At 58.9% G+C, this 56,274-nt stretch carries 51 protein-coding genes and 10 pseudogenes (1 of these 61 only partly in view); 30 read left to right on the top strand and 31 right to left on the bottom strand.

Annotated elements, in window-relative coordinates; all coding sequences use genetic code 11:
- Positions 1 to 5 (bottom strand): annotated as a pseudogene (locus AC07XB_RS29400) (alpha-hydroxy acid oxidase) (it extends 1,140 nt beyond the left edge of the window).
- A gap of 97 nt (positions 6 to 102) precedes the next feature.
- Positions 103 to 1,356 carry a flavin-containing monooxygenase gene (locus AC07XB_RS29395; RefSeq protein WP_492832182.1) on the bottom strand — a complete coding sequence of 418 codons (1,254 nt, stop codon included), beginning with the start codon at positions 1,354 to 1,356 and terminating at the stop codon, positions 103 to 105.
- Positions 1,357 to 1,768: 412 nt separating this feature from the next.
- Here AC07XB_RS29395 and AC07XB_RS29390 point away from each other — a divergent pair, with 412 nt between their 5' ends.
- The 5 genes from AC07XB_RS29390 (at position 1,769) to AC07XB_RS29370 (ending at position 6,144) form a co-directional block, all read left to right on the top strand.
- Positions 1,769 to 2,917, top strand: a complete 1,149-nt coding sequence (locus tag AC07XB_RS29390) for an ABC transporter ATP-binding protein (RefSeq protein WP_416047140.1) — start codon at positions 1,769 to 1,771, stop codon at positions 2,915 to 2,917.
- 93 nt (positions 2,918 to 3,010) lie between these two features.
- Positions 3,011 to 3,988, top strand: coding sequence for an NAD(P)H-quinone oxidoreductase (locus AC07XB_RS29385; protein ID WP_492832180.1), 978 nt, complete (start codon positions 3,011 to 3,013; stop codon positions 3,986 to 3,988).
- Positions 3,989 to 4,008: 20 nt separating this feature from the next.
- Entirely contained in the window at positions 4,009 to 4,650 is a 642-nt protein-coding gene (locus AC07XB_RS29380) for a glutathione S-transferase (RefSeq protein WP_492832178.1), read from the top strand.
- Complete coding sequence (locus AC07XB_RS29375) at positions 4,647 to 5,108, top strand: type II 3-dehydroquinate dehydratase (RefSeq protein ID WP_492832176.1); 462 nt, start codon at positions 4,647 to 4,649, stop codon at positions 5,106 to 5,108. Before AC07XB_RS29380 ends, AC07XB_RS29375 begins: the two co-directional genes overlap by 4 nt.
- 79 nt (positions 5,109 to 5,187) lie before the next feature.
- A complete protein-coding gene (locus AC07XB_RS29370; protein ID WP_492832174.1) occupies positions 5,188 to 6,144 on the top strand; it encodes a 2-hydroxyacid dehydrogenase in 957 nt (318 codons plus the stop codon).
- 117 nt (positions 6,145 to 6,261) lie between these two features.
- On the opposite strand, the pseudogene AC07XB_RS29365 reads toward AC07XB_RS29370, so the two are convergent.
- From AC07XB_RS29365 to AC07XB_RS29355, 3 genes and pseudogenes are all read right to left on the bottom strand, one after another.
- Positions 6,262 to 6,638: pseudogene (locus tag AC07XB_RS29365) on the bottom strand (IS110 family transposase); the annotation flags it as partial.
- Positions 6,639 to 6,751: 113 nt separating this feature from the next.
- Entirely contained in the window at positions 6,752 to 7,147 is a 396-nt protein-coding gene (locus AC07XB_RS29360) for a hypothetical protein (RefSeq protein WP_492832172.1), read from the bottom strand.
- A 404-nt stretch (positions 7,148 to 7,551) separates the two neighbouring features.
- Positions 7,552 to 7,791 (bottom strand): hypothetical protein, encoded by a 240-nt coding sequence (locus AC07XB_RS29355; RefSeq protein ID WP_492832170.1) that lies wholly within the window; start codon positions 7,789 to 7,791, stop codon positions 7,552 to 7,554.
- 533 nt (positions 7,792 to 8,324) lie between these two features.
- On the opposite strand from AC07XB_RS29355, the gene AC07XB_RS29350 reads away from it, so the two are divergent.
- The gene (locus AC07XB_RS29350) at positions 8,325 to 9,104 is read left to right on the top strand and encodes a hypothetical protein (protein WP_492832168.1); all 780 of its coding nucleotides are present in this window, start codon (positions 8,325 to 8,327) and stop codon (positions 9,102 to 9,104) included.
- Between the two features lie 219 nt (positions 9,105 to 9,323).
- Here the strand turns inward: AC07XB_RS29350 and AC07XB_RS29345 are convergent.
- The 8 genes and pseudogenes from AC07XB_RS29345 to AC07XB_RS29310 all read right to left on the bottom strand — a co-directional run.
- Positions 9,324 to 9,644: pseudogene (locus tag AC07XB_RS29345) on the bottom strand (ISKra4-like element ISBte1 family transposase); the annotation flags it as partial.
- A 1,464-nt stretch (positions 9,645 to 11,108) separates the two neighbouring features.
- Positions 11,109 to 11,627 (bottom strand): hypothetical protein, encoded by a 519-nt coding sequence (locus AC07XB_RS29340; protein ID WP_492832166.1) that lies wholly within the window; start codon positions 11,625 to 11,627, stop codon positions 11,109 to 11,111.
- A 173-nt stretch (positions 11,628 to 11,800) separates the two neighbouring features.
- Positions 11,801 to 12,502: a hypothetical protein gene (locus tag AC07XB_RS29335; RefSeq protein WP_492832164.1), complete on the bottom strand. Its 702-nt coding sequence runs from the start codon at positions 12,500 to 12,502 to the stop codon at positions 11,801 to 11,803.
- The gene (locus AC07XB_RS29330; RefSeq protein ID WP_492832162.1) at positions 12,499 to 13,254 is read right to left on the bottom strand and encodes a hypothetical protein; all 756 of its coding nucleotides are present in this window, start codon (positions 13,252 to 13,254) and stop codon (positions 12,499 to 12,501) included. Before AC07XB_RS29330 ends, AC07XB_RS29335 begins: the two co-directional genes overlap by 4 nt.
- Positions 13,255 to 13,399: 145 nt before the next feature.
- A complete protein-coding gene (locus AC07XB_RS29325; protein ID WP_492832160.1) occupies positions 13,400 to 13,654 on the bottom strand; it encodes an H-NS histone family protein in 255 nt (84 codons plus the stop codon).
- 120 nt (positions 13,655 to 13,774) lie between these two features.
- Positions 13,775 to 14,080, bottom strand: coding sequence for an H-NS histone family protein (locus AC07XB_RS29320; RefSeq protein WP_492832158.1), 306 nt, complete (start codon positions 14,078 to 14,080; stop codon positions 13,775 to 13,777).
- Positions 14,081 to 14,275: 195 nt separating this feature from the next.
- Positions 14,276 to 14,530 (bottom strand): hypothetical protein, encoded by a 255-nt coding sequence (locus AC07XB_RS29315; protein WP_492832156.1) that lies wholly within the window; start codon positions 14,528 to 14,530, stop codon positions 14,276 to 14,278.
- A 4-nt stretch (positions 14,531 to 14,534) separates the two neighbouring features.
- A pseudogene (locus AC07XB_RS29310) lies at positions 14,535 to 15,131 on the bottom strand (Tn3 family transposase); the annotation flags it as partial.
- Between AC07XB_RS29310 and AC07XB_RS29305 the strand changes: the two are divergent.
- The 8 genes and pseudogenes from AC07XB_RS29305 to AC07XB_RS29270 all read left to right on the top strand — a co-directional run.
- Positions 15,126 to 15,762, top strand: a pseudogene (locus AC07XB_RS29305) (IS5 family transposase); the annotation flags it as partial. The pseudogenes AC07XB_RS29310 and AC07XB_RS29305 overlap by 6 nt on opposite strands.
- Before the next feature lie 211 nt (positions 15,763 to 15,973).
- Complete coding sequence (locus tag AC07XB_RS29300) at positions 15,974 to 16,171, top strand: type II toxin-antitoxin system VapB family antitoxin (RefSeq protein ID WP_150992784.1); 198 nt, start codon at positions 15,974 to 15,976, stop codon at positions 16,169 to 16,171.
- Positions 16,168 to 16,539: a type II toxin-antitoxin system VapC family toxin gene (locus AC07XB_RS29295; protein WP_492814780.1), complete on the top strand. Its 372-nt coding sequence runs from the start codon at positions 16,168 to 16,170 to the stop codon at positions 16,537 to 16,539. The genes AC07XB_RS29300 and AC07XB_RS29295 overlap by 4 nt, the downstream gene beginning before the upstream one ends.
- An 85-nt stretch (positions 16,540 to 16,624) precedes the next feature.
- On the top strand, positions 16,625 to 16,867 hold the full coding sequence (locus tag AC07XB_RS29290; RefSeq protein WP_492832044.1) for a hypothetical protein: 243 nt from the start codon (positions 16,625 to 16,627) through the stop codon (positions 16,865 to 16,867).
- Positions 16,868 to 16,910: 43 nt separating this feature from the next.
- Positions 16,911 to 17,087 (top strand): hypothetical protein, encoded by a 177-nt coding sequence (locus AC07XB_RS29285; protein WP_492832046.1) that lies wholly within the window; start codon positions 16,911 to 16,913, stop codon positions 17,085 to 17,087.
- A 12-nt stretch (positions 17,088 to 17,099) separates the two neighbouring features.
- The gene (locus AC07XB_RS29280; RefSeq protein ID WP_492832048.1) at positions 17,100 to 17,672 is read left to right on the top strand and encodes a DUF4337 domain-containing protein; all 573 of its coding nucleotides are present in this window, start codon (positions 17,100 to 17,102) and stop codon (positions 17,670 to 17,672) included.
- A gap of 216 nt (positions 17,673 to 17,888) precedes the next feature.
- The gene (locus tag AC07XB_RS29275) at positions 17,889 to 18,515 is read left to right on the top strand and encodes a PIN domain-containing protein (RefSeq protein WP_045242046.1); all 627 of its coding nucleotides are present in this window, start codon (positions 17,889 to 17,891) and stop codon (positions 18,513 to 18,515) included.
- Positions 18,516 to 19,098: 583 nt separating this feature from the next.
- Complete coding sequence (locus tag AC07XB_RS29270; protein ID WP_492832050.1) at positions 19,099 to 19,377, top strand: hypothetical protein; 279 nt, start codon at positions 19,099 to 19,101, stop codon at positions 19,375 to 19,377.
- Between the two features lie 355 nt (positions 19,378 to 19,732).
- On the opposite strand, the gene AC07XB_RS29265 is transcribed toward AC07XB_RS29270, so the two are convergent.
- The 10 genes and pseudogenes from AC07XB_RS29265 to AC07XB_RS29220 form a co-directional block, all read right to left on the bottom strand.
- Positions 19,733 to 20,827, bottom strand: a complete 1,095-nt coding sequence (locus AC07XB_RS29265; protein WP_492832052.1) for a methyltransferase — start codon at positions 20,825 to 20,827, stop codon at positions 19,733 to 19,735.
- Entirely contained in the window at positions 20,824 to 21,786 is a 963-nt protein-coding gene (locus tag AC07XB_RS29260; protein WP_492832054.1) for a hypothetical protein, read from the bottom strand. Before AC07XB_RS29260 ends, AC07XB_RS29265 begins: the two co-directional genes overlap by 4 nt.
- Positions 21,779 to 23,692 (bottom strand): ORC-CDC6 family AAA ATPase, encoded by a 1,914-nt coding sequence (locus tag AC07XB_RS29255; RefSeq protein WP_492832056.1) that lies wholly within the window; start codon positions 23,690 to 23,692, stop codon positions 21,779 to 21,781. The genes AC07XB_RS29260 and AC07XB_RS29255 overlap by 8 nt, the downstream gene beginning before the upstream one ends.
- Positions 23,662 to 24,588, bottom strand: a complete 927-nt coding sequence (locus AC07XB_RS29250) for a phosphoribosyltransferase-like protein (protein ID WP_492832058.1) — start codon at positions 24,586 to 24,588, stop codon at positions 23,662 to 23,664. The genes AC07XB_RS29255 and AC07XB_RS29250 overlap by 31 nt, the downstream gene beginning before the upstream one ends.
- Positions 24,578 to 25,249 carry a dUTP diphosphatase gene (locus tag AC07XB_RS29245; RefSeq protein ID WP_492832060.1) on the bottom strand — a complete coding sequence of 224 codons (672 nt, stop codon included), beginning with the start codon at positions 25,247 to 25,249 and terminating at the stop codon, positions 24,578 to 24,580. The genes AC07XB_RS29250 and AC07XB_RS29245 overlap by 11 nt, the downstream gene beginning before the upstream one ends.
- Before the next feature lie 749 nt (positions 25,250 to 25,998).
- Positions 25,999 to 26,463 carry a hypothetical protein gene (locus AC07XB_RS29240; RefSeq protein WP_493688127.1) on the bottom strand — a complete coding sequence of 155 codons (465 nt, stop codon included), beginning with the start codon at positions 26,461 to 26,463 and terminating at the stop codon, positions 25,999 to 26,001.
- A gap of 762 nt (positions 26,464 to 27,225) precedes the next feature.
- Complete coding sequence (locus AC07XB_RS29235) at positions 27,226 to 27,372, bottom strand: hypothetical protein (protein ID WP_492832064.1); 147 nt, start codon at positions 27,370 to 27,372, stop codon at positions 27,226 to 27,228.
- A 173-nt stretch (positions 27,373 to 27,545) separates the two neighbouring features.
- Entirely contained in the window at positions 27,546 to 28,007 is a 462-nt protein-coding gene (locus AC07XB_RS29230) for a hypothetical protein (protein WP_492832066.1), read from the bottom strand.
- A 449-nt stretch (positions 28,008 to 28,456) separates the two neighbouring features.
- Positions 28,457 to 28,724 (bottom strand): annotated as a pseudogene (locus AC07XB_RS29225) (IS110 family transposase); the annotation flags it as partial.
- Between the two features lie 234 nt (positions 28,725 to 28,958).
- The gene (locus AC07XB_RS29220; protein ID WP_492832068.1) at positions 28,959 to 30,665 is read right to left on the bottom strand and encodes a DUF262 domain-containing protein; all 1,707 of its coding nucleotides are present in this window, start codon (positions 30,663 to 30,665) and stop codon (positions 28,959 to 28,961) included.
- Positions 30,666 to 31,376: 711 nt separating this feature from the next.
- Between AC07XB_RS29220 and AC07XB_RS29215 the strand changes: the two genes are divergently transcribed.
- From AC07XB_RS29215 to AC07XB_RS29205, 3 genes are all read left to right on the top strand, one after another.
- On the top strand, positions 31,377 to 33,074 hold the full coding sequence (locus AC07XB_RS29215; protein WP_492832070.1) for a hypothetical protein: 1,698 nt from the start codon (positions 31,377 to 31,379) through the stop codon (positions 33,072 to 33,074).
- A 154-nt stretch (positions 33,075 to 33,228) separates the two neighbouring features.
- Complete coding sequence (locus AC07XB_RS29210) at positions 33,229 to 33,834, top strand: hypothetical protein (protein ID WP_492832072.1); 606 nt, start codon at positions 33,229 to 33,231, stop codon at positions 33,832 to 33,834.
- Between the two features lie 252 nt (positions 33,835 to 34,086).
- Positions 34,087 to 34,950, top strand: coding sequence for a hypothetical protein (locus tag AC07XB_RS29205; RefSeq protein ID WP_492832074.1), 864 nt, complete (start codon positions 34,087 to 34,089; stop codon positions 34,948 to 34,950).
- Positions 34,951 to 35,242: 292 nt separating this feature from the next.
- Here the strand turns inward: AC07XB_RS29205 and AC07XB_RS29200 are convergent.
- Positions 35,243 to 36,762 (bottom strand): annotated as a pseudogene (locus tag AC07XB_RS29200) (Tn3 family transposase); the annotation flags it as partial.
- Positions 36,763 to 37,058: 296 nt separating this feature from the next.
- On the opposite strand from AC07XB_RS29200, the gene AC07XB_RS29195 reads away from it, so the two are divergent.
- Positions 37,059 to 37,265, top strand: a complete 207-nt coding sequence (locus tag AC07XB_RS29195; protein WP_492832076.1) for a helix-turn-helix domain-containing protein — start codon at positions 37,059 to 37,061, stop codon at positions 37,263 to 37,265.
- 381 nt (positions 37,266 to 37,646) lie between these two features.
- Here the strand turns inward: AC07XB_RS29195 and AC07XB_RS29190 are convergent, their stop codons facing one another.
- From AC07XB_RS29190 to AC07XB_RS29175, 4 genes are all read right to left on the bottom strand, one after another.
- The gene (locus AC07XB_RS29190) at positions 37,647 to 38,318 is read right to left on the bottom strand and encodes a hypothetical protein (protein WP_492832078.1); all 672 of its coding nucleotides are present in this window, start codon (positions 38,316 to 38,318) and stop codon (positions 37,647 to 37,649) included.
- A gap of 230 nt (positions 38,319 to 38,548) precedes the next feature.
- The gene (locus AC07XB_RS29185) at positions 38,549 to 39,421 is read right to left on the bottom strand and encodes a hypothetical protein (protein WP_492832080.1); all 873 of its coding nucleotides are present in this window, start codon (positions 39,419 to 39,421) and stop codon (positions 38,549 to 38,551) included.
- Positions 39,422 to 39,424: 3 nt separating this feature from the next.
- On the bottom strand, positions 39,425 to 41,026 hold the full coding sequence (locus AC07XB_RS29180) for a hypothetical protein (RefSeq protein ID WP_492832082.1): 1,602 nt from the start codon (positions 41,024 to 41,026) through the stop codon (positions 39,425 to 39,427).
- Positions 41,027 to 41,080: 54 nt separating this feature from the next.
- Positions 41,081 to 41,482: a hypothetical protein gene (locus tag AC07XB_RS29175; protein ID WP_492832084.1), complete on the bottom strand. Its 402-nt coding sequence runs from the start codon at positions 41,480 to 41,482 to the stop codon at positions 41,081 to 41,083.
- 924 nt (positions 41,483 to 42,406) lie between these two features.
- Between AC07XB_RS29175 and AC07XB_RS29170 the strand changes: the two genes are divergently transcribed.
- The 6 genes from AC07XB_RS29170 to AC07XB_RS29145 all read left to right on the top strand — a co-directional run bounded on the left by AC07XB_RS29170 (position 42,407) and on the right by AC07XB_RS29145 (position 47,770).
- Positions 42,407 to 42,703, top strand: a complete 297-nt coding sequence (locus AC07XB_RS29170) for a hypothetical protein (RefSeq protein ID WP_492832086.1) — start codon at positions 42,407 to 42,409, stop codon at positions 42,701 to 42,703.
- A complete protein-coding gene (locus tag AC07XB_RS29165) occupies positions 42,700 to 44,454 on the top strand; it encodes a CHAT domain-containing protein (RefSeq protein ID WP_492832088.1) in 1,755 nt (584 codons plus the stop codon). Before AC07XB_RS29170 ends, AC07XB_RS29165 begins: the two co-directional genes overlap by 4 nt.
- Positions 44,451 to 45,647 (top strand): hypothetical protein, encoded by a 1,197-nt coding sequence (locus AC07XB_RS29160; protein WP_492832090.1) that lies wholly within the window; start codon positions 44,451 to 44,453, stop codon positions 45,645 to 45,647. Before AC07XB_RS29165 ends, AC07XB_RS29160 begins: the two co-directional genes overlap by 4 nt.
- 172 nt (positions 45,648 to 45,819) lie before the next feature.
- The gene (locus AC07XB_RS29155; RefSeq protein ID WP_492832092.1) at positions 45,820 to 46,281 is read left to right on the top strand and encodes a hypothetical protein; all 462 of its coding nucleotides are present in this window, start codon (positions 45,820 to 45,822) and stop codon (positions 46,279 to 46,281) included.
- A 115-nt stretch (positions 46,282 to 46,396) separates the two neighbouring features.
- Complete coding sequence (locus tag AC07XB_RS29150; protein ID WP_492832094.1) at positions 46,397 to 46,528, top strand: hypothetical protein; 132 nt, start codon at positions 46,397 to 46,399, stop codon at positions 46,526 to 46,528.
- 720 nt (positions 46,529 to 47,248) lie between these two features.
- Positions 47,249 to 47,770: a YjaZ family protein gene (locus tag AC07XB_RS29145; RefSeq protein ID WP_492832096.1), complete on the top strand. Its 522-nt coding sequence runs from the start codon at positions 47,249 to 47,251 to the stop codon at positions 47,768 to 47,770.
- Positions 47,771 to 48,423: 653 nt separating this feature from the next.
- Here AC07XB_RS29145 and AC07XB_RS29140 read toward each other — a convergent pair.
- A complete protein-coding gene (locus tag AC07XB_RS29140) occupies positions 48,424 to 48,699 on the bottom strand; it encodes a hypothetical protein (RefSeq protein ID WP_492832098.1) in 276 nt (91 codons plus the stop codon).
- A 188-nt stretch (positions 48,700 to 48,887) separates the two neighbouring features.
- Positions 48,888 to 49,472, bottom strand: coding sequence for a DNA-binding protein (locus tag AC07XB_RS29135; RefSeq protein WP_492832100.1), 585 nt, complete (start codon positions 49,470 to 49,472; stop codon positions 48,888 to 48,890).
- A 250-nt stretch (positions 49,473 to 49,722) separates the two neighbouring features.
- Here AC07XB_RS29135 and AC07XB_RS29130 point away from each other — a divergent pair.
- From AC07XB_RS29130 to AC07XB_RS29115, 4 genes and pseudogenes are all read left to right on the top strand, one after another.
- Positions 49,723 to 50,391, top strand: a pseudogene (locus tag AC07XB_RS29130) (tyrosine-type recombinase/integrase); the annotation flags it as partial.
- Complete coding sequence (locus AC07XB_RS29125; protein ID WP_492832108.1) at positions 50,285 to 50,701, top strand: tyrosine-type recombinase/integrase; 417 nt, start codon at positions 50,285 to 50,287, stop codon at positions 50,699 to 50,701. The pseudogene AC07XB_RS29130 and the gene AC07XB_RS29125, both read left to right, overlap by 107 nt.
- Complete coding sequence (locus tag AC07XB_RS29120; RefSeq protein WP_492832102.1) at positions 50,698 to 51,324, top strand: site-specific integrase; 627 nt, start codon at positions 50,698 to 50,700, stop codon at positions 51,322 to 51,324. Before AC07XB_RS29125 ends, AC07XB_RS29120 begins: the two co-directional genes overlap by 4 nt.
- The gene (locus AC07XB_RS29115) at positions 51,273 to 51,956 is read left to right on the top strand and encodes a tyrosine-type recombinase/integrase (protein ID WP_492832104.1); all 684 of its coding nucleotides are present in this window, start codon (positions 51,273 to 51,275) and stop codon (positions 51,954 to 51,956) included. Before AC07XB_RS29120 ends, AC07XB_RS29115 begins: the two co-directional genes overlap by 52 nt.
- Before the next feature lie 133 nt (positions 51,957 to 52,089).
- On the opposite strand, the pseudogene AC07XB_RS29110 reads toward AC07XB_RS29115, so the two are convergent.
- Positions 52,090 to 52,863 (bottom strand): annotated as a pseudogene (locus AC07XB_RS29110) (ShlB/FhaC/HecB family hemolysin secretion/activation protein); the annotation flags it as partial.
- A gap of 797 nt (positions 52,864 to 53,660) precedes the next feature.
- Between AC07XB_RS29110 and AC07XB_RS29105 the strand changes: the two are divergent.
- Together AC07XB_RS29105 and AC07XB_RS29100 are read left to right on the top strand one after the other, a co-directional pair.
- On the top strand, positions 53,661 to 54,647 hold the full coding sequence (locus AC07XB_RS29105) for a Bug family tripartite tricarboxylate transporter substrate binding protein (protein ID WP_492832106.1): 987 nt from the start codon (positions 53,661 to 53,663) through the stop codon (positions 54,645 to 54,647).
- Positions 54,648 to 54,787: 140 nt separating this feature from the next.
- A pseudogene (locus AC07XB_RS29100) lies at positions 54,788 to 56,118 on the top strand (IS701 family transposase).
- Positions 56,119 to 56,274: the final 156 nt, after the last annotated feature.

Raw genomic sequence — 56,274 nt, 5'->3', positions numbered from 1 at the left:
GCCATGCGAACTCCCCGGAAAAAAAGCAAAAAGCCGCCGGATCACCCGATCCGGCAACTCGTCCGTGCAACCTCGTTACGAATGACAGGTCACCGTGCAGCCTCAAGACCGCTCATACGTCATATAGCCGTTCTGGAGCACGATATGGTCAGCGATGTATTTCGCATCGTGCCAGACGCCATAGATGAAGGACGACGCCCGGTTGACCAGATTCGGTAGACCCAGGAAATAGATACCGCCTTCCGCGGAGATGCCGCGCTTGTGGAACGGATCGCCTTTCTCGTCGAAGGCATTCTTCACGTTTAGCCAGTTGAAATCAAACTTGAAACCGGTCGCCCAGAGAATCGTGGTGATGCTGGCTTCGGCCAGGTCGAGGCTGAGGATCGGGTTCTTGAGGCACTCCGGGTCCGGCAGCAGCTCCCAGGCGTCAGGTTCCGGCGGAAACGGCAGGCCATTCTCTTCGATATAGGCATCCGCTTCGCGCAGCACATCGAAGTAGGCGCGGTCGCCTTCGGCCACGTTCTCGAGCAGGCCTGGCTCGAACGTCATGACGCCATCTTTGTAGGATTGGGTTAGCCCGACCAGGTTGATGCCCGCATGCGCCAGGCGCCGGAAATCGACGGTCTTGCCGCCTTCATAGCCGCTCACGGCGAAAGCGACGTGCGCCTTCTTGGGCCGGATCCTCACTTCATCCCACAGGCCGAGGGCGCCCAGCCACCAGCAGTAGTCACGTCCCCGGTACGCGCGCGGTGGGCGGTAATGCTCGCCGACCGAGAGATAAACCGTCTTGCCGGCCTGGCGCAGCTCTTCGGCGATTTGCGAGCCGGAAGCGCCCGCGCCCACCACGAGCACCGCGCCTTCCGCCAATTGGCCCGGATTTTTGTAGGTCGAGGAATGCAGCTGCTGGATTTTTTCGCTCTCAGGCACGATCTTCGGATAGGCCGGCGTCTGGAACGGCCCGGTTGCGGCAACGACGTTGTCTGCCTCGATGATACCCTCGGAAGTCGTCACCCTGAAGCCGGGACGCCCTTGATGCCGTTCCACTTGCTTGACTTCCACGCCGGTACGGACCGGCGCCTTCAGCATGGCGGCGTAGCTCTCGAAATACTGGGCCATGCGCTCTTTCGGCGGAAAGGTCTCCGGCGAAATACCTTCGAATCTCATCCCGGGAAAACGGTCATGCCAGGCCGGCCCATTCGCAACCAGAGAATCCCAACGCTCCGAGCGCCAGCGCTCTGCGATTCGGCTGCGTTCCAGCACGACATGCTGCACATCCATGTGCGCGAGATGCTCACTCATCGCGATGCCCGCCTGGCCAGCACCGACCACCACGGTGTTGATTTTTTCCACTGACATTTGAATTTCCTAAAAATAATCGCTCCGGTAAGTCGCCCCGGCATGGAAGCATCGACAGCAAGGCGTACTGGCGCCCTGGAGACATCGCTCATCGACAGTGGCCAGTTTGATGAAGCCCACATCGTTTGAAAATCACGTTTTTCAAACTCATGACTTAGGAAAAAGTAAAGCGCCGGCCGAAGGGTGCCGCACCGCCCCCGCACAACCGCGCGCCACAAGGCGTTCCGGCCCATCGCATCCGCGCCGCCTGCGCCAGAAAATGGGCATTTCGTTTTTTCCGAGGGGTCGCATCAGTTTCGGCAAAGTCCCGACTCTGGCTGTTTGCCTTATTCTGCTTGCCAGGACCAGCTCGGCCTCGATGTCATCGGGCCCAAGCCTGGAGCACGGCATACTCCTCAATCTCCGTACCACTATGAACGTAGCCAACTCCGAGCCTACCGCACAGCAACACCACGCACAGCTCGATACTGCCGTCAGCCTGGAACGGGTGGTCAAGAAGTATCACGACCACACCGTGCTGCACGATCTCTCGCTGAAGATACGACGCGGGGAATTCCTCACCCTGCTGGGCCCGTCCGGCTGCGGCAAGACGACGCTCCTCAACCTCATCGCCGGCTTTGCGGAAGCCGACACCGGCGAGATTTTCATCGATGGTCAGCCGATGACCTGCGAGCCGCCGCACAAGCGGCAGATCGGCATCGTCTTCCAGAACTACGCGCTCTTTCCCCACATGACCGTCGAGCGCAATATCGGCTATGGCCTGCGCATGCGGGGCGTAGGCAAGGACGAAATCGCACAGCGTGTGAAGCAGGTAGTGGACCTAGTGAAGCTCGACGGCCTCGGGCACCGCAAGCCCCGCGAACTCTCGGGCGGCCAGCAGCAGCGCGTGGCGCTGGCGCGGGCGCTGGTGATCCAGCCCAAGGTACTACTGCTGGACGAGCCCTTCTCGGCCCTGGACAAGAACCTGCGCGGCTCCATGCAGGTCGAGATCCGGGAAATCCAGCGCCGCTTGGGCCTGACCACAGTATTCGTCACCCATGACCAGGGCGAGGCGCTGGCCATGTCCGACCGGATCGCGGTGATGTCGAACGGTATCATTCGGCAGATCGCGTCGCCGGCCGATCTGTATCAGAACCCGAAAGACCCGTTCGTGGCATCCTTCCTGGGTGACGTGAACATCCTGCCGGGGCACTATCACGGCCAGACGGCAACGGATGTGCAACTGCGTCTGGGCTCGGGGCTCATCAGCTTCCCGCATGCGCGCCTGGCCGACGCATCGCACGACGGGGAAAGGCTGGACGTGTACGTGCGCCCGGAGCACATCAAGCTTGAGAATCTCCATGCAGAATCGGTGTTAAGCGGCACGGTGATCAATCACGTCTACCAGGGCGATCACATCAATACGTTCATCGACGTGGACATTCCGATGACGGCGCGTCAGGTCGTCACGGTGCGCAGTGCGGGCCTGAGCGCCATGCAGCAATGGCCCATCGGCTCGGTCGCGGGACTTGCGCTGCCTGATGAGGGCGTGAGCATTTTCAGTCCGCAGAAGCGGACGTAAGAACAGATGCAAGATCGCAACGCGAAGGCATAACACAACGCGTCAGACAACGCAGCCTGAGAAGACACACCCATGACCAGTCTCCCCCGCTCCATGCAAGCCATCATCGCCCGTGAACCCGGCGACGCCAGTGTATTGACGCTGGCCGCGCGCCCCATGCCCGAGCCCGGTGCTGGTGAAATCCTGCTGCGCGTGCTCGCCGCCGGCGTCAACCGGCCCGATATCATGCAGCGTCAAGGTATCGCGAAGCCGGCGCCCGGCATCACCGACGTGCTCGGCCTGGAAGTCTGCGGCGAAGTGGTCGCCTGCGGTCCCGGCGTGGACAGCCGGCTGGTGGGTCAGCGGCTGATGAGCCTGGTGCCCGGCGGCGGCTATGCGCCGTGGTGTACGGCGCCGGTCGATCAGTCCTTCATCGTGCCCGGCACACTTTCCGATGCCGAAGCAGCCGCCTTGCCCGAGGGGCTGTTCACCGTGTGGCACAACCTGTTCGAGCTGGGCCGCCTGGCCATGGGCGAAACCGTCCTGATCCACGGTGCAGCCGGCGGTATCGGCACGCTCGCGATTCGCATGGCGCACGCCGCCGGCGCTACCGTCATCGTCACGGACAACGACGAAAGCCGTTTTCCAGAACTGCGCGCTATGGGCGTCGATGCGACGATCTGCTGGCCCACCACCGATTTCACCGAGGCCTGCCTGGAGTACACCAATGGGCGCGGGGTCGACGTGGTAATCGATATCGTAGGCGGCGACTATGTCCGCCGCAATCTTGCCGCGATGGCCTTCGGCGGCCGCCATGTGAGCCTGTCCTTCATGCAGGGTTCGGCGGTCAATGTCGAACTGCTGACGCTGATGCAGCGCCAGGTGAGCCTGCACTCGTCCACCATGCGCCCCCAGAGCCATTACGAAAAAACCCGGATGGCCCAGAGCATTGCCCGCCAAGTCATCCCGTTGCTGAATAACGGACGGGTCAAGCCGCGCATCCACGCCACCTTCCCGCTCTCGGAGGCGGTTGCGTCACACCAGATGCTGGAAAGCGGTAAGGTCTTCGGCAAACTGGTCCTGATCCCCTAGAGCCTGTCATCCAATAGAGCATGCTGAAACTTCTTTTCGCTCCGACCTCGCCATTCGTGCGCAAGGTCATGGTCTGCGCACACCTGACGGGGCAGGCCGAATACATCGAGCTGCTGGACAGCGCCGCCCATCCGGTGCGGCGCGACCCGCGCATCGCGGCCCACAACCCGCTCGCAAAGGTCCCGACGCTGATCCTGGAAAATGGCCAGGCCATCTATGACAGCCGGGTGATTTGCGAGTACCTGGCCAGCCGGGCAGACGCCGCGGACATCTTTCCCGCCTCCGGCCCCGCGCGGTGGACGGCCCTGACCCGCCAGGCGCTCGGCGATGGCTTGCTCGACGCCGCGCTACTCGCGCGCTACGAACGGACGGCGCGCCCGGAGGAAGTCCAGTGGCCCACGTGGCGCGAAGCGCTGCTGACGAAAGTCAGCGCCTGCCTCGAGTCAATCGATGCCATCGCACCGGACCTGGTGGAAGAACAGCCCGCCATCGGTGAAATCACCATCGGCTGCGCGCTGGGGTATCTGGATTTCCGGTTTCCAGAAATCGATTGGCGCGCCCAATACGGCAACGCAGCACGCTGGAACGAGGCTTTCCAAAGCCTTCCCGCCATGCAGGCCACGCGCCCCCACGAAGGTTGCGATACAGAGGTTCGAACATGAACGAAAAGACCAACATCTGGTTCCTGAATGGCCCCAACGCCAATCTTTATGGCCTGGACGCCAACAAGACGTACGGCAGCGACAGCTTTCCGATGCTGCAGTCACGATGCGAGCAGAAGGCCGCGTCCCTGAATGCCGACCTGCGCTTTTTGCAGTCGAACTACGAGGGACAACTGGTCGACTGGATCCAGGAAGCGCGCGGAGTGGCGGACGGCATTATCATCAATGCGGCCGGCCTGACCTACTCTTCGATTCCGATCCTCGATGCCTTGCTGTCTTTCCCCGGCCCGATCATCGAAACCCATATGAGCAACATCTGGAAGCGCGAGCCGTTCCGCCACCATTCCTACATCTCCAAGGTGGCGGATGGCGTGATCGCCGGGCTGGGCGGCGACGGCTACGAATTTGCCATCGAGGCCGTCATGCGGCTGGTGCAGAAAGGCAGAGCAGCGGTCTGATTTCCCATGCGCACGCGGAACGGCAGCAAGGTGTACTCTCGCTGCCGTCAATGCCATTTTTCTCAATGCAGTTGCCACGATGCCAATTTCTGAGGACACCCCCTCGGGTGTGCTGGCCTTCTACAGCGCATTCGACGATTTCGACACGTGGAAGCGCGCGCTCCAGGCGCAGCTCCCGAATCTGAAGGTCATTCACTCTAACGACATCATCCGGCCGGCCGACATTCACTACGCACTCGCCTGGAAACCGCCGGAGAATTTTTTTGCCGGGATGACGAACTTGCGCCTGATCGTCAATCTGGGGGCCGGGGTTGATTCACTGGTTCAGCGGCAGGATCTTCCCCCAGGCATTCCGATCACACGGCTCACGGACCCGCAGATGGCGCGCATGATGGCGGGGTACGTGCTGTTCTCTGTGCTGCGGCACGCCCGGGACATCCCGTACTTCGAGCAGGCGCAGCGGCGGGGTGAGTGGGCCTACCGTCATCCCCGTTCTCCGGAAGACACCCGCGTGGCGGTTCTGGGGCTCGGTCAGCTGGGCGCGAAAGCGGCCCACGAACTGCAGCGCCAGGGGTTCAAGGTGATCGGCTGGTCGCGCAGCCCGGCGCAGATCGAAGGCGTGGAGTGCTTTGCCGGACTGGAAACGCTCGACACCGTGCTCGGACAGGCGGACATTGTCGTCGTGATGCTGCCGCTCACGCCGCAGACTGCTGGCGTCCTGGATCGGGCGCGACTCGAGCGACTGCCGCGAGGCGCGGCGTTCATCAACGTTGCGCGGGGCGCACTGGTCGATCAGGCGGCGCTTACGGACCTGCTCCAAAGTGGCCACATCGGCGGGGCAACCCTGGACGTTTTCGAGCGCGAACCTTTGCCTGCCGGGGATCCGCTGTGGAGCATGCCCAATGTGCTGATCACCCCCCACCTGGCTTCGGTGGCGATTCCCTCATCCGCGGCAAGACAGATTGCGGAAAATATTATTCGCGTTTCCGCCGACAAATCGCCGGACAACATCATCGATCCAGCACGCGGATATTGAGGTATGGACTACGTCCGGCTGGCGCGCGGGACGGTCCGTTAGTGTCACACACGGAGCGTGAACTGCAGACCGCCTAGGTTCGCTGCGAACTCAGGACTCCATACACCGGGCGCGCGGCGCGTCGACAGCATCCGCTGCGTCTTCGGAAACGGGCCGATTCTGCAACCGGCTGTGCATCGCCTCGCACCGACAGGCGACCAGGACGCCTTCGTCGCGGGCGACTGCGACCGGCAGCGCGCCAATGGTGGCGGGCTGATCGACGACGAACAGGAGTCGGCCGTGTGCCTTGAGGTCGGTAATGAGGGCGCGCAGTTTGGCCTCATCGTTGGGCAGCGCTTTGTTGTAAAGGCGCTTTCCGGTCCGATCGAGCGCGACAGCGTGATGATGGCCTTTGCCTACATCAACGCCGACGAAGTCGTGTTGTTGGTTTTCTTGCATCGAAATTTGTGCGGATTGAGCGGATTGGCCGCAACAACGGTGGCAAATCTCGGCATCCACGTTACGGACGGCCTCAGGATGTTCCGGCCGAGCCCCTATTAGCGATCACCAGCCATCCACCAGACCCGGTGACAACACCCCCCGGATCATGGACGACTGGGGGCAGGAATCATGCCGGGCCTGGCTTGCCAAAGCCCCAATTATCGGGGCACGAAGATAGTAACGGGGGCGGCGGATCGAAACACCCCGCCGCTTCCAGCTCCTCCATGAGGGGCGGCCGGGATTCGTCAATAATCCGCCGCACCTCCGGCCAACCATTTGATTTCAAATCGGAACTCCCCTTGACGGCGGGCCCCGTGATTCCCGCGACGGCTACGCAGAAATGTTCCGCCGTCTGCCCGGCGCGGATCGCCCGTTGCAGCCAGTCCGTCATGGCACCGCGACCGTCCCAGCCCTGGCCGTGCGCGTTGCGATCTCGCACCGCCCCGGGCACCGTCGCCGGTGCCGGCTCCGCAAAACAGCCGGCCGCCTGCAACTGGGCCAGGGTCAGGCCGTGCTGGGCCATCTAGATGCGGATCCAGGTAATCGCTTCGGCGCGCTCGATTTCGATCGACATGGCGTTGGTGAACAGATTTAGGGAGGCGAGCGATCCGGCGTGGTGCCGCCGGGAAGGCGTGGCCCCTCTCCTTGCTTAGATTTTAATCAAATCGGTTGATACCGTCGGCACTCGGCCCCCGCGCGGCTTGTCCCCTTGCGCGGTGGATAGATTCCATCCGACACCTCCGGCGCCCTCCCTCAGGTCGGCCCCGGCTTGAACTTGGTGCGTGCCGCCGGCGTCCGACGCCGGGTTGGCGCCATACGGCACGACGCGGTGGCTTGGGCGCGCTCGGCGCGCCGCAGCGCCGCTTCCAGCTCGGCCCGCAGCGCGTCTTGTACCGCCTGCCCTCGTCCGAGCGCCTGCTGCTGTGCCTACGCCAGTTGCAGGTCCGTGTCGCGCTCGGCCTGCAAGCGCGCCCGCGCCTCGGCACCGGCCACGGCGGCGTCTTGCGCCCTCGCCTGCATGGCCGCCAGTTCGGCGCGCAGGTCCGCGAGCGCTTGCTCGCCCTTCTGGCGCAGCGTGCGTTCCAGGTCGATCTCGCGGAGCACGCGGCGCTCCGTGGCGCTGGCCCGCTCCTGGGCGACGGCCACCTGCTCGCGGGTGTGCTCCAACTCGGTCGAAAATTGGGTTCGTAGTTCCTGCAGTTGCCGCTCCAGCGCCGCGAGCTGACGCGTGCCTTCCTCCTAACGCGCCTGGGCGGCCGCGAGGGCCGCCTCCAGTTCGCCCTGGAGCGGTCTCCCTTTGTTTTCGCTGCAGTTTACCGGGGTAGCCACCACTCCTAGCCATGCGGGTTTCCCGGCTGCCACCCAAGAAAAATGCCAATAAATCAGTAGGTTGCTGTCTCCCCGCTCCATTATTTTAATTGCTGCAATCAGCATATTATCGTTTGACCGTTGCGATCACCTCTCATTGCCGCTACCCTCCGCAGTCCGTCTCACGCGTGGGAGAAGCGCGAGGGAGCACTGGCTGTTGGCCTACCTCGGGATGCGACACATCCCACGGGAACTCGGCGAGTTCGAGAATGCCATGTTCTTCACCTACTCCCCCAAGGAAGGCGCACTGATTCAAACATAAGCGCCACCACGCATGCGAGCCGAGACTTCCGATGAAGTAGGATACGGGCGGTCAGGAATCTCTTGAGGTCATGATGCTTAACGCTCTCAGCTACAAAGAGCTTCGGCGGCTCTTGCCATCCATCGACGTGACTGTTCCGCCCAGGGGCGCAGGAAGAACTTCTGAGCATACGGAGCGATACGCCGTCGCGCGATTGCTGGCTTCTCTCCCGCGTTCCTCGCTCCAGTTCCCGCTTGAGCTGACGAAGGGCGAGCGTCCCGACTTCCAGCTGCGTCATGGGGAGTGCACCGTGGGAATCGAACACACGGAAGCAGTTCCCGCTAACAAGGCATGGGCGTACAGATTGAGAGCGCAGGGACACGGACCCGACGTCTACTTCTTGCAGCGTGCCACGGTGGGGGAGCGCGCGAAGAAGAAAGCCGATCTTATCAAGGAAATTCAACTGAACGATCCTGGCGCTGGCTGGCATGGTGATTCTGTCGAGCGAGATTGGGCTGCCGCCATTACTCACTTCGTTGAGAGAAAATGCGCGTCGGCAATGAAGCCTGAATTCACGAGGTTCGGCGAGAACTGGCTACTGATCTATGATAACTGGCCCGCTCCCGCGCTGGACCACATGACGGCTGTACCAATGCTTCGCCGCTATCTTGACGCCATCACACCCTGGGCAACCTTTTCGCGAATCTACATTCTGGATGAGTCGTCCTTGGTAGAAGTCGATGCGCAGGGTTTCTCTATCCACGAGGTGAGACACCCTCGGCGCGGGCCATCACAGGCAATCACGGTCGTTGGCGTGCTATTGTCAATCCTAACGGCCGTGCTCTTTGTACGTCGCCTGGCCTCTAAGTAAGCAGGTATTGCTCATACGAGTTAGCCCGCGTTAACCATCGACCGCCTGATGCAACGCCTGGCGGGGATCGAGGTCTCTGCCGTGGGCATGGTGCCGCGCGCTGACCAGCCGGTAGCGTTCGCCACGACGAGGCCGGTCGCCGTCCACATGGTAGCTCGCTTGCGGGATGGGGAGCGTCACTGGGGTGGCCTAGATTCGCCCCATATTGGAGACCGCGCCAAACAGGGGGCTGTTGTCCAGGTAGACGATGAACTCCTCGAGTTTGCCAATGAGTTTGGCTTCCTCGGGGCTTGCCTCAGCTTCCAGATCCCAGCCCAGGCTTTCCAATCGGCGCAACGCCAGATGGGGGCAGCCGTGCCGCAGGTGCCACTTGCCACCCTGCAGCGCCTTGATCAAGGCGGCGTTACTAGGGCCGTCGCAGTGTGCCGGCCTGCCCTTGATCATCTGTTCGAGGTTCTGTACCCGTATGGCGATGTGGAACCAATCGAGAACGTACTCACCGCGGTCACCAAAGCCGAGTTGGGCAAACCGTACGCTGTCGTCAGCGTGTTTGTACAACACCAGGGCCCCACCCCTGGTCGCATAGCGCACGCCCGGCAAGGTCGGTTTGGCGCTCGATGCAACAGCTGGGACGATCGGCAAGTTCGCCAGCCTTTGATTTTCCAGCGCGCGATTGTGCGCGAGTCGCGCCTCCAATGCCGCTTGCTCGCGCACCTGTTGCTGGTAACGCTCCTCGCATTCCGCCTCCAGCCTGCGGCGAAGTTCAGTCTCCTTCGCGTTCACCAGCCATTTCTTGCGATCGTCTTGGCCGAACAGCACGGCCGACAGTTGCCCAATCGTCGCCGGCCGGCGCCGCGTCAGGTCGATTTCGACCGCGGCGTGACCAAGCTCGCGCAGCCTGGCGAGCTTCGACTGATCCACCTTGTGGGTGACGGCAATTTCCACTAAGAGCTTGCGCTCGCCGAGCGACAGCACCACATCCGGACGCACGGTGAACAGCAGGTGCTCCAACGTGACGGATTGTGGATAGATAGTCCGCCCGGGCAGCGATGCCTGGGCCCGCACCGGTAGTCCTGGGGCTGGGCGCTCGACCACGACCTTGACGCCCGGAACGGCAAACTCGCCCTGCTGCGCAATGAGCTGCTTGGCCAGGCGGTGAAGCACAGTCTCCTGTGCCCAGCGACATTCGGCTCCGGAGTCATGCGCAAACGAGTGTGCCCGCACCGCACCCTGTCGGGCAATGAGTGATTCGCCGCAGGCTGGGCAAACGCACCCACATTGCTTGCCGTTGGGCACTGAATCGATGTGGTGCAACATCCCGCTCGCGGCCACAGCGAAGGTCAACACTGCCTCGGTTCCGGCGTGCAATGTCAACCAAGGTGGATACTCAATGTAGTCGCTCTGTGCGGCAATTCGGCGATCGCTTTCCAATGCGGTCTCCTGGTTGATCTGGCTTCCAGCGCAACGGCCCCGGTCCACCAACTCCAGCCCAAAACGACGGCAGATTGATGTGCCAGACTCCTTCATCCCGGCCAACCCTCATAGCATGCCGATCCCCGAACCATTTGGAATGCCTCTGCCGGACATATGCCTTCCATCAACGTTTCCACAATCAGATCTCGGTAACTATGGGCTTGTTGTCCGGACTGCGGTATTTGTGCTTTCCGTGCATTTTCTGGCGGGTTGCCCCCGAAAGGGCTAATTTATCAAGGACTTACAAATACTCCGGTCGCGGGAGACTCATTGCGCCGGAATGCTCTGCTACACGCCCTGGTACCGCCACCTTTTGCACGGAAAGTACGAATACCCCAGATAGGGGTCATTGTACTTTTTGTACAAAATCTGGCGGTTCTGCCCTGAAAACGCTTTCGAATCTGGTACTTGAAAAATCAGCGGGCACGCGGGGTCGGATAACCCGTGACGCCTTGCTGTAAGCGGCATTCCGGCTCGCCAGCGCCAGATTTCGCACAAAAAGTACGATGACCCCACTCTGCAGCGTGGGGCTCACACAGCCATGGTCAACTGCCAGTTATCGCAGTCCGTATCTGCACGTGAATGGTCACCGGTCGCGGTTAAATACAAACAGCTCGCGTCGTCGCCCAGTTCATCCCGGGGGATCCCAATCATGAGATGCTCGATCCAGTACCCGTCGGTCGAGAGCACCCACTGGTTCGCAGACAAGTCGATCGCTGTCACGTCCGGGCTTACAAAGCGCTTCGCTCGGAGAGAGCGAGTCAACGTGTGACGTTCCGGCATGGCCGCATGATCGACAGTGAATGGTGCGCCAGTCATGTTTGCCAAAGTGTGAACAGGCGTTAGCCAATCGATAGAGCCAGAAGAATCGACCTTGCCAACGCGGCAATCACCACACCCCAATGCCCACCCTGTGCCTAGATCATGTCGAAGCAAAAGAGCACTATAAGCGGCCACCTCCGATGGATAATCGGTTCTCAGCATACCCTGCGCACGTTCCATTGCCTGAACCAGAACGGTAGCATTGGGTTCCGCGAAGTCTGTGGCCATACTGAGTAGGTTTTCGATCCACAGGCGTCCGAACACAGCACCCTGTGGCCCCCGTTCGCTAGCGTCAACAACTATTGCAAGCGTGACCTGATTGCTATGGAGTAGTCCTCCGGCATCGCGGTTCTCCCTTCGGAAGAGGCCTTTTCTACTAGTCCATTCCCCATGTAGCGCCATCAGTTGACACTCCCGGCGATACGCTCGATGCGTTCCCAGATAAGCTTTTCCCGATCCGGGCTGCCGCAAGAAGCACTCTGCACGGCATAGTCAAAATCGGGATGCTCCAGTAGCTCTCGCAACTGTGCGCCGACGTATGCGAGGAGTTCGGCTGTTGCATGTTCCAATTCCTCCACCAGTTCGGACCTTCCGTCGAAGAGGCTCAAGATATCCTCCATGTCCTGGCTTCCCAGTGGGTCGTCATTTCCCCGCTGATGATAGGCCTCGAGTTTCGTGGCGACAAAGTACGGTGGCTGAACCAAGCGAATGGTGATCTGCTCGTCCAGTTCGACACTCTGCGCTGATCTAAGCGCGTCTGCGTACCATCGGTTAGTGAAGGTGAGCACTCTCGCATCGTCGGGCATGAAGTCCACGCGAAGCTCACCGAGTTTCATCGCACAGATCGGTCCGCTGCCAGAGACGTCATCACGGAATCCTCTCGTACGCAGTCGTTCCTGTAAGTCGGCCCACCCAACATGCCCAACAACGTGAACAATCAGGTCGACATCGTCGGTGTGCCTTACCTGTTCTCGGGAGAAATCGTCTGTCAGCAGGAGGCCTGTCGTGCAACCTCCCACAAATGCGACCTCGGTCAACATATCGCTGCCTATCGCCTTGGCGACTGCTGCAATCATCGCCTTATGGCGGTTGTACGTGTTCATGCAGCGTCCTTCAGCATAGCTATCAGCCGGTCGGCAGCAAAATTCCTCTCCCTCGGCTGTCCAATCCTGATAGCGTCAGTAAGTGCGAGTAGTGCATACAATCGCGGATCTGTCCGTACCGCTTTTGGAACCGAAGGAGCCAGTGGCGTCACCGCTTGACCCTTAGTATTGCCGCGAGCGTCCGGCCAGACAGGAACAAGCTCACCGGCTGTCATTATTTGACCTTCGAGCACCGGAGCCCCAAGTGAGGTTGCAATTCCGCGCGTCAGTTCTCCAAGCTGAACCGGAAAGACGTAGCGCAAACCATAGATGATCAGTTCACCCAAGGCTCTTGTGTTGGCGCGCGGCACTCCTTCCTTCCTATCAATTTTTGCTAAACCAACATCGAAACAGCGTTGTAGAGACAGGCTTACCTGTGACTTGCTGATCCCCGTTGACGCAGCTAATCCCCGGACACTGTACTCCGTGGTGTTGCTCAAATTCTCGGATTCGGGCTCGGAAGTCCCGTAATCTCCGGGAGAGTCGTGCCTTTCGGTTCCCTGACGCTCTGCTTCGGCAAATATGCTGGGGCGCTCTTGCAGATGGGATTCACTCCGATCGTCCCATTCCAGAATTTCGAGGGGGTCACTTCGTCGCGCCAGAGGTGAGACCTCCCAGTCTTGCCATTTTTCAGGTTGAACTCGAGCGTGCCCCCTACCGCTGGTTGCCAAGCTGACTAGCTTTAGCAGAAGCAAAATGTCTTGACTTTTCATCTCACCGCCTCGATGCCTGTCCCGTGTCCTAGGACGCGGGACAATCTTGATCGACGAATGAAGCGATGTCAAGAGCGCTGAGGTCCATGTTTGATAGCCTCCCCCAAGACCGAGCCCTCTGAAGAGGCTCGGAGAACCGAAGGCCCTAGCCGACCCGGTAAAACTCCACCGACTGCCCTGCATTGACCGCCCGCTTCAGCCAGGACGGCATCTCGCCCTGCCCGTCCCAGCTCAGCCCCTCGGCATTGCGGTAGCAGACCACGGGCGGCGGGGTGGTGGGGGGCGGGGGCAGCGGGTCGAAGCACCCCGCCGCCTTCAACTCATCCATCGTCAGCCCATAGTCGGCCATCTGGTCCTGGATCCAGCGGATCGCCTCCGTCCGCTCCTTGTCGGCTGTCATCGTTGTCGTCACTGCTCTCGCTGGCGCCACCCAGATCTGGGCCGCTGTCGGCACACCTTGTTCTTGAGCCTGCTTTTGAGGAATGGCCGGGTAATCGTCAAAAATCCGCCACACCTCCGGCTAACCATTTGATTTCAAATCGGAACTCCCCTTCGAGACGCGCCCCGCTATTCCCGCGATGGGCACCCGGAAATGTTCCGCGCTCTGCCCGGCATTGACCGCCCGCTGCAGCCAGTCCGGCATGCCGCAGCGGCCGTCCCCCCCCTGCCCGTGCGCGTTGCGGTAGCGCACCACACTAGACGTTGGGGGTGGAGGCGACTCGGCAAAGCAGCCGGCGGCCTGCAGGTCGGACAGGCTTAGCCCATGCAGGGCCATCTGGATGCGAATCCAGGTGATCGCTTCCGCGCGCTCGATTTCAATCGACATGATGCAGGTGAATAGATTTGAGGAGGAGCAGGATCTAGCGTCGCGCCGTCGTTCGGGAACATTGGACGTCAAGGTTGTTCCGGGGATTGCCGCTGCAAAGATTTGCGCCGGCAGGAGGACAAGGTAACCTATCTGCTTAAATTTTAATCAAATCTACAGATAGCGCAGTGGACAAATCCCCGCCCCCTCCCCTCCTCAGGCCGGCCCCGGCTTGAACTTGAACTTGGTTTTGGTCGCTGGCACCTGACGCCTGGGGGTCACCATGCGGCGCGCCGCGGTGGTCTCGGCTTGCGCGCGCTCGGCCCGCCGCAGCGCCGATGCCAGTTCGGCCCGCAGCCCTTCTTGCGCTGCCTCCCCTTGTCCGAGCGCCTGCTCTGCCTCCGCCAGTTGCCGGCTGAGCGTGTCGCGCTCGGCCTGCAACCGCGCCCGTGCCTCCCAGCTAATACACATGATCCACTATGGGAGCAAGCTCTTTGGCCATCTCCACACCCCGTGGCAGATAGAGCTTGCGCTCCGACAAGTTGCGTAGCCGCGGGCATAGATCGAAGCCGAGCAGCTTCGATACGGCCATCCCCACGTTCGTATACCCATGCGTATCAACGGCAAGCGCGAGCAGGCCGCCATCTTCTCGCGTGTCGTTGTGGCGCACTGTCCCTTCAATTGAGACCCCCGCCTGGCGCTCGTTAAGGACGATGGGCTGGTTGTAAACGATGCCGTGCTGGTCTAGGACGTGCGTGTAGATACCGACTGCATGGGTGCGCCTGCGCGGATCGACACGAGCGTAAAACAGATGGGGTGAAGTATCCAGGCTCATCGAGTCGCTCGAGGCTCGCTGCCCAGTTCCCCACAACTCTGTGATGGGGTGCGTACGTTGAAACTCAACCACGCGCGCGTTGGCGCGCGACAGCCGGCCCGACATCTCGAGCACACGCATTGTGTTCGAAATCGCCGCAGCATCGACTTGTTGAATCATGGCGGCAACGCCTTTTGCATCGATCTCGGTGCCGTGTGCCATCAGCGCACCATAGAGCGAGACAAGTTCGTTGGCATCGCCTGGAACCTACTGCCGCAAGAGTTGCGGCTGTGGCTCGGGTACCGCATGCTGGCGGCGGCTGGTTGCATGGCAGGGGGCTGGCGTCTGGCAACGCATCCACGAGACACTACTGTCCGAATTGCGCCGTCGCGGCCAACTCGACATGGCGCGCGCCATTGTCGACAGCTCCTCGGTTCGCGCCATGCTGGCGGGAAAAAACTGGCCCGAACCCAACGGACCGGCGCAAGCTCGGCAGCAAGCATCACCTCATCGTCGACGCCCAAGGCATCCCGCTCGCGGTCATCCTGAGCGGCGCTAACTGCAACGACATCACGCAACTCGATACGCCGGTCGAGGCGATCCCCCCATTCGCGGAATGCGAGGGCGCCCTCTGCGCAAGCCGAAAATCGTCCAAGGCGACCGGGGCTACAGCTCTGAGCCACACCGACAGCGCTTGCGCAAGCGCGGCATCACGCCCGTGCTTGCCAAAATCGGCTCGCCTCACGGCAGTGGACTTGGCAAAACGCGCTGGGTCGTGGAGCGCTCGATTGCTTGGCTTCACTCGTTCAGGCGCCTGAAGATTCGATACGATTACCCCCTTTGGCGCATCCGGGAGACCGCGCCAAACCGGGGGGTAACTAAGCAGTAAGGCGGTGGTATTCCTCTCCGGCGATGGAGGGATAGCATCGTTCAACATACGACGGGAGCCGGCGCGCGTTTGAGGTGGCTCATTGGCCTCTCAGCGCTTGTCCGGTCGTTTGCCCCCGTTTGGGCGCGCTCTCCAACTACGAGATGACGGAATGCACTATTATAAGCATCAACCGATGCTATAATTTGTGCTGATACTTACGGAGGTTCCCATGCGTACGACTATTGCGCTTGATGACGACTTGATCGCCAAGGCTCAAGCCTATACGGGCCTGGAGGAAAAAACGGCACTTGTGCGCGAAGCACTAAAGGCCTTGATCCAGCGTGAAGCCGCGAAACGACTCGCGAATCTTGGCGGTAGCCAACCGGGCATCAAGGGGGCGCCGCGTCGCCGGCAGGTCGTCGAATGATTCTTGTCGACACGTCGGTCTGGATTGACCACATCAACGCTTCTGATCCTATGCTGATTAGCCTGCTTGCCGAGGAGCGTGTGCTGGCTCATCCATATGTGATAGGCGAGATTTCGCTCGGTAGTCTGCGTGACCGTGACGTCGTGCTTGGCGCGTTGCTCGATCTGCCGCGCGCGCTAGTTGCAACGCCGGAGGAGACCTTTTATCTGATCGAGCGCGAAGGTTTGTTCAATCGTGGAATCGGATATGTCGACACGTCACTGTTGGCGTCCGCGCGCCTACAACCAGGCATCACCATCTGGACGCGCGACAAGCGATTGAAGAAAGTTGCCGATGAACTCAATCTTGGCGCGGTGCTCGCGCACTAGATAACGGAAAGGTGATCGCCGTGATGGAGTAGCTGGCGCCCCAGCAGACGGATGTGCGGCAGTGATCGACTAGAAAGGACGAACGATGAGTCTGCAGACTTCATCTGCGCCGCTTGATGCCGCCTCCAAGGCGATTCTTGCCAAGTTGGTTAGCAACGGCTGGAACAAGGCTGGTGTTCAATATGTTACGGACGAGAACGTCGTTTCGGCGGCCGAGTTTGCATACCTGCTGAAGCACAGTGCGGTAGAGCTGCGTACTGAGAATGGGATGATGTTCGCTCCCATTCTCAACAGGTATGCCAAGCCGGCATTTGGTCCTGAGGTTTGAAAGATTGGATTCCAACTGAACATCGATCTCATGTAGGAAAAGCATGAAAATTCTTGCACATAGCCATACGTCTATTGTGGACCAGGTAGCCGGCGCCGTGGTACGCAGCGCGACCAACCACACGGTCGGCGCTCTGATGCGTGGTCACGGTTTGGTAGGCGTCATTGTCATCGCCATCGTGCTCATTTTGGGCGTTTGGGCCGTCAAGCAGCTGTTTTGAAGCGGAATAGCAATGTCAGAGGGATTTCACGTACACGGTGTCCACGACCACGCGATTGAGCACGCGGCGGAAATCGGTCATGCCGACAGTTTTTCGGGACGTATTGCGGTGATGACAGCGATCCTGTCGACGGCTGGCGCGGTTTTCGGCTATCAGGGCGGGGCGACCCAAAACGAAGCGCTGCTTCTGAAGAATGAGGCAGCTATTCACAAGACCGAGGCAGCCAACCAATGGGCCTACTACCAAGCGAAGGGACAGAAGCAAGCGATTGCTGAACTGATGGCACAGCTGCCCGGCGTGGATCAAGCCGCCGCCAATCGGGAGGCGCTGCGCTACGGGGCGGAGAAGGAGCAAATCCGGCAGAAGGCAGAGGCGCAAGAGCGAGCGGCTAGGGACGCTGACGAGGCCAGTGAGAATGCTGTCCACCATCATCACCGTTGGGCACAAGCCGTCGTAGCAGTTCAGGTTTCTATAGCCTTGGCGGCAATCACGCTGCTCACGCGGCGCCGATGGTTGCAGGTGGCATCGTACGGGGTAGGTGCGATTGGCGGTGTGCTGGCTGTCCTTTCAATGCTCCACATCTAGGAAAAGATGAAAGCGACAAGCAAACAGCGCGGCTGGATTGTCCGCAGCGGAGAGACGACTATCTCTGCCCAAAGGATGGCGACGTTGGCTACACGGCTAACTTGGTCGATGCCGGAACGTTCGACACCGAAGAGGAAGCCATGGACGCCGGCCGCGATCACTGCGATCCTGGATTTGTGGTGATCCGTGACCCGCGCTAACGAAACGGACAGAAAGATGCCCGGCCCGATCATTCTCGTCGACATGGAGAACATCCAGCAGCTCGCACCGGCTGCGGTGCCTGGGGGAGCCCGCCTGATTGTCTTCGCCGGCGCCAGCCAAAAGTCCATTTCTCTGGATCTGGTGATCGCTGGCCAGGCACTTGAGCCGCCGGCACAATGGATCCGAGCCAGCGGCAGCGGTCGCAATGCACTGGATTTCCACATCGCCTTCGAGCTGGGACGACTTGCCGAGCGTGGCGAGCGCGGCCCCGTTTTCGTCCTGTCGAAGGACAAGGGTTACGACCCGCTCATTGTTCATATCGCCAGCGGCGGCATGCCTTGCAAGCGGATTGAATCGCTTTCGGAAGTCCCACCGCCTGCGAAGACGAAGAACAGTGTTTCCGTGCAAGCCTCTGATGGCATTGATATTGGCGCGGCCTTCGCCGCGACTATCAAGGTACGCGAGATCTTGGGCCGGTCACCAAAGACAGCACGGCCGGGCAAGCGCGCGACCTTGGTCAAGCATCTCAAGGCGATGGAGCACTTGAAGCTGAAGGACAAGGATATCTCAGGTGTCATTGACGAGATGCTTGCCACGAAGCTGATTGTAGAGGCCAAGGGCAAGCTCTCGTACAATTTCTGATCAAAGAAGGCATCTGCGAAAAATGCGCTGCCCGCTGGCGTAGCGAAGGTGCTCAAGCGCCTGCACTATCCGCTGGACGTAACCGGCCACATACGTGCCGACCGTGATTCCGGAGTTAAATGGAACCAGGGCTGGCGCGCGGGATGGACCGTTAGCGTCACACACGGAGCGTGAACTGCAGACTGCTTAGGTTTGCTGCGAGATCAGGACTCCATACACCGCCGGGCGCGCGTCGCCTCGTCAGAATCCGCAGCGGCTTCGGAAACAGGTCGATTCTGCAGGCGTTTGTGCATGGCCTCGCATCGGATCAACATCGTTGCCGCGGGATCCTCTTCACCGCCGGCAATGCCAGCCTCGGCAGCGACCCGCAGATATACTTGCCGGGAGGCAACGGCGACGATCACAAGGATGGCGCCGACGCCGACGGCTCGGACTGCAATTTGGAGGTATTGCCCCATGACTAAATTGGACCGTATAGCAGGAGGTGATTGGCAGTGAGACTACACGAGGATGTCTCAGGACGGTGCCACGCCGTTGCGGGATTGACACAATCCGGTTCGCCGCGGCGGGTCGGATTGCGCCGTTGCGTGACAACCCATGGCGGGTGCTGAAGATAATGTCCCGAAAATCGATCACGGCCTTACCGAACGGCCGCTACTGGGCCACGCCCCACGCGCCCTTCCCGCTGGACGGCCCAAACGGCCATGAGGAGGTTTTTCCCGGCGCCCAATGCATCAGCGACGGCAAATGGGCCATGTTCTATAAGGACGGGGTAGAAGTATGGGCGTGCAATGCCGTGTATGCTGCCGCCCATTTCGACTTTGCACCGGTTCCCACCAACCGCTCGCCGGCGGACAACTGAGGGTCGGACCGTTCCCCAGGCCGTGGAGTACGTTTCGCCCCTTCCCAACAGCCTAGACATCCATTTTTCGCAGACCGGGCGTTATGTCAAATGACTGCACAACCTAATGATCGTGCCGCCTGTTTGCTTTTCGCTCTTCTGGCGTGCGATGCGTTCCTAGTCTAGGCCGGCGTCACCAGACAGAGACACATTGCGTAGTGCTCTTCCCACGCGCGCAAGCATGAGCGAGAGGCTCAGCGGAATGCCTGCCGAACAGTTCTCCCTCGATCATGCTGACATGCCAGCCGGCTCAAGGGAGCATGCGCACACAATGCGGACTTCTGGTTCCCTTATCCGAGTCCGGGAAACAGAGCTTTCATGCCGGCACCAGATCAGGGCAAGTACGGCGATCGGGATCAACCTGAGGGGCAGCACTTCTCAACACTGACGCGAGAATTTTTGAAGCTCGCTCGACGGTAATATACGGCGCCCCGGTTCCCCTGAACCCGGCTGCGAACGTTGGCCACGCCTCGATAATTTTCCGCCTTAACGTATCGGCCGCAGATGTGCTGGGACACTGGACGGCAAGGACGCAGTCCGAAAGGACAACCCTGCGTTCATCGGCGAGAATACACAACTTCTCGGGCGTCACCAGGCCGACGCGCGGGAAGAGCAACGCCGGCCCTTCTAACACCTTCCCATCGACTGTCTCACGAGACTCCAGCACCGCGCCGGCCTTCAAATGCGTCGTATGCACGATCGGTGCTGCCGCAGAGGCTCTCGATCTCCTTCGCGAGTGCATTTGACAAGAGCCTCTGATGACCGGGAGCTCGCCTTCCTCGCCGCTTTCCGGGATCCCTTCCGGCGCGACGCTTGCAGTCCTTGTCATTCTCACCAGGCAGGTTCGAGCGCGCACACCGGTAAATGCAAAGTGCGAATTATCCCGGATAATTTCCAGCTTGAAGGCACGCCGCATTTCCGCCCAGATTTCGCGATCCTGCGTACTGACCAGAGAGCCATCTGGCAACACGGCAAGCAGCACACCACCAGGGCTCAGATAAGGCACACTCCTTGCGACAAACGCCGTGGCAATGCTTGCGTAAAAATCTTTTTCAAAAAGGCGAACGGAATAGACCTTCTTATCCCGGCGCGAAAACGGCGGATTAATGACAATGAGGTCGACCTCGCCAAAATGATGCCTTAAGGACGACGAACGGACTGAATTTGCGTTCAGAAAATCGGCGCACGCATATCGCCAATTGGGGCGATCCTTGCGCAGCGTCGATATCTCATGCCGGGAGATATCATTGGCCAGCATCGTGGCACCGGGCCAGCGCCTCTCAGCAGCAAACAGAAGACTACCCTCCCCGCAGGCAAAATCCGCGATCAAGCCGGGGCGTCGACGAAAGGGCGCGAATGATAGCAACGTATCCGCGAGGTCGGGTGAGGTATAGAAGCTGTCTCTTATCATTTCGTCGGAATCGAAATCACCGCCCCAGAGCCGGCGGTAATAGCCCCGACATGATAAACCAACAGGCGATCCGATCCATCGGATCTTCCAGGCTTGCGAATCGGATTATCGTAGATCAACTCAATGCGATTGGATGATGTCAGCGCAAACATGACGGCACCAAGTGCATGGGGCTTGGTGCCAATCATCGCGACCTTCAGTAACGTCAACGGATTCTTTTGGGCTAATTGTTGCAGCAGATAAAAGCAGCTAAACGGACAGTTTGCGGGCGCATACTGTACATGCTGCCATGCGTCGGTCTCCTCCAAAGCGGCCCGGTTACCACTATAGGTTTCAAAAACGTACCAAGGCTTGAACCCCGGCAGACCGATGATGGGTACGACCTTACCTTGGCTTGGCTGCACGTGCTCTATAGCGTGCCGGAATCGGGCGCCTTCGAATCCTAACAAGGGAACGAACAAGGACTCGTCGGAATGCGCAATGGTCGCGAATCCGGGCATCGGCGCGATGCCGGCGATTCGCGAACTCAGATCATAAATTTGGCCTTCCAGCGGTGCACTGCTCCGCTTGTAGCGATTCGGCTCCACATAGACGACCCGAACCTCCAGCCGTGACGCAATCGCACTCCGAATGAGGGCCGCCCACGTCGGGTGGCTCAGACCAGTAATGTCGATATAGACGACTCTGCCCGCGCCGAATGGTCGCATCAGCGAGGCCAGCGAAGTACTACCTCGCAGGAAGTATGTCGCAGCGTTCCCAACAATTTGAAATCCTGCGTCGGATTCGGACTCAATCTCAATGAATTCGACGTCCGCGCACGCAGTTCGCCACTGATTGGTGTGACTGCTACGGTCCTCACTACTAACTCGATAAATGTACGCGCTACCGCTGGCAGGACGAAATTGCCCGACCGTCTCGAACGTGTCCGTCAGGATCGGCTCGCGTCTCACATCACGCATAGTATTCGCCAAAGAGCTCAAGTTGATCGGGGAGCGACTCCTGCCCGCCGCGGTTATTGCCCTTGAGCGCCGCCTCGATACCTTCGCGGGGACGCTCAACCAGATTCAACAACTGTGCACTCGACAGAAGGATTTTTCGCTTCTTTCGATGGCTGAAGACAAAGAACGGCGCAAAAATCGGGTGAATCATATAGTCGTAAGCCCTCGTGTCGCGCTCGTCCAGCAGCTTGCTGCCTGCGTACCGCACTAAGGCCAAGTGCATAACCGCGTGCTTCAGCAGCGCTATAGCCTTGTCATCGGCATTGTCGGGCGCGATATCCTCGCGAAGGTGGAACTGGTTTGCTTCGGGAGTATGGCCCCCTGGAGATTCCGCAAGCACCCCAAACACTCGTCCCAAGCTCAGCAACAGCTTGGTCAGCCGCGCACCGTCAACGCTGAGCCCTTCCAGTTCGGACAGATTCTTGCGTCCGACTGCCTGTGCCGCGAGCGTTTGCGTTGCTGGGTCAATCGGTGCGAAGGGACTCTCCCCTGCTTCGATATGCATGCGAAAGGCGGAGTGGACCAGTTCGAGCAAATACCGGATATTTCCCTCACACAACGAGAGAAAGACTTCCCAGCCGCAATAATACTTTCGTATCCCCCGTTTCCCACGTCGTATTGCGAACAGTGACGCGTAAAAATGATTATCGAACCTGGCCCGGACTGACGTCTCGCCTGCGAGCCAGGATCGAATCTCATCCTCCAACTTCCCGTCAGGATGAGACTGCACCCAATAATCCAAGAAATATTGCACCGCCAATGGCAGGCTGCTTGCCTCTTTTCGCAGACTTTCCGGTGCTGCTTGTTCGAACCGGGTACGGATCCTTTGTGCCTCGCCCTTATCAAGCAGTCGCTCGGCTTCTTCGACTTCGCTTAGCCTGGGCAGGAGTTCATTGATCGAAAAATCGATGGCATGTGCATCACTCGCTTCGGCAAAGCGCGCAGCCAGCACGCTCTCGGCGAAGGACTTGAATCTGGCGTTATCCAACCGCTCGGAAATCGATATTCGCGCGTAATCCGCTGGCGAGGTGAGCTGCTCATTGGCGTTGAGTGTGGCGCGCTCACGCCAACCCAACTCCCTCACGCCGATCTTGAAGGTATAGTCGGCGGGAGAATGTTTGATGATGGTATTTAGTACCCGCTGCTGGTAGTCCTCAAGGTTCTCGAATTCATCAATGAGGAAGAAGAACTGCCTGCCCTTCAGCTCAGGGCTCGACAACAGGGCCTGAGCGAGCGCATCAACCGGTGCGCCCTGCATTGACAGGCGCTGCGCCGGGGCGTCGACAATACTGTTGATCGAGGCTTCAAATTGAAGCACTTGCAATCGGAGCTCGTGGGCGAGATCAGCCAGACTCCCTTCTGACTTCAAACCGAGTGTCGCCCTGAATGCCGATAGGTCGTTCGCAGAGAGGGTCAACAATCTCCCCGTCTGAAGTTCATACCAGCTGGCAAACTCCATCAACTGGCTGCAGAAGAGCAGATTCAAATAATGGGCGAAGTACGCCCGCCAACGGTCCTCGCTGATCTCGGGACCCCGGAATGCCGTTACTCTGTTGGTATTTACCCTGTGATACAAGCCAAAAAACTTCCAGTCGTCGATGACGTCCTTATTGTTATTGGCAAAAGCGAATTGCCCTTGGTAGGACAATCCTTGCAGAACGGTGGTTTTGCCAGTGCCTCGACCTCCGATCAGGACGCAGGGGCGTGAAGTCTGTAGCTCTGAAAAATACCCGGGCTCGGTGAACAACTCGAAAAGCTTCCCGCTCAGCCATTCGGCCTTGTAGAGGCCAAGGATACCGCTCAGCTTGTTAATTCGCTCTTGATCGTCATTACTCATCATGCCGCCGCCTTTAATAGTGGCTTCCATCTCCCGTTATCGAGAGTGAAAATGGGGAGGATCGCATCAGGCCACCCGTGCGAAAACGCAAGCGCCAGCCCGAGTTTCCGGTACCCTCGCCAACAGCCCTCCTGTCCATCCCTGTCCGGGATGCCGGCTTGGCTGCTGACGCGTTGGATAAACTCTGGACCAGCCTGCCGCATATCCTCACGCCAAATCACTGAATTGTTTGACAATGCACTATAGCTTTCTGGCAGCACATGTGCCGGAACCATCTTTACCAGCGGACAATTGCGTGCGACATGGTCACGACCGAGTTCCGTAGCCACCAGTGGGCAATAATAGAAGCCGACGGAATTAGCGCCGATAACGTTCACGGTAGACTTGAAGGAAGCATAGGCGTACCCCGAGAGCCGGTGAACCTTCTCCCACGTATGCTCAAACTGCTCCCCGGACCCGACAAAGTCATCCACGAAGACGACATTTCCCCTCGGCGCCTTTTTTAGCCTTTCCAATGCCTGGGGTGGGGAAAGTATCTGGGATTCGTCAATACCTAGGACGTCGCGGGCGTGACGCGTAAAGATGTATCCACTATCCGCATCACTACTTCGATGACCCTCAACTCGAACAATAATCAGAGAATCAATGAATTGCCCCCATTGGGCACTGGCAGAAAAATAGTTTCCTTTGTTTTCAACGACAATCTGCGAAAGATTTTGGAAAGCTCCCCGGAACATTGCCTCCACAATATCCGAGGAGAAAAAGGTAAAACCCTCCAACAATCGAATGGCAAACGGCTTGTCTTCCAGAGCGAAATTTTCCAACCAGCCACGGGGATCGAACCGTGTGCTGCGCGGCCATAGCTGAGTGTTGACGAAAAATTTCCAATTTTCAATAAGACTGCGAGGCAAGACCTCATCTGACAATGGACACCTCCGAATATTTCTTGGCGAGACTCGCATATAGCTCACGAGAAAACGAAGCTGGATCCTTTTCGATTGAGGCGGAGATCTCGACTAACCATTCATTATCTTCGCGACCGTCCCAAATTTTCTGATATTCGCCGCTTTTGTAACCGTGCTCTTGCCTGAAAGTGTTCAACACGTTTTTCCCTACGTACAACTCGTACAGGGTGATTTCATCCAGGCCGCAGGAATCCGCCAGACGGAAGAACGTCTCCAGGTCGAACTGCTTGCTCTCGAGCACCTTGAGCGCAAACCCCTCAATCATGGATTGCCTGGAAATGCAACCTGGATTAACCGGGCTCGCGTTGGCAAACCCCACATACGCTTCGAGCGCTTGCGACACCGCTGCGTTCGCATCTCCGTGAGCCTGCAAAAGTTCGCTCAATCCGAAATGAAAAATGTCTACAAGTTCCAAATGGATTTGCGGCATGTCCAGGTGCTGCTTCTTCCACCATTTCCATCCCACGTGGTCGAGCAATTCGGCGCACTCGGTCCAGATCGCTCGATACCACGGGTTCGCTGCGGCCCTCCAGGCGGGATTTATCTTGCGGTTCATACCGTCTTGCAACGTCAGCATCGACAGCAGCCTTCCTCGCAGCAGGGATAGACGATCAGCTTCCATGTGATCCCTCGTTAATGGTTCAGGCGCATTCTAAGCTGCCGGAATCTGCACCGCTAGACCGCTTGTCTCCTTGACATTCACGGCCTAACGACGATACCCCCCTCCGACCACCAAACGCGTCAAAAGAAGCAATCTTGGTAGAGGGGCTCCAGCAAGCGGTTTGGGAGCTAGGAGGGGGCCGGTCCGTCCCAGTTTGTCTTCCTCGGGCGGTGGTAACGAGGCCGAGCAGAGCATCCCGCGGCCTCACGCTCTTCCATCGACCGCCAATATTTTGAGGGTCCGCCGGGATTCGCAAGTATGCGAAGCTTCACATATTTGCGAATAGCGGCCAATCTTGACTTACCGTTGCCCACCGTTACAAGTGTCTCATAAAGCATATGTGCGCAATAAGTGGATAAAAATCGCCCGCGATCCTCGGGAAAGGGACACGCCAAGATAAGGGGAATCCGCTATCACAAGGAGTACGGCCCCGCACCCGAAAAATTCCCCGCTTTGCCACGTATTGACCGCCTGCCGAAGCCAGTCCAGCATCTCGCCGGCCCCAGCTCCAGAACTTCGACCAGGCGAGGACGTGCGCCCCGACGTTCCGACATCTCCGCTGAACTACCGCCCGGGCGATTGAGGGAGGAGCTCATGAGTCGCCGAGCACACGACCAGCCGCGCCGAGCCACGCGTCATGGCCACGTACAGGTGCCGGGCATCCATGGTCTCCGGAGCCGGAATGACCGCCACCTCCGCTTCCAAGCCCTTCAACAGCAAGATGCTGCCGATAGCACGACGCGCCAGCGGCCGGCTCCCATGCCGATTCCGCGCCGTTTTCGGATGGTCGCCTCTGCGTAGGTGCAACTGCCGCCGGCCGCAATCTGCACGGCGCTTAGGCAGCCATACAACACCTCTGGCCGATACACGCTTGCGTTATGCTGGCGCGACAAGGCGCGCAGCGCCTCCGCAGCCAGGGGCAAAGTCGGCGCGGCTGCGAATGCCACCAGCGCGGCCTCCGCAGACGTAGGCGAGGTGCGCGCGGTACCACGCCGGAGGCTGTCCACCCGCGGCAACAAGGCAGCGACGCCGACCTGCGTCATGACCTCTCCGGCAAAATTCACCAATCGCGTCAATGCATCCACCGCCTGCAGATCAAATTGCTGGCCGAAGTTGGTGAGATCGGCCAGGTCCACGGGTTCAACGGCGGTGGCGCCGGGCGTTTGGCTCGCCATCTGTCGGCGCCCCCGGGGGTTGCGGCTGTCGCCAATCACCAGCACCTGTCCCGTCCCACAGGGGTCACAGCCGCTGTCCTCGCGGCATCCGGCCGCTGCTGGTCGGCCCTGCCGGGCTGCAACTGAGCCCAGGTGACCTAGCGGGCCGCTGCCTCAGGTCGATATTGCCTCCGGCACACAGCACTCGCCGGCAATCCAAAAGCCACTGGCCAAGCCCGAGTGTGCCGGCGTTGATCCAGCGCCATGGCTGGTCGAGCTCGCCTATAGGTGGGAACTGCTGTAGCACGTGCGCATCCCGGTCCACCAGTTGGTTGCCGCGGAAGCCAAAGATGGCCTGCATCGGGTCGCCCAGAACGCAGGTGGGCAGTACCGCGGCGAGCGCAGTGACCAAAGCATGCTGAGCGTGTATGTGCAGGAGCGCTACGGTAAGAGGAATTGCGGCTGGCGATCCGTGGCTCGGGTAGCGCGCGCGGGTTTCATACTCATTGGTCCCACGACGGGAGCCAGGGAGTTCGCGCCCGCTTTGGCACGCTCTCCGTACCGGAGCCCCTGCAATAGCAGAGCAGCACATTGTCAAGCTGACCGTCCCGTAACGCCGGAGATTTCAGAGGCTGCCGGTGGTCAATCCCGCGCCGGCAGATCCGCGACCCCCTCGTACGGCAGGATTTCCTTCAGGTCCTCCCAGAACAGGCGCTCATGCACGCGCGGTGTGGTCTCGGCATGTCACGTCAGCACATACGCGCGCATCAGCCAGCGAGCGAACTACGCACTGCTCTTCTCCCGGAAGAACGCCTCCAGTCCGAGTGCGCTGGCCGTCAGTGCACCACTGATGACGACTTCAGCGGACGCCACGGTGTAGGGCATGTCCTGCAACACGGCATAGTGGAAACTGCTCCCGCTGTCGGTCACCTGACCAACGTACTGATCCGGGCAGACGAAGGCACAGATCTTGTCGGTCTCTCATCCCTGGTCAACCAGTATTGGTGCGACGGCCTTCCTGAAGCCAGTCTCGGGATTCGTTGCATCCCGAGCCAATTCCCTGCTGCTTCTCATCTGGGTTCTATCCCTGCGTGCAAGGCAGACTATTCGTGCGCTGACGTATCCAACTCCTTGGTCGCCCATTCTACGTCTCCGGCGTTGGCGGTCACCCGATAGCTGCCATTCTGAACAAAACGTCCTTTCGGGACTGGGAAACACGGCGACCAGTGGTCAACGCCTTCCCGATTGTTCTCGGCTGCCGCAACCAGGGTCACGCGGTCATTGTCGAAAAAGACCTTGAGAAACGTCCCGATCGAATACGGTGTTTCCCGCTCGAACAGCCTTTTCCCTCGTTCGATCCGAGGTACCACGTGACCACGTCGAAGGCCCTGCGCACTCCCCGTCCGACGCATGTGCCTCACCGCCTCCAAGGAGATCTCGGACACGTGCCACTGTTTGATCTCGAGCGCCAACTCTTCCAGCGCGCGCCGCTTGAAGTGCGTCTTGAACGGAATGTCAAACAGCTTGAGATAGGCTTGGTACAGATCGTTCTTTGTTGCGGCCATGGCCGTACGTTTCTCCACGCGGCAAGCTCAGGTGGCGAGCACCGAAAATCGCTTTCTCGCCAACAATGAGTTGTTTTAATCACTTTCTACAGAGCAGCCAACTGCGACGAGTCTGTCCGGCCCAGCCACCAACCAATACCACCTCGCGCTTCGCGCATATACACGCGCAAAGTAGCCGCGAAACTTTCTACTGCCGTCCTTATGCGACGAATGCAAAACCGGTAGCGCATATCTGAGAGGAGAAGCGGGGCCGGGGCGACGAACAGCGTCAATGTGAACTTGCCCCCGAAAGACTATCACTGCCTCTGCCGCGATCAGGAGAATGCAGCATTGAACGTGCCGGTGAACACCAAGTTTCGCATCGTTCCGAGGGAAGCCGAGCGCACTGGCGCGCTGCGAATCGAAGTCGACGCGCTCATCGACAACCAGTGGAAACCAATATCGTCGAACCTCGGCGCACGGTGTCGCGGTGGGCTTGGCGTTCTGGGCGCCATCGGCTTGACGGTATGTCCGTACACGCGAAACAGCCGAGCCCAATGAATGCGCGCCCAAGCAAACCTCCATGCCGATTAGGCAAGGTGGTAACTCGGCAATGAGTATGGCCAACTGATCACGGGCAACCCTCGGCTTGGCGAGAAGTGGTTTGCCTACCGCATCGCCCCCATGAACGGAAAACACGGTCTTGGCCAGATCGATCCCCACGGTAACAATGGACATGGACTTCCCCTCCTGTGGTCTTGATTGCGTTTCGACACGCCATCATGCACCTCGATGCCGACTTGCGGCTTCCGCCGCAGCCTCCGGACGGGGAAGTCCCTTCCATTCGATGATCCCCACTAGGCGTAGTGTGACGGTCAATTAATTTCGGACAGGCGGATAGGTTGCTTGCCGGATCGGTGGCGCCACGACTGCGCCGCAGCACCACGCATTCCAACACCTGCCTAAAACAGACTATGCCCACCAGCGGCGGGAAAAGTCCTCAACCAACGCCTGCCCGCGCTCCACCAGGTCCGCTTTCTTGAAGGATCCCCTTGTGACCAACGCGGTGGCGAGATGCTCCGTCATCCGGAATTTGCTCGAGCTGTAGCCGTCCCGTTTGACGACCAGATCGTCATTCTTGATAGCACTGTTGATGCGCTTCTCCAGCAAGGTCAGGTTGCCGAGCAGGTTCTTGTACTCTTCGAAGTCCTCTTCGTCCTTGAATCCGAATGCCCTTGGCTTGAATTTCGGAGTCTGCGACAGGATATGCTCAATGGTCGGGTCGGCGTCCATGATCCTCCTCAACTCGTAGAGAGGATAGGTCTTCCCACGCAGTCTCTCGCAGTAATCGATGAAGAGCGTTCTGAGTAGGCCTGTCTGCTTGTAGTAGTCGTAGTTCGCGAGGTAGTCCTTGAACCGCTCGTCGCTGATCTCGTGCGCGTTGAACCACTGCAGATGGTTCTCAACGTCGACCAATGACAAAGTTTCGTGGTTCAGGCTGTAGGCAAACTCGGCGATGTGCTTCTTGCCGGCATACTCGCGGATCTTGAGGACCCTGACTTCGATTATCTCGACCATCCTTAGGACACTGATGTTCTTGGTCGGAAGCGCTTCCTCGAGGAAGGCATTCTTCTGCAACTGGGTAATCACCGGGTAATACACAGCGGAAAGCCCTAGGATAGAGAACAGCTTGTAGTAGTCCGCGTCGCTCCGCGTCTTACCTACGATTTCCGCGAACGCGCGCACATACTCGAGCAAGCTGCCCAGGTAACCGGAGATATAGGCATCCAGCGCTTCAAAGTCCCCGTTCCTCCGGTACTCGGCCAGCTGTGACTTTACGTTGTCTAGCACCTGCTGCGCGGTCGGGTCATAACTCTCGTCTGAGAAACAGATATGGTGATGGCGGAGCAGATCATCTTCACTGAATTGACGCGAACTGATGATGTTGATCTTCTGCTCCTCGCCGATCAGCTTGATATCGTCGTACAGCTCGAAGATCTCGCCGAACTTGTCGTTGATGGCATCATCGTAATTCTGTGACAGGTACTTGTTCGAGAAGTAAAATAAAAGGCTTTTCATCTTGTCCATCCTCGACAGGTCTCTGCCGCGGTCGTTCACGGTCTGGAAGATCCGGATGGCGTCAGATTCCCTCTCCTCGATGAATTCGAGGACCGACAGCGTCTCGATAGCCCTCAGAAGGTCCTCGGGATCGGGAACATGATGGTCCACGATACTCACCATTTCATGGTACGCGTCCATCATGTAGCGCTGGCTCTTGCTTTGCGGCTCCGCGGTTATATCGCCGTTCAGGATCTGCAGGTAGAACTTCCGGTCGCGCTCGAGCGGCGACAACTTGGGCCGGTCTTTCTGCTTAACATAGGACCGGCGCGTGAACTCGCGATCATCAGCGTCTGCTAGCTTCGCGGCAATCACGCTGATGAACATGACGATGGTGGTGAGTCGCTGCTGGCCGTCGACGACGTTGAACACATCCGGCTCATTCGTCTTCGCGAGCACCACGGTCCCGATATAGTGGCTGGACTTGGTTTCGAGCGCTTCCTTGATGTCCTCGAACAGTTCCCTGACGTTCTGCTTTTCCCAGGCGTAGCTCCGCTGGTACTTCGGGATCTCGAAGAACTTCCCGGCAAAGAGTTGATTGATTGTTTTCTGATTTGACACGACCATTCCCTTTCGTTACCTACCTGAAACCTGGAACCTGCTGATTGGCACGCCCGAAATATGCACTTCTATTGCGCCCAGGCCCAACTGCTCAATACGCGCCGGCCTTCTCAGATCCATCTGTATTGAAACTCTGTTTTTCGCTCGACGGCACTACTGTTCATGCTGCCGGTGGCCATCCGCTCACGGACTGCGCTCAACGTCGCCTCTTGTCCCTCTGATACCAACGCATTGTAAGCGGTCAATTTACCGCACGGAACTGATCGTCGTTCGCGAATAGGGGCGGGCATTCCCGCGCTGCAGCGATCATGGTTGATCGCTGTGACAAGCCTGGCGAGCATGGGGCGGACGTCTTTCTCATTCCTCCTTCGCTAGGGGGCTGCACCGAGACGCATGGGCTGCTGTCGGATAGTGTTTGCTTTGTTCCATCGAGATTGCATCTGCTCCTCTCCTAAGCCAAAGGCTGTCTTTTCCCTGCCGCGCCCATAGGCATTACAACGGAGTGCCCCAAACCTACGCCGCCCACGCAACCCCTACCGTCGGGTGCCTTTTCAGGCGCCCACTTCAATTTAGCACCGTGCACGCGCCGTCGTAGCTGACCATCGGCGGCCTGCGGCCAATGCCGCCACATACGATGTGGGACGATCTCGCCTAAAGAAGGCCAGAACGGCGCCGTAAACCAATGAGCGTCAAACTACGGGAAAATGATCAATGGGACTCTTTGGCAAGGTCACCGCCTTTGGCAGTGGACTGAAGGACAAGGTAGTTGCAGCAGCGGAGGAAGCCGAGCTCGGCACAAAGATCGGAAGCCTTAAGGGGAAGGCGGCCGACAAGGCCGCAGACTGCCTTTCCGCTGGTAAGGAGCACGCTGGGAGGCTGGTCGACGCGGGTATGGAGCGAGCCGGAAAACTGGTCGAGACAGCCAAGGACAAGCTGGAAGACGTCGATTTCGAGACATTGAAGCGCCGCGAGACTTACACCAACAAATTCACCGAGTACCGCGAGCTCAGCGCCGAGAAGATCTCAGGCTTCTATCGATCGACTTTCGAAGTCGACAAGACGACCTCAGAGATGATCGACGGCATTCGCGGGCGCCTTCCATCCAGGCCGAAGGACATCGACGACATCTTTGAACAGTGCAGGCGTGAGGCCTTTCAGCGCGCAATTTCGGCGTTTTGCTTGGCGCCGATCATGTCGGGCCTCGACAAGAAATTAGAAGACCGCTACGCAAACCTGTCGGTCGACTACCGAAGCTTCTCTGACAAGGAGAACGGCGGAATCAACGTTCGTGACGCGCAGGGCTTCGCGGAAAAGAAGGATGAGATCAAATTTGCGAAGGACCACTTCATTCTCCTGCAGAATGGGTACAACGGCGACGAGTGGTTCGACCCTCGAAACAAGGGCGAGGCGTCATTCACCCCACACAGCAGCGGTGGTGACAGCGTCGGCATGTACGACATCGAGCATGTCATCTCGGCCAAAGAGATCTACAACGACTGGCTGCTGCGACTGGGAACCAGCAACGATGAGATCGTTGATGCTATCAACTTTGATGACAACCTTATCTTTGCGAGCCGCCCACTGAACCAGTCAAAGGGAGCACAAGACCTGAAGGTCTACCTCGAAACCAACGGCATCCGTGATGCCGACGACCCGAATCTCATCCATATCGACGTTAACGGGAAAGATCTTGTTGTCAACGAGGCCGAGGCCCTTGAGAAGTACGAGAAGGCCCACAAGAAGCTCGATGAGATGCGGTTTGCCGCCGCAAAGGAGATTGGCATGACGGTCGCCAGTGCCGGCGCAAGAATGGCCGCCCAGCAGGTTGTTGGATTGATCGTTATGGAGACAATTGATATCTTCGTGGACGAAATCAAGGACATTGTTAAGAACGGTAAGTTCGTAGACGAGAACGGCCTGCTCGCCAATATCCAGCAGCGCAAACAGAACATCTCTGAGAAGCTCACCCAGCGGTTCGAGGAGCGACAGATCTGGGCGCGAGCGAAAGCTGCAGGAATTGAGGGTGGCGTCGCAGGTGCACTAAGCGCGATTCCTCAGATTCTCATCTCGCTAATCATCAAGATGCCGGCGTTCGTGCTCACAATCATCCGCGAATGCACGCTCTCGGTCGTCAGGTCCGTACGGGTGCTCCTGAGCGACGATGAGAACAAGTTCGAAAGCATCAAGGTCGTGATGCTTGGGACGGCGTCGGCGGTTCTCGGTGCCTACGTTGGAAACGTCATTTCCAAGGCTATCGCGCCGGTGCCGATGCTGAACCTGTTCAATGGTCAGGTAACCTCGGTGCTCAGCGGCGTCGTTGTTACCGCGGTCCCTCTTGGCGCCATCTACGTCTTTGACCAGAACAAGGCCAAGCTCACGTTCGCAGTCCTCGGACGGAAAGCGGCCTGACCCGCGGCAAGCGCGCTGAACCTCAAAGCCCTGGCGCGCGTGGTCCCGCAAATCGATCCCGTTCCGCTCGCGCAGCGTCTCGGCGGCCAGCGTTGGCGTAGCTGTCGCGGATCAGGCCGCGTGCCCGCGCCTCCACGCCTGGCGGGAGTTGGTTGTGGCCAGGCTGGCCCAGCGGCGGGATATCAGTCCCTGCGGGCCGTCCTGCCCTTACCGTTCTGGCAGCCACCGAAATTGCCAATCGATACTCTCCAGCCGCTCGGCGGCCAAACTGACCATCCACAACCGCCTGGACGGTCTTGAGACCCTTCAATCGCGCCTCAACTACATTGCGGAAATCGTAGAAGCCGTCTCGCAGTGGTCGAAAGATCGAGCTCGGCCGGTCTTCGCGCTGCTGAACGAGATCGAGTCCGATTTGCTGGTCATCATCGGTGGCGAGAGCAAGGATGGCAGGGAGGACTCGACCTACATCATGCACAGCTCCTGGCCAGCCAATTGCAGTGCCGCCGCAATGTTTGAAAGCCTACCGAAGAGGGTTGTCTCCGTAATGAACCGCGGCGTCGGCAGGGTTCTCCTAATGGACCCGGAGGCCGAGAAGTGGGTAGTCGGCTGGGGCTCTGCCATGCGGGATCTGGCATCTGTGTTTGCCGGGTCCACGAACCTCAAGCAATCAATGGGGAGAACGATTGCCCTCGATATCATGCTCACCAACATGCTGTCTTTCATCGCCTCCATGCGGCTAAACCCGATGATTGAGAAGTAGCGATGACCAAGCCCTCGCGGCTGGCCGGCTGTTTCGCGCTGACACTTTTAGTCTGTCCGGCGGCTGATGCGCGGGCAACTCCGAGCGATCGACTGGGTGGAGGCCAAGTACGTGCAATTCCCGCACACGGCCCGCCATCGGCTCGAACTCAGGAGTTTGCACGCCTGGCATCGACATCTTGCGCATGTATACTCGAGGGCGTGGGCGAGAGGGCGCGTGTTCGCCGAACCAGAGTAAGAAAGGGAGGGTTTTATGAAAAGCGAACTAATCGGCTATCCGAACAAGCGAATCGATGCCGCGTATCACCTGCGCAGCCCAGCGCCTGATGACGTGTGGAATCACCGCGACTATGAGACATGGCGCGCGGACATTTGGAAGCTGATTCAGGACTTCGCCAATGTGAAAGTCCAGACCGCCTTCTTAGCACGGCCACCCGAGTATGTTGTCGGTGATGATCTCAGTTGGTTGGATGAGATCATCGCCGACGTCCTTGATATAGACGTCGATTCCAAGACCCAGCTTGCGCAGCGGCTACGGGGGCGTTATCGCGCCATCCGAGCGGTGCACGGCACAAAAACCTCGGATCTTGATCCGTTCTATCGGGAAGGTCTGGAGCCGCTGGCACCCGAGCGATTCCACGCGCAGGCCAAAAGTGTATTCCTTAGCGGTGCCTTCCCAGAGTTGACTGAGGCTGATCTTCAGAGGGCCATTGATGCGGTTGGCTCGGATCTACGTGCGGGGCGCGTCTATTTCGAGGCCAATGAGGATAGTTTGATCGAATACTGTGGCCACTACATGCTCTACGGCAGTGAGTATCTGGTTGCGATCGCGGCGCATCTGAGCGGCCCCCGGGATTATCGACGCGTGCTCAAGGAGAGGGGGACGCCGACAGTCTTCGTTTGCGATGTGCCGCTCGACTACATCAGTGAAGACTCAATGCTTGAGTTCGCGGGCGAAGCCTTGGAATGCGTATTTCAGGAACTGCTGGATGGGAAGGAATTTGCGCGGGACGACGGGCGCGGGGCAGGGTTTTGCATCCGAATCCCACTGCCACCGGAGTGCCTGATAGGACACTACCATCCTCACGTTCGGTGGGATCCTCTCGGCGTGCGCTGAGGGCGCGCGTTGCTATCCAGGGGTAATCGTCCTTTTGCAGCAGATTGATACGGTCAGGCCTAAAAAGACGTTCTAGAACAATGACTTAGTGGTTCTTCGTTTCGCGCTGCACCGTCCATCCTTTGCGGATTGGTACGCAGTTAGCAGGCGCTGTCTCGCCAAAGTATGCCTGGCCGGCCTGCGAACCTGCTGTCGTAGCTGCCGCTGCGAAGGCACTGCCGTATTTCGGCCTCGAGCCACTGCGGTGTGCCAATCTGTGGCAGATTTTGCTCTGCGGCGTTTGATGTCGCAGTTATGCCATAGCCCGTCGGATTGTTGCGCCATTGCCTTGGATCAGCGCGTCAATGTGAGGCTCGACACCGAAGCTGAGGATCCCCCGGGAAGTTGATGTGCCCGGAATGCCCCGGCCCCATGCGGCGCAGCCAGGCGTCCTCGATGTCCGTGCCCCCCTTGCGCAGTCGCTCGACGACATCGTTCATGCGGTGGGTATTCCACGCCAGAACGATGTTGGTCAGAAGCGCATGCGCCCCCGAGATCGCCGTCATCTCATCGCCTCGCCAGCCGCGTTCGTGTGGTACCCGGCCAGCATGGATCGCGCGCTGCAACTGGTGCACCGACTCCCCTCGGCTGAGCAACGTGTGGATTTCGCGGCGGAAGTCTTCAATGGTCACGTAGTCGCACAGGAAGATGCTACGCAACAGCCGGCCGAGATGCTCGGCAGCTTTGTGCGCCTTGTTTGTCCGGGCGGCGCTGCCCAACCGTTGCATGGCGAGCTCAGCGCTAATGCGGCCGATACGGATCGATGCCAGCACCCGTAGGAAATCGTCCCAACCCCGGCGTATGGCTCTCAAGGACAAGCGCTTCGTGGTGACACGCTCAATACTTTCCGGCACTTTGAACTCTGCAGGCAGGTACAGCTTGCGCTCTGCCAGATCGCGCAGCCGCGGGCATAGATCGAAACTCAGGCCCTTGGCCATGGCCATCGCGGCGTTCGTGTAACCGTGCGTTTCCACTGCCAGTAACGACAGGCGGATACGGTCCTCGCTGCGGTTGTGCTGCTCCACGCCCTCGATCGCAACCCCTGCCTGACGCTCGTTCAAGACGATCGGTTGGTCATAGACGATGCCCCACTTTCGAGCACGTGGGTGTAGATGCCGGCCGCGTAGGTGCGTCGACGTGGATCAACACGAGCGATCCACAGATGTCGTGAAACGGCCAGTGACATCATGTCGGCCGATGCCTTCTTTCCGGTACCCCAGTGCGTGGCTAATGGGATCTTTCCTTGAAATTCAGCCACCACCTCGTTGGCCCTGCCCGTGGACTGCGGACGGATTCCATGCAGTGCTGCAGCGTGGCCGCCGGCACTGCGCGGTTGACCGCTGCGAGCATTTGCGCCTCGTAGGCGGAAAATGCATGCCGTGCCATGTCGGTGATCTGGCGTTGGCCGGGAATGAGGCGGCAGCGATCGTAGAGCCATCGCTGGGTGGTGGTGATAAGTTCATCCACGTGTGCCGCTGCGGCGGCTTGCACGCGGAGCATTTCCAGCAAAGCGGCCTGGCTGGTGACATCGAACGGCTTGATGCCAAGGTGCTCCTTGACCCATTCCTGATGCTCGTACAACGTCGGGCGTCGTTGGTACAGCGTCTTCAGGCTGGCGATCGACAGCAACGGCGCGGAGAAAGCTTCGCACACGTACTGAAGGAGATTGCGCGGAACGGCAGAAAACCGGTCCAACGGCCGACCGAAGGCCCGGAGGCAAACGAGCTGTAGGCCGACCGCGGCGCATCTTTCTGGCCGAAACCGCTCCCGTATTGCCGCGATGTCAGCACTAGTGAGCTGAAAAAATTGCCGCAGGTCAAATTCTGCCAAGCGGGTCTTCCCTGCCAACGTAGCGATACGCAAATGCCGACATCTACACTTTTCGGGGTGTCGTTCCGAACAAAACTGTACGACAAGTGCTCGGATGGCCACAATAAGGTCAGGCGAATGGTCTGCAACCCACACCCTCGGGGCTGACTATAACCGTATCAATCTGCAGGAAAAGGACGATTACCCCGGATAGAGCCGCCCCGGATTTCGAGGAGGCTCGACTATTTGGGGGGAAAGATATGCAGCCGCACCGTGAGCGGTATGTGCAATCGGGGCTGGCCGGCATCGAACCCGACGTGCCGCGCGGTGCGCCGCCGTTGACGGTGGAGACGGCCCGTTTGGTGGAACTGACTCAGGCAAAGCCAGAGGCGGCCACACACTGGAGTACGCGCAAGCTGGCCGCCGAGTTTGGCGTGAGCGCCAGCACCGTCGTGCGCCATTGGTGACGCACGACTGCAAACGCAATGGCATCCCCACACTGTTTGACGCGCTCAAGATGCTGCATTGAGCCGCGTCTGGCTTAGGTCGAGAACAATGCGAAAGCGTATTGGGGCCGGCTTTCACGAAAAGTCCCCAATCATGGCGTGGAGGGCAGCTATGCCGTTCGCCTGCAGTCCGCCGATCGTTAGCCGGACGTCCTCCGTTGACGACGAGGACCGAACAGTGCTCAACTCACTAGTCGCGATGACCGCGCCCGACGCAACGCGCCTTGATGACTTCGGCAAAAAGCCCTCCCCGGTCGCCGAGCACGCTCTCACGCGGCGGACCCGCAAATTTCACTCTCATTCCTGACAGCCGTTTGCGTGGGTTAGCGTGCCATTCTCCTGTCACCCCCCATGAACGTCCGGTCGAGTCAGAGCCGGAGATGGAGATGGAGATGGAGATGGAGCCGGGAGCGGCGCGGGCGCACCAATCCCATGAGTGCCCTGCGTGGGAACAGCGCTCACAGCGCCACCCTCGAACCGTCCAATTATATCGGTGACAAAATTTTCCGAAAATCCGGCCAGAAACGACCAAAACAAAAGCTTGGCATAGTCAGAGTGTCCTCCAGACGCATGTTGCATTGCGAGTGAAAGTATCCCTTTGGCTGGAGAATCGTCCGGCGCAAACTTTGGAAACAGAGCACTTTCAAGCAAGCCGGACAAAAATAGAATAAACAGAAGTAAAGCAAGGACCCCACCAACAACCGGCGCAAGCCAAATATAAATGTTTGATTTGACAAGCAGATCTAAGTCGCTCAGCGTTAGGGATTTCAATCGTCGCTGAAGGCTTACAAAGCCGCCAATGGCGCCAAAAGCGAAGACAAAGAACGGCACTGTTGAGCCCGTTAGAGCACCATCCAGAACGCTCTTCTCACCTGAAAATCCGTGGAAGGTTACCCATCCAGCGAGTAAGAGACAAAAGGTGAGAAGCATCAGTAAAGCAAAAAACAAGCGCCTTGTGATCAGGACGAGCTGTGTTGTCGCTATCGTTGTTTCTGTCTGGACTACGCCGGTCATTCTTTGCCCCTCCTCAACTCCCCTAATGGGAACGAAATCAACCATCTGGGCGTACGTCGCCCAAGGAAAGGACGGCGTCGTCGTGTACAGAGATGTCATAGGTAGCGGTAATGAGCATCTCCTCAGGGTTAAATATAGGCGCTGCCTGAGAAAGCGGGACATCAGATATCTGATCCGATCGAAATTGCAGCGGGTTGAATAAACTCTTCGCTTCGCGGCATAAGCCAGGACTATTTTCGCTTTTTACGACGCGGTCGAGCCGCATCAGCCGCAGCGACAAGCTCGTCCGGAACCAGATCTGGGAACAGTTCTTGGAAGTCCTGTAGCCAGCGCTGACCTGCAGCGTGATTGGCGCACCGTTGCCGATGGCACAAATCCGCAAGCTTCTTTGCGTCTTTACCTTCGGGTGCACATCCCTTCCGCCTGATCGCACTGTCGACCCAGCTTCGCAGGGTCATGGCGCCAATGCCGCCGCTAAATTTCCCAATGCGTTGCTCTCGGCTACCCGGTCCGTTGTTGACGTACGACCAGAATTCGCTATCGTGGTCTACCCAAACTAGCGCACCTCGCTCCGCCACCTTAAGCGGGCCCAGAACGCTTTTACAGAAGGAGTACTGCCTCCCCGCGGGAGCCGAGGCGTCATAGTATTCCGGAAACACAAAATCTGACACCAGAACCTCATTCAGTGGGTAGTGCGCGCCTTGGACAGGATCGCAGATTTCCTTCAGAAACTGCACCGGCTCACCACGAAACGTGCCACCAACGAGGGTGTTGAAGCTGGGATCAACGAGCATTTCCAGCACTTCGTGGCTTACTGTGATGCTCCATTCACCGTCGTCACTGACGAAGGCGCATGGCTGATTCTTGCTATCCTGGGTAAGATGAACGCCCATCTGGCCATTGGGGTGATTTGTAACGATCGTTACCCGGTGATAGACGGATGGCACGTCTGTCGGGTTCGGATACGCAGTAACGGAAGCCGCAATGGACCATCCAGCCTGCACAGCATGCTCGAGAACCTGTCGCTGCACAGCCCCAGCGACCTTGGCAAGTTGTTCGAAATTGACTCTCGGCGAGAGCGACACCAGCGCGATATGGTTCATTTTTTAAGCCCGAGAATAGATTTGCGGGAAAGGAACAGAATTCCCTACTGCAATTGCCGCCTCATTCGCTTCCGATGCGGTCTTGAGGAACTCGCTGTATGCCGTGTCCTTTTCTGCTAGCTTAGTCGGATTGTTTGCATCACTCGCCAGTTCGTTCAATTTTACTGTGTACTTAGCAAACGCCGCTTCCGCATCAACTAATTTCTCGCCCGCAGTGACGATTGCCTTCCGGGAAGCCATGGCAGAACTCTTAGCAGCTTCGGCTTTCGCCTTATCTCTTGCTTCTCGCGCTGATGGGTCAATTTGAGCCACCAACTCTTCCTTGAGTTTCGGCGCGACCGCATCGACAGTCGGCGCGAAGAACTCCGCCACCTTGTTCGCGGGACGCAGCTCCTTAATCGCGCTTGATATAAAGAAGTCGCCGGAACGGGTTCCGGTAGGGTATATGTTCTCCTCGAGGCATTTCATTGCACCGCGGGCATCTTTCACATATGTTTTTGCCGCACAGTATTTAATCCATAGTGCGTCACCTTGAGCCTTGTCACTGGCTTTCTGGTATTCGGTCTTGGCGTTCTCATACCTTTGCTTAGCCTGAACGAGCCTTACTGGGCATGCATCATCGAAAACCTTTTGCGCATCAGGCTTTGACTTGTTAGACAGGAAAAGCTCATTGCAATACGTTTCGGCTGCTTCGTTTATTTTTTTTGGACTCACTGCATCGGGATTTTTAGGGGACGGGAGGTCAACAGCCTGCCTTAGTAGAAGCGCAGTGTTTGCCCGCTTCTTTGCTTCCGCCAGCGTGCCATCAGTAGCGGGCCGGGTCGCGAACCAGCCGTGCAATCCCCCTAGCGCCTCGCCATTGCAAGTTCTACCGATCTTCACGTCTACGCAGGTCATTTTTCCGGCGCCCTCGGAGATTCCCAAGAACTCGAATTCCGTGCTGGCGAATGGTAAGTTCGTTGACCAGTCTGTGAACGTCAATGCAATTTTGTAGTTTCGTGTCGAGGGCCCGAAAAACCCATTTTTGGAAACAAATTTTCCGACATAGATGGCTCGCGGCTGAAATGCAAAGTTTTTTCTATCATCCCCAAGAATTATGGATGCTTCAAAATAAAGCTCAGGAGGCGACTCGAGGCTTAGTTGAGCATTTAGGTCGCTCGGGTCAGGGTTGTATCTGAATTTGGCCATAATCCGCTGCAACACAGGATCATCTCCCGTAGACGTCTTCGCTGTTGGCGTGCCAGTGAGTTTGCCCCTTACCACGATCAGGCAGTGAATGTCTTCGTTTAGGACTATGTCGCCCGGTGCGCCGATTTCATAGAACTGCGTCTGCAAGGGCGTCGGCGGTTCGACATCGAAGTCCTTCTCTTTTGCGGCTTCCTTGACGGAACCCGTGACTTTGTCGAGAACAGCCTGTACCAATGGCGACACGGCCGCAGATACTAGCGGAACCAAGAATGGAGCCAACGCCCCTCGTGGAGGCGGCGGAGGAGACGGCGACGTTGCAGGGCAGTCCTTCTGGGTAAATATATGGGTCTCGATCTGACCCGCATTACTCTGGAGTGCAAACGCCAACAAGCTTATAAGTACGCCCATCCGAATCATGTTTCTCTCCCTGGTAAGCGACCGATTCTTCTTATGCCGTTATCCTTTCTCTCATCACCCCGCGCCTATCGAGACCGTAATAGGGGTTGAGCCTTGTGCTATTGTCGTGGTTACAATTGCCACGACTCGAAAACCAAACTCCGTCAGTGCTTGCACCGCCTGGACGGAGGGCGTGGGCTTGCCGGCAACTTCCTTGAGAAACGGTGTGATCGTTTCGGCACCGATGTTGCCCACCCGCTTCACCTCGCGCGTCAGGTAGCTCGCTTGCTGCGCTGGTGTTCCCTCGAGCGATTTCTTCTGTGCGTCGAACCTGCAAAGTCTGGCACGTCCCTCTTGCGCGCTGATGCCCTTCTTAAGGTCGCACTTTGCGGCCCAAGCCGTGGAGCTTCCCGCAAGCACCAGCACCAGCACCAGTGCGATGCCATCGATCCGTTCTATGCTCTGGATACGTGTCATGTCCGCCCCCCGCTACTTGTTTGTTGAAATGGACTCTTCTCTCGGTTAACAAGTGGATCTCGCACCCGACGAGAACATAGTCACCGAACTCAATTCTCATAGGTCCGACAGTTATTCTGACGGCTTCGTCCATGAAGCCAGTCCCTACGAAAGGAGGGCGGCAGGCATCTCCATACACGGAAAGGTACAACTGCCGAAAGACGAGATGCGCCGCTCACTCGGATCGATTGGCCCGCCTTTGGCAGTAGACCGTCTGATATTTACCAGACAGGCCGAGCCCAAGGGCGTTTTGCATATCGAGGCAATCGCTGTGGTGCCGTTGGCATCTCCGGTTCTCACATCTTCATTCTCTGAACCTTGCGTTCTCCCTTAGTCTCCTCCGCACCTATGGGACGAATGCAAATCCAGTAGCGCATATCAGAGGGGAGAAGCGGGGCCGGGGCGACGAACACCGTCGTGCGCAATCCCACTCGGCACAGCAGGTGCCGTGATTTCCCGCGAAGCATGATGAAATATGCACGGCAGCTAGCAGATTGTCGACGCAAACGGAAAGCCGCTTGGTACCGGTGATGCCGACCAGCTGATCTCGTCGCCTGTGGTCAGCTCGACGAGCAAGCGGAGTTCTACCGCAGTTGTCCGTGACTCGCCGGGCAACGCGATATTCAGTTGCCAGAAAGTGGGAACAAGAATGGCCGGTTTCGCGGCTACTCTGCGCGTGTATATGCTCAAGCGCGAGGTGGTATTGGTCGGAGGCTGGGCCGGACAGACCGGTCGCGGTTTGTTGCGTTATGAAAGTTACTATAACTGCTCACGTCGGGTGAGAAAGCGATTTTCGGTGCTCGCCACCTGAGCTTGCTGCAAGCTGACATTGAATTCCTCATTTTTTACTCATAAAATGAGGTTGTTCTTGTTTGGAGTACGGCAATGTCACGAGTAGTCAAGGATGCCAACAGGGCGGCGCGCGGAACGACGCGGGTACAGCTTGATTTGTCCGCGGAGCGTGTAGAGCAGCTGGACCGGCTAGCGAAAGAGGCCGGGTTTTCGACGCGAAAGGATCTTTTTAACAATGCGCTTTCGTTGTTGCAATGGGCGGTCAAGGAAGCGCGGCGAGGTAGGGCCATCGCGTCAGTCGATGAGAAAGCTGAGCGATTTACCGAGCTGAATATGCCGTTTCTGAGCGAACTCAGCCATCAAACGGCCACTCAATCCACCAAGCCATGACCAGCGGCCCGGCAACGCCGGGCGCTGGCGGCGAGTCCGGGCAACCGGATGATCCAGCACCAAAGTCCGATCAACGACTCCCCAGGCGCGCGTGGGGACAGAGAGATGTCGAGACCGTCATCCCCGACGAATTCGTAGAGGATACCGAAGAGACAGAGATATCCGATGACGATGCACTCCGATCCGAGGATCCAGATCGGCCGGCGCGTGACATACTCGAGCCCGGAAGCTGGTGGAAGATCAATGCGGCACCACCTGATGCGTTTATAGACCTCATAGGCGATCGGGAAACTCCTCCCGAGTCCCGCTATCTGCGCGCCGAGGCCCCTGAATCCGTCAAGCCGGGGGAGCGCTTTGCCATCGGCGCGCAGTTGCTGTGTGGCCGGCCTGCTGAGGGGATGGGTGTCGACCTACGCCCTTTTCTCGTGCCCGTCGAGGGCAGGCAAGTGGCGATCGATTTGCACGTAGCAGGTGGCCTGACGGTCCTGTCCGATTCTACGGGCCGTTTGACCATTTATCCGGCCCAGGATTCGGATCCAGTCCGATTCGAGCTGGAATCTAAGGCCGACGGGCCTGCCACGATCACCTTGCGAGCATTCGCGCTGCCGTCAGACTTCCTCGGTCAGCTCCAGTTCACTCTGCCAGTGACCGCCGCTGTCAGTGGTTCGCATCGGGTCGAGGAAAGTGCAGCGTTGCAGCTGCCTCCATCGACGGAGCGTAGCGCCACCCTGGAGGTCGATGTCGATGCCAGTCAGCGGTTGTTATCGTTTCGGTTGCGCGGTCCAGGCGAAATCGGTGTGCAGCGTCCAGTGACTGTGCCACTTGGCCAAGCGGTGGATGAGATTGCATTGGGCTTGCAGCGCAAGCTGGATCAGATCGCGAAGGGGACAGCTTGGCCCGTGAGGGCGGTGGAGATCCTGTTGCAGAGCACGGGAGCCGACTTGTGGGATCGACTCCTGCCGAAGTCGATCAAGGATCTTCTGCTGCGGAATCTGCCACACCTGGATTCGCTGGTGATCATTGGTGCAGACGATCCTATTCCTTGGGAGTTGTTGTTCCCGGTATCGCCTGGCCGTCCGCCGACCTTTCTCAGTGACGAGATCCTCGTGTCGCGTTGGGCCTTTGGCGCGTTGGCGCCCCGGACAAAAATTAGCGCAGGGGAAAACTGCTATGTATTGCCCGCCTCTGCTCCGCCGGCGGCGTTGACCGAGATCGAGCAAATCGAAGCCATGCTCGGGGCCGGAAAGCGGATTGGCACCCTTGACGCACTGTTGGACGAAATTCAGAGTCCCTCGTTTGGCCTACTACATTTTGCCGCGCACAACATTGTTGCCGGCGATCTGCCAGCGTCCGCGTGGGTAAAACTTGATCAGCCTTTTCAGCAAGGGATGCTCGGTCCGCAATTCGCGAACCGCTTCGAAAACGCCGCACCGCTTGTCTTTATGAATGCGTGCAACTCAGGCGCCACGTCCCCGCTATGGGTCGGATCCACGGGCTGGGCTGGTCGCTTCCTAGCTGCGGGTGCAGGTGCTTTCGTGGGAAGCTTGTGGCAGGTACGTGCTGGCCCCGCGCGAGACTTCGCCAGCGGCTTCTACGCCGAGCTGAAGAATGGTAAGACCTTGGGCGAGGCCTTCCAAGAAGCTCGCCGCCAGGTTAGCAAGGCGGGTGATCCGACTCGCTTGGGATACACATTGTTTGGAAACACAGTCGCGACAATTGCCACGATCGTAGACGGAGGGAAGAAACCATGAGTGAGCCCGTTCTTGTTGTCCACGGCGTGGCCAACCACGATGCTGCGCAGTTCGCCAAGAGCGTCGCACAGTTGCAGGCCAAGCTCGGTGACCGGTATCAACTAATCGAGGTCTTCTGGGGAGACTTGGGCGGTATCAGCAACGGTTTGCGGGAGACTTTGCCAACGCTCTTTCCGAAGGAGGAGACGACCCGAGGAGAGCAGGAGTCAGAGGGCGAGGCATTCTTCAGCTTGCTGCAAGCGCAGCGTCAAACCTTGATGGGCGTCGAGCTCACACGTGCCGCCCAGGATGGGGTAGTCGAAGCGATCTATCACGCCGTCTTGCAGTCAACAGGCACCGTCGTCCCCGTAGGCGGCGAATTGACTCGCGGCGGTGCCGACGACTTGTATCAGTCTTTGTCGGAAGTGCTTCCCTCAACCAAGTACCTCAAGACGCTGCAGGACCCCGAATTGCAGCAAGCAGTAGGCAAGCTCCTCGCAGATTTCCTCAGTGCAGAAGCGCCAGGTGATACCTTTGGTATTGCACCGGGGGAGATCGCCACGCGAGGCTGGCTCGACGACAGCAAGACGGCTATCAAAGGCGTCATAGGGAAGATTGATGACTTGATCGGGAAGGTCGCAGCTAACCTGGCAGGCAGCGCCAATCAATGGATTCGGGGTTCCTTGGCCGAGCCAATTGCATTGACCTTTGGTGATGTCGTTGCCTATCACCAGCGGCGCGGCGAGATCCATACCAGGCTTTTCGCGGCCCTTGATCAGCAAGCTCCAGGATTTGGCACAGTAGACAAGCCGATCACTGTGCTCGCCCATAGCCTTGGGGGACTAGTCGCCTTTGACGCAGCGCTGGGCAGCGATGTCTTGGTCGGCGATGCCCGCCGTAGAATCCATATCAAGCGTTGGATCACCTTCGGTAGCCAGCCCGCGTTCTTTCACGTCCTGGCACCGCGCGAAGGCATCTCGCGCTATGAACCGGGCCAGCCGGTCGGATTGCCGCCGAGCATTGGCGCGTGGGCCAACTTATGGCATCCGCTGGACGTGTTGGCGTTCTCCGCAGGTTCTGTTTTTCGTCTGGCCGACGGCAGTATCCCGGAAGACGTGCGAATCGATACGCCGGCGTCGGAGATCATCGAAAGCAAGGGATGGATGCACTCGGCGTATTGGACGAGTCCGAGACTCTTGGAAGCCCTCGGCTAAATGAATGCGCCTGGCCCCAGCGCTTCTTGATCTCTGCGCGACATGGGAGGAGATGAGGAAATTTATGCGTGCACACGGGATTCCTGTCCAAGCCGGTGCCGCGTTTGCCTAATGTCTACAGGCCGGCTTGTCACGTGCAATGGACCCCTCAAGCGTGGAGAAACGTACGGCCATGGCCGCAACAAAGAACGATCTGTACCAAGCCTATCTCAAGCTGTTTGACATTCCGTTCAAGACGCACTTCAAGCGTCGCGCGCTGGAAGAGTTGGCGCTCGAGATCAAACAATGGCACGTGTCCGAGATCTCCTTGGAGGCGGTGAGGCACATGCGTCAGACGGGGAGTGCTCAGGGCCTTCGACGTGGTCACGTGGTACCTCGGATCGAACGAGGGAAAAGGCTGTTCGAGCGGGAAACACCATATTCGATCGGGACCTTTCTCAAGGTCTTTTTCGACAATGACCACGTGACCCTGGTTGCGGCATCCGAGAACAATCGGGAAGGGGTTGACCACTGGTCGCCGCGTTTCCCAGTCCCAAAAGGACGTTTTGTTCAGAATGGCAGCTATCGGGTGTCCGCCAAAGCCGAAGACGTAGAATGGGCGACCAAGGAGTTGGATACGTCAGCGCACGATTAATTTGTCCCTGCGCCACTATCGAGAACCTACGCGCAGGGATAGAACCCAGATGAGGAGCAGCAGGGAAATCGCTTGGGATGCAACGAACCCCGAGACTGGCTTCAGGAACGCCGTCGTGCCATTGCTGTCTGACCTGGAATGGGAGACGGACAAGATCTGCGGCTTCGTCTGCCCGGATCAGTACATTGGTCAGGTGACCGACAGCGGGAGCAGTTTCCACTATGCGGCATCGGCCGCACGGCCCTAGCGCCGCATATTGATGCTCGACTTGCCGTCCGCCGGTAGCGCGTTGAGCGGCCGACGCAGCGTCTTTCTCGTGACGTCGGCCCAGCGCCGGCCCTAGTCGGCCAGTTCCTGCCGCGATTGGCCCTGCGCCTGGCTCTCGGCATCTAGCTCCTCGCCCAGCCGCTTGCCGGCCGTCCGTCGCGCTCCTGCTCGGCGCGCACCCGTTCCAGATCCGCCTCCAGTCGCGGCATAGGCTCCAGGCGCAACCGCGCCTTGGCCAGCTCGGTCCGCGCCGCCTCGGCCGCATCTCGCTCGCTGAGGTTGACCTACGTCGCGACTGGCGTGGCGAATTTCTCGCCCGCGACACGCTAGACTATGGGGCGAGTAGGACCGAAGGGCCCACTAGGCTCGTCTGCAACTCGGTGGCCAGGCGCCAGATCTTGCTTTCGAGTTCCCGGGAATGAGGGAAGTCGCCATCCCGGGCATCGCGCTGCAGGTATCCTCTGAATAAGGTGACAGCGGCGGTTGCGGCTACGAGGCCGCGACCCGTTTTCGACTTGTTCCCGCAACGATGGCGGTCGCTCTCCCCAGGGATGCTGGCAAACGACCAATGTCCATTCGCGAGAGCGCGCCACCGCGGGGTCCCCCGTGCGCCTGGTCGTGACCGCGGGACGAGGAACTTGGACGGGGGACGTGGGGCGTACTCAGGGCATAATGTCAGCCTCTTTGAATGCTCTGCGTTATGGCGCTCGTAATTTCCGGCACCTTTGTCGACCTTTCCCACCTAGCTGGCGGCACATATTCCGTCGACGTGCCATTGCGGGGCAACCAGGTCAAGAAAATGACCGTGGAGCTGGCCTATACCAACCACTGCTACTCGCGGGGGCCGCTCGTCGGCGAGGCGGTACCGACCGGCTTTGTGGTGATGGACGGCGCGAAGGCACGGATCTTTGATTGGCGTCGATATCACCTTTCGAAGAATCTGCCTCACGTGATGGCCAGCTTGTTCAGTGGTGACGCGACGGTGCGAGCTACGCACCACCACAATTTCGTCCAAATCGAACTGGTCGAGGAGCTTGCTGACAGTATAAAAAGAGAGGTGAACTATTATATCTTCTTGCGCATCCGAAAGCACGACGTCCCCAATGAACCGAAGCTAATGAAGATTCGCGTCGAAACAGCATTCCCAGAAGATCTGCTCTACTACGACAAGCCTGAACTCGGGAAGCCGTATAGTTTGAAGAAGATTCTGCAGTGCTACTAGGAGGGGCGAGACTACTGGCGCCCCGATCCAGGCAGCAACTCGAAAAAGAAGGGGAAGAACAAGCGCTGATGCACCGGCCCGCCAAAAGCAAACGCCCCCTGCGATGAGGGGGCGTTTAGGAAGAGGTCGCGGGGCTTCTCTTGGGTATCCCACTCCAGGTGGGACCTCGACCCGTGCCGAGGCGGCGCTTAGCTTTTGAGACTGGACACCCCGCTAGCTGCTAAGCCTTTCCGATTCCTCCCGGAACCGGACCTCCTACTGGCTGTTGGCTCGCACCGAAGCGGCAGGAGGATTTGGTTTGCTCAAATATTAGCATGACATCCCATTGCATAACAGTGACATCTACTCAGTAGATGGAGGCCATACCTCAAGCAAGCAAAAAAGGCCTTATGCGACGCCTTCCGAAGGTCCGAAATAGGCAATCGTGCTCTTGGAATGCACCGACTGCAAGGAACGACGAAGATCGCATATGCTGCGTGATACACATAGATGCCGCATACACCACATGGATCGGTCGGAGGCGAAAAAACAAACGGATACCGTTGCCTCGTCTGAGAGGGCGCAGCTGCCACAATGCGGGAGCAACCGTCAGCCGGTGGACCGGCTCCGCGGCGGAGCCGATCCCTACTTGAGTTGACCCGGCGACGGGCCCCTCAGAAAGCCATGCCCATCTTGGGGTAATCGTCCTTTTCATACAAAAAATGACGGTAGCAGGGTTCGCAGGCACCTGTAGCAAGGCTTTTCGCCACAATGAGTCTCGCGTGATCGGTGTAATTGTAAGTCCTTGATAGATCAAAACTTTCCGTCACGAACCGCCAGAAAATGCACGGAAAGTACGATGACCCCAGATCGGACAGGCTCAGCCCATGCTGGGCCATCTGGATGCGGATCCAGGTGATCGCTTCCGCGCGCTCGATTTCGATCGACATGATGAATAGATTTGAGAAGGCGCAGGATCCAGCGTCGCGCCGTCGTTCTGGAACATTGAGGTTGTTCCGGGGATTGCTGCTTTGGAAATCCGCACGGGCGGGAGGACAAGGTGGCCTCTCTGCTTGAATTTTAATGAAATCCACAGATCGCGCGGTGGACAAATCCTCGCCCCCTCCCCTTCCCCTCCTCAGGCCGGCCCCGCCTTGAACTTCAATTTGGTCTTGGTCGCTGGCGCTTGGCGCCTGGTCGTTGCCAAGCGGCGCGACGCGGTGGCTTCGGCTTGTGCGCGCTCGGCCCGCCGCAGCGCCACCCCCAGCTCGGTCCGCAGGCGCTCGTGCGCCACCTGCCCCTCTGCCAGTTCCTGCTGCGCCGCCGCCAGTTGCCGCTTGAGCGTATCGCGCTCGGCCTGCTGCCGCGCCCGTTCCTCGGCACCGGCCACGGCGGCGTCCTGCGCCCGCGCCTGCACCGCCGCCAGCTCAGCGCGCAGGTCCGCCGCCGCCTGCTCGGCCTGCCAGATCGACTGCACGGCGTCGGCCGCGATTTGCTTGAGCGCCTCCGGGAGCCCGGGGTGGTCGATGGTCACGCGCATCTTGCCACGCAGGTCTTGCCAGAACTGCGCCAGCACCTCGGTGGGCGTGCCCATGCTGCCCTTGCGCACCAGGCCGTAGAGCTTGTTGGCGGTGGGCGTGATGCCGTACCTGAAGAACAACAGGGCGCAGACCTCGCGGTAGAGCGCGCGGGTCTCGGGGAACTGCGCACGCAGCGCGGCCACGTCGGCGGCGAGCTGAGCCTCTGGGGCGGCGTCGCCAGGCGTGGGCGGCGGGTGATCGAGCGGGCTGGCGGTCAGAGGGTCGGCCGCGATTCGCGAATATGTGAAGCTTAAGATATTCGCGATTACCCAGACCGGCAGATTAGGCGAAGCGCCATGTAGACGACTGCGACACCGGCGTGCTCAGGCGGGATCGCGCGAGATGAGTTGTGTCGCAATGGTTCGCATAATGTCCTGAACTTTTCCTACGACCATGGTGGCCGGCAAGGAGAAGATCATGATTCAGTCTGAACTGGCGCGCGGCAAGGAGGGCTCCACGACGCTTGTGCTGTCAGTTACGCGCGCAGCCGAATTTCTCAGCGAGTTTGACGCGTATCTGGGCGCCGTCAAGGGCCTGGCGGAGGGCACCCGCCGAACGTATAGCCGGTTTGTCCAAGGCTTCCTGGACGGGTGGTGTGGCGACAGTCCACCGAATTGGCAAGACCTGGCAATCGAGGATCTCCGCGCATATCTGCGTCACGAACTTTCGAGTAAGAGGCGCCGACCATCGAACTCACCGATCGTCGCGCTGCGCGCGATGCTGCGTTTTCTCGCCGTCAGGGGACTGGTGCCGCCCGGTATCGAGGAAACGCTGCCACGAATCCGGCGATGGCGTCACGCGACGCTTCCAGCGAGCCTGTCGAGCGACGACGTGGATCGGCTCATCAAATGCGTGACCGACGCTCCCACGTTTCAGCCGCGGCGGAACATGGCAATCATGCTGCTGCTCGCGAGGACCGGAATGCGGGCCGCTGAAGTCGTGCACCTCAGTCTGGATGACGTGGACTGGGCCGGCGGCATCATTCATATCCGAGGGGCCAAGTCTCGTCGTGACCGAGACTTGCCGCTCTTCCGCGACGTCGGACGCGCATTGCTCGCATACATCAAACGGGAGCGTCCTCCATCGGATCTTCCTGCAAACGGTAACGCCAGCGCAACCATTCACAGACTCGAGCGCAATTTCCAAGATCGTCCGGCGCGCCTTGAATCGTGCAGATATCGCTCCCGCACGCGGTGCGGCACATCTCTTACGCCATGCCGCGGCAACAAACATGCTGACACGCGGCACGAGCTTCAAGAACATCGCCGACGTGTTGGGTCATAAGTCCCTGCAGTCCACCGCCACCTATGCGAAGCTCGACTTGCCTTCGCTATCGCGCATCGCCATGCCGTGGCCGGGAGACAGATCATGAACGGTGAGGAACTTCAAGATCTGCTGAGCCGCTACGTCGAACACCGCGAATTGCTGGGTTATCGGCATACCCATGGCGGAATGCTCGCACGTTTCGTTCAAGACTATGCCATCAAGCACCCGGGCGAATCGATCAAGGTTAATGATGTACTCGAATGGGTCACGCGGGTTCAACGTGCGCCGCCAACCCAGTCCGCTATCCTCAGTGCCCTGCGTGGATTTCTGCGCTTCGTAAAGGCTGTCGATCCGGCAACCTCAGTTCCCGACAGCTATCTGCTGCCATCCCCACATCGCAATCCCCCATACATCCTGAGCGCAGAACAACTGCAATCAATCCTGCATGCAGCAACGACTGCGCGACCGCGAGGCGGCCTGCGCGCCGACGCCTACGTCGCGGTACTGGGGCTGCTAGCCAGCTCTGGGCTACGCATCAGCGAAGCATTACACCTCAAGGAAGCCGACGTGCACTCGAAATGGAGCGCAACAATACGGTGCGATCTCGCAATGCCAGATTGGCGGCCGTTCGCTCGTTCTTTCGCTGGGTCGCCATATCCAGGCCCGATTTCGCCGGCTTGGCCACGTCCGTCCTGGCGATCCCCACCAAACGTACCGATCGTCGTCTGATCTGCGCGTTGTCGCGGCCTGAGATTCAGGCGATTCTTGGCGCGCCTGACCTCTCGACGCCGTGCGGACGACGTGATCATGCGATGCTGCTGACGATGTATAACACCGGCGCACGAGTTTCAGAGATTACAACAATGGTGTGCAGCCAGGTAGAGCTCGGCGGTCGCAGCAGCTTCGTGCATCTACACGGCAAAGGTCGCAAGGAGCGATGTGTGCCACTCTGGGCCAGGACGGCTGATGCGATCAGGAAATGGATGCGCGAGCGGAGTGCGATGCCAACGTCGCTGTTGTTCACCAACTACCGCGGCGAGAAGCTGACCCGCAACGGCGTCGATTGCATCCTGAAGAAGGCGATTGCCGTCGCAGTGCATACCTGTCCGGCCCTATCGAAAAAGCACATCTCGCCTCACGTCATAAGGCACGCGACGGCGACGCATCTGTTGCAGGCTGGCGTCGACATCAGTGTCATCGCATTGTGGCTGGGCCATGAAAGCATCGACACGACTCACATCTACATGGAGTCAAATCTTGCGCACAAGGAAGAGGCGCTAGGTCGCCTGCAGCCTGCCGGGCAGCGGACGCCGCGTTTTCACGCAACCGACAAGGTCATGGCGTTCCTCGAAACCCTCTGATTATGCGCACCGCAACGGCCAGGGATTCGTGCTCCAGACAGCTCCCTGGCCGTTGGTTCGCCTAATCTGCAGGTGTGGGTAATCGCCAATATGTGAAGCTTAAGATATTCGCGAATCCCGGCCAGCCCTCGACCAGGCCTTGCGTCAGGGGGCCATGGACCCACCCGTAGTCGATGCCAGCGTAGACCGACTGTCCAGTGGCGCCGAGGGGGGCCTGCAATTCGTTGCGCCAGAACAGGCCCCTGTCGCCGGCCAACAGCGACTCGCCGTCGAACCCACGCACGGTATAGCGGCTGCCGATCGTCAGGGCGTCAATGTAGTAGAGCCGATCGTTGGTGAACTGGCCGTGCAAGGTCGTGACATAGCGCAGGGGCTGACCGACGAGCTTGAACGGTACCGACAGGTTCGCATTGAGCACTGCCATGCGATACCGCCAGGTCGGGCCGCCCTCTGCGGCAAGGGTGTCGGCCTGCGCTCCGAAACCGCCCACGCCGTGACGAACCATCAGGCTCGCATCGAGCTGGGCGAGGCCGAAGTAGTGCCGATCCGTGATGCCAACCTCCACGATCGTATTGTTGCGCCGCTGCTGCGCGATCTCGGTATCCTCGATGAAACTTTGTCCAAAGCGCCGGGACAGGCAGAACTGCACGCCGAATACGTCGTTCTGGCTGCGGCTGAGCACACGGTGCAGTTTCGCATCTACCGTCTGCGCGTTGCCGCTGGAGACAAAGGTCTGGTTAACGCCAGCAATGTGCTGGTAGTAGGTGTTCGAGTAGGCGGACAGCATAGCGGTCCAGTAACCCCATGGCACGGAATAGAAGCCATTCCAGCCGTGCGTACCGTGTTGGCGGTCACCGAACCCCAGGTCCTGGGTGTAGCCGATGTTGAAGGCGTCATGCCGGGATAAAGCCGGAAATGACACATAAGCCCAAAAGTAATAAAGAACGGCGTCTTTATGGGGGGTAGCCGCAAATTCGCGAAAGACCCGCCACCTCTCCGCTAACAGACTGCTGAAGTACTCACCATGGAAGCGGCGAGAAAACGTCGCGCAGACGGCGTGGTGATATCCACCGCACTGTGAAGATTGGCGGCACGGGCGTATCCGGCTTCCAGTGCGAGGGCGTCAGCGGCAGGCCACCTTGGACCAGGTTTTGATCGAGCGCGTGGCGCGCCAGGGACGGACCTTGCCCGGCTTGGCTCCTTTGCCGACAGATGCACCCAGCGCTCGCCGCGCGCGCCGATCTCGATTCCGCCAAGCGTCACGCCCACAAGTTCGCCGGCACGCAGCCCGGTGACGCACCCAAAGTCCAACAGGAACCCGCAGTCGCTGCGGGCTATTCGCCGCCAGCTCGCCGAGTTCGCGCGGCGGCTCATGGGCGAACCGGCGAGCAAAAGGCCCTGCGGAGTGATCGAGGGCATGGCCGTGATCCCCGTGCAGGGCGCGCTGGTGCAGAAGCTGGGTACCTTTCGGCCCTCCGAGGGTGCCTACGAAGCCGACGCACGGGCGCAACTAGAAACGTAACCCCAAGCTTGTGCACATGCGTGCGCAAGGGTTTCCCCTATCCGTGCAGTATCAAAAAATAGACTAGAATCAAATTTGATACCCTTCCAAGAAATAGTGACGGCACCTGATATGGGCCATACGCCCCCGAAGCGCCTCGCTATTCCAATTGCGACGTAGCGATCACCGATGGAGTGAAACCAATGAAGCGCCACATTTGTTCTCTGTTTTCCGCCGCTACGACGACTGGCGCTTTGCTACTTGTTCCAGCGCCAGTCGCAGTAGCTAGTGCAGGTTATCCAGATCGCCCGATTACGATGGTTGTGCCTTATGCGGCAGGTGGTAGCAATGACCTGGTAGCCCGAGTCCTTAGTCAAAGGCTCGGGAAGGAGTTGGGTGTATCTGTTGTAGTGGAAAATGTGGCAGGCGCCAGTGGCACCATCGGTGCCACAAAGACCGTCAATGCCAAGGCTGACGGGTACACCCTCCTGCTAGGGTCCAACAGCGAAATCTCGATCGCGAAGCTGACGAACCCTTCGGTCAGATATGACGGTCAGCGCGATCTTGTTCCTGTTCGGATGGTGGGCTCACAGCCGATGGTGCTCGTAACGGGCCCACATTCGGGCATCAAGGGCATGGATGGCCTGCTGGCTCTGGCTAATACGAAGAAGCCGCTGAGCTATGGCACGTCTGGCATTGGAACGCCGCTTCACCTATCGGGCGAACTGATCCGTGCGGCCAGCAAGATCGATATGACGCACATCCCCTATAAGGGGGGCGCACCAGCCATTTCGGATCTAGTGGCTAATCAGATCGAGCTGAGTGTGCTGGTGCTGTCCACAGCTTTGCCATTCATTAACTCCGGTAAGTTGCAAGCCATTGGCGTGACTTCGTCCCACCGCTCACCTGCGGCACCCAATATCCCTGCGCTGGCAGAGAACAAAGCATTTGCCTCAGTGAACATGCGCCTTTGGTTCGGAGTGTTTGCACCGAAGGGCACTTCAAAGGAGGTGACGGACAAGCTCTCCATGGCGCTTAGCAAAGCGCTCTCGGCGCCAGAGGTGAAAAGCAAGCTGTCCGAATCTGGCGTTGATCTTGATACCTTGGATGGCCCGGCGTTCGGCGCGTTTATCGCGAAGGAGACCGAAACGTATCGAAAGATTGTTGCTGACGCCAAGATTAAGGAATAAGCGCCCTGCGTCCTATCGTAGTGCTCCAAATTTTTCACCGTCTCATACCCGTGATGAGTATCAGTTCCCTCCGGCCGCTAGTCTTACTATGTCATAAAAAATAGTGCATTATATGTGCTTCTAATTCAAGGTGGAAGTGCATGAGTACAAGCGACCGATTTGCGGAGTATATGAACTACTTGGCAGAGGGATTGGGGCATGCCGATCGCCGGCGCGGCTTGGAGAGCTATTGCACTGGGCTGATGCTGCCGCTGTCGCGCAAGAGCGTCGAACCGATGGCGGCACGGGTTGACCCACTGCATGCCAGTGCCCGGCATCAGTCTCTGCACCACTTCGTCTCTGAATCCGATTGGTCGGATGCGGCATTGATGGGGCGCGTCCGGGAATGGGTGCAGCCTTTGCTGCAAGCTCAAAGCGGTCGTTATTGGATCATTGACGACACGGGCTTTCCGAAGAAAGGCAAACATTCAGTGGGTGTGGCGCGCCAATATTGCGGCCAGCTTGGCAAACAGGACAACTGCCAGGTGGCAGTCAGCCTGTCACTGGCTACAGAGCAAGGCAGCCTTCCGATTGCTTATCAGCTTTATCTCCCCAAGGAATGGGCCGACGATGCGACTTGCCGCCAGAAGGCCGGCGTGCCAGACGATATCGCGTTCGCCACCAAGCCGGAGATTGCCTTGGCGCAAGTGCGCGAGGCGATCGCAGCCGCCGTGCCTGCCGGAGTCGTGCTGGCCGACGCTGCGTATGGCGATGAAACCGGCTTTCGCGAAACCCTGACCGAGTTGGGTCTGCTTTACGCGGTCGGGATTCGTTCCACGACGACAGTATGGCCGCCGGGCGTCTCGCCACTGCCGGCCGAACCGGCGAGCGGTCCGGGCAGGCCACCGAAGTTGCTGCGTCGCGCACCGGGCCATGAGCCGGTTTCCGTGAAGACCCCGGCGATGACTTTACCCTCGAGGGCTTACCAAGTGGTGGCTTGGCGGGAAGGCACCAATATGGCCCTTTCATCGCGATTTGCGGCCGTGCGGGTTCGTCCGGCGCATAGGGACTATTGGCGCAGCACCTTGCGTGACGAAGAGTGATTGCTGGTCGAGTGGCTGGAGGGCGAAACGGAGCCAACCAAATACTTCTTGTCCACAGCACCAGCCGATGCCCTGATAGAGCAACTGGTATTCGTGACCAAAATGCGTTGGCGTATTGAGCGCGATTACCAAGACTTGAAGCAAGAGCTCGGCCTTGGTCATTACGAAGGGCGAGGCTGGCGCGGATTCCACCATCACGCGACGCTGAGCATCGCAGCCTATGGCTTCCTGATGGCCGAACGACTCACTGCCGAGAAGTCAGAAGGCAGTAAAGAAACTTCTTCGACCGCCAAGTCCCTGCGCTTCCCGCGGATCACATCCCCCGTGGCAGCCCTGCGCGCGCAGCGACACGTGGCGAATTCGATCACAACACTCCGTCATCACCTTAGCTTCTACCTGATGCGCAGCCTTGGGCTTTGCCCATGCTGCGCATCAATCGATGGTCGATTCAACTTATGACACAGTAGAACTTCTATGGGGCGTTGGAAGTCAAGCACCTATTGCTGTGTTTTCCGTTCAACAGTTATCTCCTGTTGAGACGCGCT

Source organism: Cupriavidus sp. GW821-FHT02F09 (assembly GCF_059421605.1).
Note: the sequence above shows the minus strand (reverse complement) of the source record. Positions and strands in the feature narration are given on the sequence as shown.

Coding starts and splice junctions, on each gene's coding strand:
- AC07XB_RS29160 (WP_492832090.1), top strand. CDS start 44,451: ATGAGTGAGCCCGTTCTTGTTGTCCACGGCGTGGCCAACCACGATGCT.
- AC07XB_RS29255 (WP_492832056.1), bottom strand. CDS start 23,692: ATGGAAGCCACTATTAAAGGCGGCGGCATGATGAGTAATGACGATCAA.
- AC07XB_RS29140 (WP_492832098.1), bottom strand. CDS start 48,699: ATGTCGATCGAAATCGAGCGCGCGGAAGCGATCACCTGGATCCGCATC.
- AC07XB_RS29190 (WP_492832078.1), bottom strand. CDS start 38,318: ATGACCGGCGTAGTCCAGACAGAAACAACGATAGCGACAACACAGCTC.
- AC07XB_RS29170 (WP_492832086.1), top strand. CDS start 42,407: ATGTCACGAGTAGTCAAGGATGCCAACAGGGCGGCGCGCGGAACGACG.
- AC07XB_RS29180 (WP_492832082.1), bottom strand. CDS start 41,026: ATGATTCGGATGGGCGTACTTATAAGCTTGTTGGCGTTTGCACTCCAG.
- AC07XB_RS29375 (WP_492832176.1), top strand. CDS start 4,647: ATGAACGAAAAGACCAACATCTGGTTCCTGAATGGCCCCAACGCCAAT.
- AC07XB_RS29230 (WP_492832066.1), bottom strand. CDS start 28,007: ATGGCCGCAACAAAGAACGATCTGTACCAAGCCTATCTCAAGCTGTTT.
- AC07XB_RS29395 (WP_492832182.1), bottom strand. CDS start 1,356: ATGTCAGTGGAAAAAATCAACACCGTGGTGGTCGGTGCTGGCCAGGCG.
- AC07XB_RS29145 (WP_492832096.1), top strand. CDS start 47,249: ATGGCGCTCGTAATTTCCGGCACCTTTGTCGACCTTTCCCACCTAGCT.
- AC07XB_RS29260 (WP_492832054.1), bottom strand. CDS start 21,786: ATGCGTGATGTGAGACGCGAGCCGATCCTGACGGACACGTTCGAGACG.
- AC07XB_RS29290 (WP_492832044.1), top strand. CDS start 16,625: ATGAGTCTGCAGACTTCATCTGCGCCGCTTGATGCCGCCTCCAAGGCG.
- AC07XB_RS29165 (WP_492832088.1), top strand. CDS start 42,700: ATGACCAGCGGCCCGGCAACGCCGGGCGCTGGCGGCGAGTCCGGGCAA.
- AC07XB_RS29350 (WP_492832168.1), top strand. CDS start 8,325: ATGATGCTTAACGCTCTCAGCTACAAAGAGCTTCGGCGGCTCTTGCCA.
- AC07XB_RS29155 (WP_492832092.1), top strand. CDS start 45,820: ATGGCCGCAACAAAGAACGATCTGTACCAAGCCTATCTCAAGCTGTTT.
- AC07XB_RS29370 (WP_492832174.1), top strand. CDS start 5,188: ATGCCAATTTCTGAGGACACCCCCTCGGGTGTGCTGGCCTTCTACAGC.
- AC07XB_RS29245 (WP_492832060.1), bottom strand. CDS start 25,249: ATGGAAGCTGATCGTCTATCCCTGCTGCGAGGAAGGCTGCTGTCGATG.
- AC07XB_RS29390 (WP_416047140.1), top strand. CDS start 1,769: ATGAACGTAGCCAACTCCGAGCCTACCGCACAGCAACACCACGCACAG.
- AC07XB_RS29295 (WP_492814780.1), top strand. CDS start 16,168: ATGATTCTTGTCGACACGTCGGTCTGGATTGACCACATCAACGCTTCT.
- AC07XB_RS29380 (WP_492832178.1), top strand. CDS start 4,009: ATGCTGAAACTTCTTTTCGCTCCGACCTCGCCATTCGTGCGCAAGGTC.
- AC07XB_RS29285 (WP_492832046.1), top strand. CDS start 16,911: ATGAAAATTCTTGCACATAGCCATACGTCTATTGTGGACCAGGTAGCC.
- AC07XB_RS29185 (WP_492832080.1), bottom strand. CDS start 39,421: ATGAACCATATCGCGCTGGTGTCGCTCTCGCCGAGAGTCAATTTCGAA.
- AC07XB_RS29215 (WP_492832070.1), top strand. CDS start 31,377: ATGGGACTCTTTGGCAAGGTCACCGCCTTTGGCAGTGGACTGAAGGAC.
- AC07XB_RS29315 (WP_492832156.1), bottom strand. CDS start 14,530: ATGTGTATTAGCTGGGAGGCACGGGCGCGGTTGCAGGCCGAGCGCGAC.
- AC07XB_RS29240 (WP_493688127.1), bottom strand. CDS start 26,463: ATGGCGAGCCAAACGCCCGGCGCCACCGCCGTTGAACCCGTGGACCTG.
- AC07XB_RS29105 (WP_492832106.1), top strand. CDS start 53,661: ATGAAGCGCCACATTTGTTCTCTGTTTTCCGCCGCTACGACGACTGGC.
- AC07XB_RS29340 (WP_492832166.1), bottom strand. CDS start 11,627: ATGGCCACAGACTTCGCGGAACCCAATGCTACCGTTCTGGTTCAGGCA.
- AC07XB_RS29320 (WP_492832158.1), bottom strand. CDS start 14,080: ATGTCGATTGAAATCGAGCGCGCGGAAGCGATCACCTGGATTCGCATC.
- AC07XB_RS29175 (WP_492832084.1), bottom strand. CDS start 41,482: ATGACACGTATCCAGAGCATAGAACGGATCGATGGCATCGCACTGGTG.
- AC07XB_RS29330 (WP_492832162.1), bottom strand. CDS start 13,254: ATGAAAAGTCAAGACATTTTGCTTCTGCTAAAGCTAGTCAGCTTGGCA.
- AC07XB_RS29325 (WP_492832160.1), bottom strand. CDS start 13,654: ATGACAGCCGACAAGGAGCGGACGGAGGCGATCCGCTGGATCCAGGAC.
- AC07XB_RS29275 (WP_045242046.1), top strand. CDS start 17,889: ATGCCCGGCCCGATCATTCTCGTCGACATGGAGAACATCCAGCAGCTC.
- AC07XB_RS29125 (WP_492832108.1), top strand. CDS start 50,285: ATGACGTGGACTGGGCCGGCGGCATCATTCATATCCGAGGGGCCAAGT.
- AC07XB_RS29385 (WP_492832180.1), top strand. CDS start 3,011: ATGCAAGCCATCATCGCCCGTGAACCCGGCGACGCCAGTGTATTGACG.
- AC07XB_RS29360 (WP_492832172.1), bottom strand. CDS start 7,147: ATGGCCCAGCACGGCCTGACCCTGGCCCAGTTGCAGGCGGCCGGCTGT.
- AC07XB_RS29300 (WP_150992784.1), top strand. CDS start 15,974: ATGCGTACGACTATTGCGCTTGATGACGACTTGATCGCCAAGGCTCAA.
- AC07XB_RS29335 (WP_492832164.1), bottom strand. CDS start 12,502: ATGAACACGTACAACCGCCATAAGGCGATGATTGCAGCAGTCGCCAAG.
- AC07XB_RS29120 (WP_492832102.1), top strand. CDS start 50,698: ATGAACGGTGAGGAACTTCAAGATCTGCTGAGCCGCTACGTCGAACAC.
- AC07XB_RS29205 (WP_492832074.1), top strand. CDS start 34,087: ATGAAAAGCGAACTAATCGGCTATCCGAACAAGCGAATCGATGCCGCG.
- AC07XB_RS29265 (WP_492832052.1), bottom strand. CDS start 20,827: ATGATAAGAGACAGCTTCTATACCTCACCCGACCTCGCGGATACGTTG.
- AC07XB_RS29195 (WP_492832076.1), top strand. CDS start 37,059: ATGCAGCCGCACCGTGAGCGGTATGTGCAATCGGGGCTGGCCGGCATC.
- AC07XB_RS29280 (WP_492832048.1), top strand. CDS start 17,100: ATGTCAGAGGGATTTCACGTACACGGTGTCCACGACCACGCGATTGAG.